Consider the following 55638-nt stretch of genomic DNA (forward strand, 5'->3'; position numbering starts at 1 on the left):
GCCCAGATCCGCCAGCAGCGGCCGCAGCGGTCCGTCGCCGACGCAGACCAACGGCGTCTGGTCGCCCAGGGCGCGCAGCCGCCGGACCGCGGCGGCCAGCACCGCAATCCCCTTCTTGGGCACGAAACGGCCGACAAACAGATGCGCCACGGGGCGCCGGATCGGCGGCTGATCGGCGATCTCCACCCCGATCGGCAGCACGATCAGTTTCTCCCCCGGCACCCCCCGGCCGCGCGCCAGCGACGCCACCGCGTCCGATACGCAGACGAACCGATCGCTCGCCCGCACCACCTCGGGCCAGCGCCGCGCCAGCATCGTCGCGTGCCAGTTCTTCTGCTTGCTGACATCACCGCCGTGCAAGGTCACCACCATGCGCAGACCCAGCCCGCGAACCAGCGGCAGGGCCAGCGCGCCGCCCCGGGCGAACTGCGCGTGCAGCACCTCGGCCCGGTCCGCCGCGAACTCCACCCCCCGGTCCGCCGCGAACTCCGCCGCCAGCCCGGGCGGTAGCCGTCCAAAGCGGCGGAACAGCAGGCGATGCAGCGGCCCAAGCGGTCCGTCACCGCCCAGCCTCAGCAACCGATCGCCGACCTGGGGCGCCTCCGCCAGCAGGGTGCGCCCGGTCCACACCGGCCGCAGCCGGCTGAAGCCGATATACTGGCGGCGAAGGAAGCCGATCTCGGATGCGACACCGATGCGGTCTCGGTAGGCCAGGAAGGGCTGAGTGGCTTGCATCCGGTTTGCCGGCGTGTGACAGGTCCGCCCCATGTTGGCAAGATTGACGTCGGCGAGAATGCCGAGAATATTCCTTCTCCGGAACGTCCTCCTGGTCGCGCTGGTCGCGCTGATTTGGGCGCCGCCAGCCCGAGCCGCCGACCCGCTGCGGCTCGGGCTGCTGCATACGCTGTCCCCGGCGCCGTTCTACATCGCCCAGACCCGAGGCTACTTCCGCGACCACGGCATCGACCTGACATTCCGCTACTTCCAGGCAGCCCAGCCGATCGCCGCGGCGGCGGTGGCCGGCGATATCGACGTCGGCGTCACCGCGCTGACCGGCGGCTTCTTCAACCTGGCCGAGAAAGGCACGCTGAAGATCATCGGCGGCGCGCTGCACGAGCAAGCCGGCTACCAGGGCTCCGCCATCCTGGCCTCCGACAAGGCGTTCGATGCCGGCCTGACCAGCGTGGACCAACTGCCCAGCCACAGTTTCGCGATCACCCAATACGGGTCGTCGTTCCACTACATGCTGGGGCGCATCGCCGAGGCACGCGGCTTCGACATCAAGTCGGTCACCCTGCGCCCGGTGCAGCAGGTCGCAAACATGGTGGCCGCGGTGGCGTCGGGGCAGGTCGACGCGACCATCGCCATTGCCTCGATGGCGATGCCGCTGCAGGCGTCCGGACAGGCCCACATCCTGGGCTGGGCCGGCGATCTGGTGCCGTATCAAATCACCGCGGTGTTCACCACCCCGGCGATGATCGCCGCCAAGCCCGATCTGCTGAAACGCTTCGCCGCCGCCTATCGGCAGGGCGTCGCCGACTACCGTGACGCCTTCCTGCGGCGCGACGCCGCCGGCCATCCGGTGGTGGACGCCAAGACCGACGCCGCGATCGCCCTGCTGGAGCACTACGTCTTCACCGGCGACCCCGACGCGCGGCGCAAGATCCTGCAGGGCGTCGGCTACTACGACGCCGGCGGAGCGCTCGACGTCACCGACGTCGCTCGTCAGATCCGCTGGTTCAAGGCGCAAGGCCTGGTGAAGGGCGACGCCGCCCCGGACGCGATGATCGACACCCGGTTCCAGCCGACGCGATGATCGTTCGCTGCCACCCGCCGGTGCCGCGCCGCGCCCGCATTGGTCCGCGCCACCCTCCAGCCAAGCCGCACCACCCACCGCCTGTATCGCCGCGCCTCCGGCCGCCGCACCAGCCGCCGCCCGCATCGCCGCACCACCGGTCGCCGCTGCCACCGCGCCCCCGGCCGCCGCTGTCCCCGCGCCTCCGGCCGCCGCTGTCCCCGCGCCCCCGGCCGCCGCAGCCACCGCGCCCGGCGCTATCCCGCGCTACGGCCCGGCGATCCGCAGCCAGCACCCGGCTTGGCCAACCCCGCCATGGGCGATGAAACCGGGCTGCGCCTGACGCTCGACCGCGTCGGGCATCGCTACGGCGCCATGCCGGTGCTGCGCGACATCACTCTTGCCGCCGAACCGGGCCAGGTGATGGTGCTGGTCGGCCCCTCCGGCTGCGGCAAATCCACCCTGCTGGCGATCATCGGCGGCATGCTGGCGCCCACCGAGGGCAGCGTGCGCTGTGCCGGCGACATCGCGCCCGATTGCCTCAATCCGCTGACCTACGTGTTCCAGGACTTCGCCCTGCTGCCGTGGCGAACCGTCGCCGCCAACGTGGCACTGGTGCTGGAGGGCCGGCTGAACCGCGCCGACCGAGCGGCCCGCGTGGCCGAACTGCTGGCGCTGACCGGCCTCGCCGAATTCGCCAACGCCTGGCCCCGGCAACTCTCCGGCGGCATGCGCCAGCGCGTCGGCATCGCCCGTGCTCTGGCGGTGCGCCCGGCCTGCCTGCTGCTCGATGAACCGCTTTCGGCGCTCGACGCGCAGACCCGCGACCTGCTGCTGGAGGAACTGTCCCGGCTGATCACCGCCGCCGGCACCACCACCATCTACGTCACCCACAACCTCTCCGAGGCCGTCCGGCTCGGCCACCAGATCGTCGTGCTGTCACGCCGTCCCGGCGAGGTGCGCGAGGTGCTGCGGATCGACCGCCCGTTGGCCGGCCGCGGCGCCACGGACGCCGACCTGATCGCCATCGAGCAGCGCCTGTGGCGGATGATCCGCGACGACGCGGCGGTGGCGCAGCGGGAACGGGTCGATGCCCCGGCTTGATGGCCCGATCCCGTTCCGCGGCGGCGGCTTCGCACCGGCCGATCGGACATGGGCCGCGGCGATGACGCTGATCGCTGTGCTGCTGGCCTGGCAGGCTGGCGCCTCGATGGGCATCATCCCGACTCTTTTCCTGCCGGCGCCGCTCTCGATCGGCCGCGCACTCTGGACGCTGGCCCGCAGCGGCGAGTTGTGGCACCAGTTGGCGCCGTCGCTGATGCGCCTGGCGCTGGGCTGGACCGTCGGCACCGTGTTCGGCATCGCCATCGGGCTGGCGGTCGGGCTGTCCTCGGCACTGCGCTCGCCGGCCATGGCGCTGGTCTCGGCGCTGTTCCCGATCCCGAAGATCGCGCTGGTGCCGCTGTTCATCATCTGGTTCGGCATCGGTGAGGGCTCCAAGCTGGTCACCGTCGGCATCAGCGTGTTCTTCCCGACCGTGATCGCCACCGCCGGCGGGGTGGACAATGTGCCGCGCGGCCTGATCCGCATGGGCCAGAGCTTCGGCCTGTCGCGCGCCGCGATCATCCGCAAGATCGTGCTGCCGGCGGCACTGCCCGCGATCCTCAGCGGCTTCCGGGTGACCACCGCGATCGCTATCGTGCTGTTGGTCGCCGCCGAGATGATCGGCGCCGAACGCGGCATCGGCGCCTTCGTGCTGTCGGCCGGCAATCTCTACGACACCGACAACCTGCTGGCAGGGATCGTCGTGCTGTCCGTGCTGGGCCTGGCGGTATCGTGGGTGATCGGCCGGCTGGAGCGTTTTTTTCTTAATTGGCGATAGCCGCCGGACCCCGTCCCACTCGGTTACGTCACGCCGGAGCGTCTGCTTTTTGGAGGATTTGTTCTCAAACGCCGCCGCTTCGGCTGGTTACTGCCAACGTTTGCCTCAGCCAATTTCGATCGAGATGCGCAGGTTATTCATAGACCTCGCGCCGGTGGCCCACCCCCACTGCCAGCACAACCAACCGCTTGTCCTGTAGCTCGCACACGATGCGGTAATCCCGCACCCGGTAGCGCCAAAGCCCGAATTTGTTATGCCGCAAGGCCTTGCCAAATCCTCTCGGATTTTCGGCACTGGCAATGCGTGATGTCATGTAATCAACGATTTCAGTCCGAACCTGGCGGCTCAGCTTACTAAGCTCCTTAACCGCCCTGACGTCGTATTCAACCGTCCAGACCAAGCGCTTTACGTGCTTCGTCGGTTGTCAGGACAGGCCCGCGAGTTTCCAGCCGAGCGATCGCCATATTGATATCATCAAGCTCTTCAATGCTGCTTTCGATAAGGTCGCGCGCCAGCTCAGCGTCAGACTGTCCCCGGCTCTTGGCCAGCTCCGCCAGGCGGCGTTCAACACCAGGATTGAGATCAACCGAAAGCATGATAACCCGCCTTGTCAGGTATTCGTTATCGCATAGCATCGGGGTGCGCGCAAACACCTAATCTCCGCGTTGCGGCACGAAGCGCGCTCAAAATTTCTGTCTCGATCCGTCATCCTTGCCACAGTTCGTTCGGCGATTCCGGCAATTGGTCTCGCGGCAGGGTCGGGAATTCGGTCATCGTCGTCACCACATGCTCCTTCGCCCGGCGCTGGGCCGCGAAGGTCGGACTGCCTGGCTCGTCCCTTTGATGATTAGCCGGTGTTTTGCAACGGTGATCAACTGCATGTTTCTTGTCGCTTACATCCTTCATGAGGAGACCGTTCGCATCATCTCAGCCCGCAATGCGCAACCTTATGAGCGACGGAGATACCATGACGAAGATAGCCAATCATGATTGGAGCCGCGCCGACGCGATGAGCGATGCTGAACGCCATGCCGCCGCCTTGAAAGACCCGATGCCCAACCGCTCACGGAACAAAGTTTCGCCCGTATGCGGCTCGTTCCGCGCACCAAGACGATGCCCCAGGCCCCCGGCATGACGCAGACAGATTTTTGAGATGCGCAACCAGATACCCCTGGGCACACTCCGCTATTGGGAACAGGGCTGATCTGAGCCCGATTAGACGACGCGGGTCCATGAGTATCATCATTTGTCGACCCGGAAAATGCGTCCCGCGCATTCGAAGATGGGCGCAAGGTTGATAACACGCTTTATGGGAAGTGGGTTTTCCCTCGGCCGACCGGTCCAGCCTCGTTTAACAACCGACCTCCCAAGGTATCTCTTCGATGATGCAAGCGCCCGGCACGGCATTAGGCACGGGTGTCCCCGTCATGTAATAGCGCAGTGACGAAAGGGGGATAGGCTGCAACCAAGTGAGTTGGCGAAAGCCGTAGTAGAACCTTCCTGTTTCACTTTCGCCTCCAGCCAGACGCTTTTCGATAGGGTTTTCCTTTGTGATTCCTGTAAATCTGGCTCGGGCTACTACTGTGGTCGTACCGGCTGCCTTAAAATATACATTTTTTTATTGGTATTTCGGCAACTCGGGCAATTTCTGCATTGGAAACGAAATAAATCTCTTTTCTGCCTTTTTTAAATTCATCAAACGCTTGCTCAAGCCACTTCGAATCTAATAGTGCCAACAGGGCAGGCGATTTTCTTAGAGTCTGTCCGGAAAGTTTAGGCCGGATTGCTTAGCTTTCTCAGCATCAGTCGGATCGAAGCAAGTTTGATGAAGGTGAGGGCGTTACGGCTCAGGTTCTCGAAATCCTTGGCCAGGCGTCGGCATCGGTTGAGCCAAGCAAGGGTCCGTTCCACGACCCAGCGTCTGGGTAAAATCTCGAAGCTGCTGGCAGTATCGGAGCGTTTGACGATTTCCACCGAGAGCCGTGGCAGCAGCTTGGCCAGTTGCTGGCGGAATTGCGGGCCCTGGTAGCCGGCATCAGCGAACAGCTTCTTCAGGAACGGGAACAGCCCGAACAATGTCGCCAACACCAGCACGCCGCCATCGCGATCCTGGAGGTCGGCCGGGTGAACCACGGCGTGCATCAACAAGCCCTCGGTATCGACCAGGATATGTCGCTTCTTGCCACTGACTTTCTTCCCCGCATCATACCCCTTGGGATCGATGCAGGCCCCCCTTTTTCGGCGCTCTTGACGCTCTGGCTGTCGATCATGCAGGCGGTCGGACTGGCCTGGCGGTCCACCAAGGCGCGGCATCTTTGGTAGAGTTCGTAGTGGATTTTTCCCAACGTCCCATCGTAGTCCCAGCGTTGCATGTAATCATACAGCGTGCTTCGCGGCGGCAGGTCCTTGGGGATGTAACGCCACGGACAACCGGTGCTGAGGACATACATGATGCCATTCAACACTTCCCGCACATCAACCTCCCGCCGCCGCCCGCCGCGCTTGGCCGGCGGGATCATCGGTTTCACCTGCGCCCATTCTTCGTCGGTCAGGTCACACGGGTAACGCAGCTTGTCCCGCTCGTAGCGATGACGGTTCTCGGTCGTCCACATCAGCCACCTCGCGAATCGAACCCGCCGATCGAATCACAGAAGATTCAATGAATTCAACCCCCCCTGGCTAACCGACTCTAAAGACTCAAAAAGCTTCCGGACGGACACTTAGGCTGCAGATTGTAGCTTGAATCGATGCAATTCGGCTTCAAAGCTTGTCGTAAAACTCTTCCAAGCTTCTGCTCATAAGATTCCCCGCCAGATTGGACGGAAGCTCACCTTGCAAAATAATATTTTCGATACGGGCGAGCAAAACCTCTATGCCTACCCGTTCAGATGCCGGATCGTCGCCCATTGTTCGTGCTCCCATTAGAGGCGTCCGGAGAAACAAAGTCGCAAGTTTAGGATTGGACAGTCATCCGAATATGGCCGGCGAGGCTGAACCCGGCAACCCGGCAACCCGTCACCGTCACCCGTCAACAGACTGTTAGGTTATCGCATGATCCCGCGGCTTTTCACACCCTGATCCTCTCCGCCTCATTGAGGCTGACTTCCTCCCGTCTTTGGTCGGAAAATTGGCTCGCGCGCGTGCTGGCGTTGTCCGCCATCTGAGTCCCTTTTCCACCGTGCCGCCGTCTTTTAGACAGGCCGTACCCCCACTCAGTGCTCCAGCGGCCGCGACTGCCATTCGGCAACCTCTGCCCCGACCGCGCCGGTGATCGTTCCGACCAGATGCGGCGAGAACTCCCAGATTGACTCCCACCCCCCAATCGCTCATCTGACGCCGCGTTATCCACCCCCCCCGGTCCAACGCTCATGCCCAGCCCACCACCCACCCCCCAAAAGCCACCCCCCCACCCATGCTTCTCGTAATCGACGCGGGCAACACCAACATCGTCTTCGCCGTCCACGACCCCTCCGGCTGGCGCGGCGTCTGGCGCATCCGCACCGACGCCCAGCGCACCTCCGACGAATACGCCGTCTGGCTCAACAGCCTGCTCACCCTCTGCGACCTAAAACGCGACCAGATCAGCGCCGCCGTCATCGGCACCGTCGTCCCCGCCGCGCTCTATCACCTCCGCCGCCTCTGCCGAGAATGGTTCAGCGTCGAACCGCTGATCGCCCGCGCCTCGCTCGACTGGGGCTTCGAGATCAAGGTCGACAACCCCAACGAGGTCGGCGCCGACCGCCTGCTCAACGCGCTCGCCAGCCACCGCGGCTTCGGCGGCCCGCTGATCGTCGTCGATTTCGGCACCGCCACCACCTTCGATGTGATAGACGCCACCGGTGCTTATCTCGGCGGCGTCATCTGTCCCGGCATCAACCTCTCGCTCGAGGCCCTGCACCAGGCCGCCGCCCGGCTGCCCCGCATCGGCATCGGCCGGCCGCAGGCGGTGATCGGCCGCTCCACCGTCCCAGCCATGCAATCCGGCATGTACTGGGGCTATATCGGCCTGATCGAGGGCCTGCTGACCCGCATCAAGACCGAATTCGGCGCGCCGATGAAGGTCATCGCCACCGGCGGCCTCGCCCCGCTGTTCGCCGAAGGCACACTGATGATCGAGCGCATCGAACCCGACCTGACCCTGGATGGTCTGCGAATGTTGGCGGAGCGCAACCCAGCCCCCACATTGCCCAGGGAGAGAACCCGACTGATTGAAACCGAATAACGGAACGATAGCCAAAATATGGACGTGGAATTAGGCGAACTGGCCTTCCTGCCGCTCGGCGGGACGGGCGAAATCGGCATGAACCTTAACCTCTACCGCTGGCGCGAGGGCGGCAACGAGAAATGGCTCGCCGTAGACTGCGGCATCGGCTTCGGCGGCAGCGAACTGCCCGAGGTCGAGGTCATGATGGCCGACCCCGGTCACATCGCCGACCGCCGCGACAAGCTGCTCGGCCTGGTCATCACCCACGCGCACGAAGACCACATCGGCGCCGTCGCCTGGCTCTGGCCAAGACTGAAATGCCCGGTCTATTGCACCCCGTTCGCCGCCGCCGTGCTGCGCCGCAAGCTAGGCGAGAACGGCCTGCTCAACCAGGTCCGCATCCACGTCATCGACCCCGGCGGCACCATCGACCTGAAACCCTTCGCGCTGCGCTTCATCCGCCTGGCACACTCCATCCCGGAAGCCCAGGCGCTGGTGATCGACACCCCGGCCGGCACCGTATTGCACACCGGCGACTGGAAACTCGACCCCACCCCGCTGATCGGCCCACCGACCGACGAGGCCGCGCTCGCTGCGCTCGGCGAAAAAGGCGTGCTGGCGATGGTCTGCGATTCCACCAACGCTATGGTCGAGGGCCACTCCGGCAGCGAGCTCGATGTCCGGCGCAGCCTCTCCGCCCTGATCCGCGACCTGAGCGGCCGCGTCGCCGTCACCTGCTTCGCCAGCAACGTGGCGCGCATGGAATCGGTGGCACTCGCCGCCCGCGACGCCGGCAGGGCCACCGCCATCGTCGGCCGCTCGCTGCGCAACATGGATGCCGCCGCTCGCGAGTGCGGCTATCTGAAAACCCTGCCGCCGTTCCTCTCCGAGGACGACATCGACGACGTCGCCGACGACAACATCCTGCTGCTGATCACCGGCAGCCAGGGCGAGGCCCGCAGCGCCCTGTCGCGCATTTCGCGCGACGACCACCCCCGCGTCTCGCTGGGCGAGGGCGACACCGTGATCTATTCCTCGCGCATGATCCCCGGCAACGAACGCGCCATCGGCACCGTGCAGGACAACTTGGTGCGCCGCGGCGTGCGGCTGATGACCGACGACGACCACCTGGTGCACGTCTCCGGCCACCCCGCCCGCGACGAGCTCCGCCGCATGTACCGCCTGGTCAAACCGCGCTACGCCGTCCCGGTGCACGGCGAGTGGCGCCACCTCTCGGCCCACGCCGACCTCGCCCGCGAGGCCGGCGCCACTCCGTTCATGATGGAAGATGGCGACATCCTGACGCTGTCGCACAACCGTCCGGCGATCACCGACAGCGCCCCGGTCGGCCGCCTGGTGCTGGATGGCACCCGCCTGGTGCCGCTGCAAGGCGAGGTGATGGCGGCGCGCCGTCGCATGCTGTTCAACGGCATCGTCATCGCCAGCCTGGCGGTCGATCAGGCCGGCAACCTGCGCGGCCGGCCAAGGCTCAGCGCCCCCGGTCTGCTCGACCCGGATGACCCCGATACCACCCGAGCCGCCGATGATTTCGCCGACCAGTTGCAGGACCTGCCGGCCAGTGCCCGGCGTGACGACGCCGCCCTGCAAGACGCCGCCCGCTCCACCCTGCGCCGCATCCTGGGCCGCAGGCTCGGCAAGCGGCCGATGGTCGATGTGCATCTGATCCGGGTCTGAACCGGCGGTGAACTGGTTCACCGGAACCGTTCTGTTCGTGCTGATCTGGTGGACATCGCTCTTCGCGGTGCTGCCGATCGGTATCCGCCCGATTGCCCAACCGGACCGCAAAAGCGGTTGGCGCGGCACGCCGGATCAGCCACGCATCTTGAGGACCGTGGTCATGACCACGGTCCTGGCCTGCATTCTATGGACCGGCAGCTATCTGCTGATCCGCAGCGACTACATCAGTTTCCGCCACGGCCTGTTCGCCGCGCCGACTGATTGATTATCGTTTTTCCCGACTGCCCCACCTCGGACAGGCGGAGGATCGTGTCCTCGGCCTGCCGGGCGGTTGGCGTTTCCTCCCCAAACCTGGTGTGCGTACCGATCGGTCCGCAGCCCGCGATCGATGTAGCCAATCGGCCGATAGCTGTCACGAGCTATTGTCACTTTTTGAGCGGATAACGGGAAGTTTATTGCCGAAATTCATTGTGCAACGCACAAAAGTATCAATCTTAAGGCGCCAGATGACAATTGCTGTTGGCTTAGGTCCAGTGTCGCCCGTCCGGTGTCGCTCACCCCGCTCGTTCGTCCAGCACGAGAGTCCGGCACGCCAAATAACCCTGGGCCCGAAGCCCTCCCCGCCATATCGAACCGCAAGGCTGCGACGACCCAGGGCAAGGGCATTTGCCTCGAACGCACGATGCTGAACCACGGATGCGGAAAGCATATGCAAGGTCTTTGAACCGAGTTTCAGCGTAACTTGTATCGGCGTACATCGGCGTTCATCTGCGGTCCCAAACCGCTTCTCTCGATCACGCCGCGTCCCGCAAAATAGCGCCGGCAGAAAATCCAAATGCGATGACCCTAGGCTCGGACCGAACCTCCAACCCGCGCAAAACAGCCGACCCGTGACAGGCCGGTAGCGGGTCCGCCGCAAACGCGTTACCAACGCCGCCACAGATCACCATGGAACCCCGTCTCGATGCGCCTGTCCCACGGCTTCATCCCCACGCTGAAGGAAACCCCCGCCGAGGCGCAGATCGCCTCGCACCGGCTGATGCTGCGCGCCGGCCTGGTGCGCCAGACCTCGGCCGGCATCTACGCCTGGCTGCCGCTCGGCCTGCGCGTGCTGCGCAACATTGAACGCATCGTCCGCCAGGAACAGGACCACGCCGGCGCCCAGGAAATCCTGATGCCGACCATCCAGCCCGCCGAACTGTGGCGCGAAAGTGGCCGCTACGAGGATTACGGCAAGGAGATGCTGCGCATCACCGACCGCCACGACCGCGACATGCTATACGGCCCGACCAACGAGGAAATGGTCACCGACCTGTTCCGCCAATCGATCCGCAGCTACCGCGAACTGCCGCAGATCCTTTACCACATCCAGTGGAAATTCCGCGACGAGGTGCGCCCCCGCTTCGGCGTCATGCGCGGCCGCGAGTTCCTGATGAAGGACGCCTATTCGTTCGACATCGACCACGCCGGCGCGGTCACCAGCTACCGTAAGATGATGCTGGCCTACATGCGCACCTTCCAGCGCATCGGTCTCAAGGCGATCCCGATGGAGGCTGACACCGGCCCGATCGGCGGCGACCTCAGCCACGAATTCATCATCCTGGCAACCACCGGCGAAAGCCAAGTCTACTACGACGCCGCGTTCGAGGAGATCGACTACCTGTCCGCCGGCGCCGGCGGCTTCAGCCATAACGACCCCGCCGACCTCGACCGCTTCTTCGAGCTGATGACAACCCGCTACGCCGCGACCGACGACAAGCACGACCCGACCCGCTGGGCCGACGTGAACGCCGACCGCCGGCGCGACGGCAGGGGGATCGAGGTCGGCCACATCTTCCACTTCGGCACCAAATACACTCAAGCCATGGCCGCAACCGTTGCCGGACCCGACGGCAAGCCGACGCATCCCGAAATGGGCAGCTACGGCATCGGCATCTCCCGCCTGGTCGGCGCCGTGATCGAGGCCAGCCACGACGCCGCCGGCATCATCTGGCCTGACAGCATCGCCCCATTCAAGGCGGCGATCCTCAACCTCAAGGTCGGCGATCCCGCCTGCGACGCGCTATCAGAGCAGCTCTACGCCGCGTTCGGCGCCAACGCCCTCTACGACGACCGAGCCGACCGCGCCGGCGCCAAGTTTGCCGACGCCGACCTGATGGGCCATCCCTGGCAGATCGTCATCGGCCCCCGAAGCGCCGCCGCCGGCAAACTGGAACTGAAACGCCGCGCCACCGGCGAACGCACCGACGTCACCCCGCAAGAAGCGCTGAGCCGGATCGGCTAGGTAGCGGCAATGTTGCGTAAGTGTCATGGCGCTGGGTGTCATGGCCGGGCGAGCGAGCACGCGAGCAAGGCTTGGCCCGGCCACCCACGTCGTGCGGTGCGCGCGGCGCGAACGTCGTGCTGGCCCGCCACCACCGCCGCCATGGACACCCGCTAGATGTTCGGCCCGTTCGAACGCATGGTCGCTGGCCGCTACCTGCGCGCCCGCAAAGGCGAGCGGTTCGTTTCCATCATCGCCATCTTTTCCCTGATCGGCATCGCCCTCGGCGTCGCCACCCTGATCGTCGTCACCTCGGTCATGAGCGGCTTCCAGGCCGAACTGGTGACCCGCATCCTCGGCCTGAACGGCCACATCTCGATCGACGCCTACGCCGGCCAGAAGCTCGCCGACTACCAACCACTGGTGAGCCAGATCAGAGCCATCCCCCAGGTCGCCTCCGCCACCCCGGTGCTCGACGGCCAGGCGCTGCTCAGCACCGAGGCCGGCGGCGCCCGCGGCGGCCTGGTGCGCGGCATCAGCCTGGACGACCTGCGCGCCCTGCACCCGATCAGCGACCACATCGTCGCCGGCAGCCTGACCGATTTTTCCGGCGACGACGCCATCGTCGTCGGCGTCGGCCTGGCCACCACCTACCGGCTGCGCATCGGTGATTCGCTGACCGTTATCTCCCCCGAGGGCGCCGCCACCGCGTTCGGCACCATCCCCCGCGTGCGCGCCTACAAGGTGGTGGCGATCTTCGATGCCGGCCTGAACGACTACAACACCGGCGTGGTGTTCCTGCCGCTGCCGGCGGCCCAGGTGTTCTTCCAGAAACCCGCTGCCGTCACCGGCATCGAGATCCGCCTGCACGACCCCGACCAGGTCAACACGGTCGGCCGCGAGCTCACCCCGATGCTGCAAGGCCGCCCGGTCTACGCCCGCGACTGGCGCCACGCCAACGACACCATCATCGGCGTGCTGCAAGTGCAAAAAGATACCATGTTCATCGTGCTCGGCATGATCGTGCTGGTGGCGGCGTTCAACGTCGTCTCCTCGCTGATCATGCTGGTCAAGGACAAGCGCGCCGACATCGCCGTGCTGCGCACCCTCGGCGCCGGCAGCTCGGCGGTGATGCGCATCTTCCTGATGTGCGGCGCCTTCGTCGGCGTCAGCGGCACCGTCATCGGCACCCTCATCGGCATCGTGTTCTGCCACAACATCGTCGCCATCCAGCACTTCGTCGAGCACATTACCGGCGGCCGCGTGTTCGACGCCTCCGTCTTCATGCTGACCGAACTGCCCAACACCATCGACTGGGCCGACGTCGCCCAGGTCGTGGCCCTCGGCCTGATCCTGTCACTGCTGGCCACGCTCTACCCAAGCTGGCGCGCCGCCCGCACCGACCCGGTGGAAGCCCTGCGCCATGAGTGATCCGCTGGTGTTGCGCGGCGTCACCCGCACCTACCGCGGCGACGCCGGCGATCTGGCCGTGCTGCGCGGCGCTGACCTCACCGTGCGGGCCGGCGAGATCGTCGCCCTGGTCGCCCCCTCGGGCGCCGGCAAATCCACCCTGCTGCACACCGCCGGCCTGCTCGACCGCCCCGACAGCGGCGCCGTGCTGATCGAGGGCCGTGACGCCGGCAACCTGCCCGACGCCGCCCGCACCGCGATCCGCCGCGACACCATCGGCTTCGTCTATCAATTCCATCACCTGCTGCCGGAGTTCACCGCGCTGGAGAACATCGTGCTGCCGCAGATGATCGCCGGCCGCCCCAGGCGAGCCGCCGACGACCGCGCCCGCGCCCTGCTGACCGCGTTCGGCCTCGCCCCCCGCCTCGGTCACCTGCCCGGCAAGCTGTCCGGCGGCGAGCAACAGCGCGTCGCCATCGCCCGCGCCTTGGCCAATGCCCCGAAATTGCTGCTGGCCGACGAACCCACCGGAAACCTCGATGTCGCCACCGCCGCGGCGGTGTTCGCCGAACTGCTGTTGATCGTGCGCGATCACGGCCTGGCAGCCCTGATCGCCACCCACAATCCCGACCTTGCCGCCCGCATGGACCGCACCGTCACCCTACGCGACGGCCGGCTGGTGTAGCAATAGCCCGGGCTGGCTGATCGATCGCGTCGATGTCAGTCTAACCGCGACCGTCTCACAGGACAAAACGCTTCCAAACGTAGTTCCGATGGCTGAAGTTTCGCCAACCCCGACGTTCGTGTCTATGCCGTAACATATTTGACATCAATGACCTCGTTGGCTACAATGGGCGCATTGCAACTCCCTCCAAAGCACCCGCCCAGGCTTCGCTCAATATTCGCCAGCTCGATCCAGCACTGAAAGACCAGTTGCGGATTCGCGCCGCCTATCATGGCCGCTCGATGGAAGCCGAGGCCCGCGCGATCCTGAAACAGGTGCTGATGGCAAAGCGACCCGCAACGGGCGCCGAACTGGTTGCCACCATTCGCCGCCGGTTCCCCCCGCTCGGCGGCGTCGAGCTTGAACTGCCCCAGCGCGAGCCCGGCCGAGAACCACCGCGCTTCGAATGATTCTGCTCGATACCAATGTAATCTTTGAGCTCATGCGACCGGAACCGGATGCAGTGGTGCTGCGGTGGATGGCCGCCCAGAAGGACGCCCTTTACGTGACGGCGCTGTCCTACGCCGAGATACGCGGCGTAGCTACACACCGCCGTGCGGCCACGCCCCGGTCTCGGGTCCGCAAGGCCCGCCGATGGCCGGTGCCAGCGGAGGAAGCCGCTGCCTGCAGGTGCGTTCGCGCCCAAGGAAAGGCTTGCCATTGGACGAGTCACCGACCGGCGCGTGATCGTAGTAACCGGTCTGGTTATGACCATGATGATCCGTATGATGCCAGCCGGGTTCGTGGTGTAGATTGACGCAATCCGCTCTGGGCCTCAGCGGCCGACATTTTGGCTGAAACTTCCAACTACTTATGGTGTGCAAATGCAGCCTCTCAGCGTGAATGGCTTTATCGGCGCTCAGCACGAATTCCATGACGCCGATTTTGTCCCAGGATAGGCAGATCGCTTCGTCCCCTCCGCACCGAGGCTGGCCTTGTTCGATATGGTCCTGACCCAAATCCGCCAACTCCCGTTTGGCGAACCCAATGTCCTGGAGCTCGGTCTTGGGCCCGGCTACATGGCGCGGCACATTCTAGAGCGCCACCCGAATCTTCGTTACGAAGGGCTCAATTTTTCCGCGGTGTTCCTCGAAGTGGCAAAACGAACCATCGGCGAACTGGAGGCACGGGTTACCTTCACCCAGGCGGACCTGATCGACCAGTCCTGGCCTAACCGCTTGACCCATACACCGCACGCCATCATTTCAAACTGGGCCTTGCACGACCTTGGAAGCCAACAGGCCGTGGCAGAGGTTTACGCACGCTGCTTCGAAACCCTCCCGAAGGGCGGCATTCTGGTCAACGGCGACTTCATCAAGCCCAACGGAACCGCATGGGACTATGAGGCCGGCCGGTTCGAGATCGCTCGTCATTTGGAATTCTTGCGGCAGGTAGGCTTCGCCAACCCGGTATCGCTGCATCACTTTGAGCCTGAGATCGATAAGCCGACGTCAGCCCAGAACTACGGCTGCTTCGTTGCGGAAATAATGGGAACGAGACAGGACGGCTCAGCAGGCGGGATAACCACGCTCGATGATCAGGTAGATCAGCGCCTCCGCCGATGGGTCGGGGTTCTCGACCCCATGCGGGGCGTCGGCGCGACAACTGCAACTGTCGCCCGCGGAGAGTTCAGCCGTTTCGTCGCCCACGGTGACGCGGACGGTGCCGGCTGCCACGTGCATATGCTCGACCGTGCCGGAAGCGTGGGCCGCTGCCGGCCCCAGCACGGTGGACGGAGGGATCTGATAGCGCACGAAGTCGATGCGGCTGCCGGGGCCCGCCGGTCCCAGGCTTTGGCAACAGGCGGGGTTTTCACCGCGAGCAGCCTCGCCTCGGCGTAAGACGCGAATGCGCGGCGCCGCACCCGTGCCCTCGGCGATCAACGCAGCCGCGCTCACCCCGAGTGCCGCGGCGAGCCGCGCCATTGTCGTGACGGTCGGCGACTTCGTTCCGCGCTCAATGTCGGAAATCATCGAGGATGAGACGCCGCTACGCGTGGCCAACATCCGCAAGCTGAAGCCGCCCGCCTCGCGCCGCTGCTTGACGGCGCGACCCGTGCGAAGGCTGACTTCGTCCTCCAAAGTTGACAACATGTCCTTCATAGCGCACAACTGGCGAATCCAAGCAAGCAGCAAAGCCAGGCGACAGCGCCAATCCGAGGCAAATCCGCGTTGCGACTGCTAGCCGGTTGCGAACAGCAGTGTGGGGCCGAAAACGCTCGGTCAGGCTTGCGAACGTTACGTCAAACACTCGCGCTATCCGACCCTGCGGGGCGCATGAGGGAGAACATCGATGGATCGTATTGAATTCGAGGCTGAACTTCGCCGCGACGGCTTCCGCGTCGTCAACGCCAGCCTGCGACCGAACACCCGAGAAACCAACCACTGTCATGACTTCGACGCCCGACTGTTCATCCTCGGCGGCGAGATCCTCATAACGCGCGACAACAGCCCGGAAACGTTCCGCGCCGGACAATGTTGTGAGGTCCCCGCTGGCTGCCCGCATGCCGAACAGGTTGGCCCCGAAGGCGTCGCCTATGTCTCTGGTCGCCGCCGCAATGGCGGCCCCCTGACGCGAGAGGCTTTCGAGAGCGATCTGCGGCGTGAAGGGTTCGAGGTGATTCATGGCGGCCAAAAACCCGATTTCACCGAAGATCTGCATGCGCACGGTTTCGACGTCCGCATCATGATGCTGAGCGGAGAAATCACGGTGACCCGAGATGGTGGTTCGGAAACATTCCACGCCGGCGATCACTGCGAAATACCAGGTGATTGCCAGCACGGCACCAAGGTGGGACCGGAAGGCGTCGCTTACATTGTCGGCAAGGTTCACCTCCCGTCGTCCATCAACTGACTCGACGTCCGGACGCGCGATGAACTGAGAGTTCCCGCGCGTCCATTCGACAGGCCAATCTGGATCTGCGGGCGGAGTGAATGGATCCTCTTCGATCCTCCAACGGCCAGGTCGCAAACCCGTAGGGAGCCGGGCGCCCCATTCTCCGTTCGCCGCCTGCTTCGCATAGATGCGGCAGGCCCCGACCTTCCTCAAAATCCATCGCCAGAACGCCGTCACAGAGCCTGCAGACTTTCGACTCCCGCGTCGGCATTCAGCACACCGCCCCCGGTAGCGCTTTGCCTATCGATGTGACCACATCCATCACCGCGACTCGGAGCACATTCGATGATGCAGATGTCGGTCACCATGCACCCGATCTGGCAGACCGGCGGCATCATCCTCGCCGCCGCCATCCTCGCCGCCCTGCTGCTGCAACTCGTCGTTCACCGAATCATCCCGAACGCCCTGAGACGGGAACAAACCGAACTCGGCGCGCCGATCTTCGCGGTGATCGGCACCACCTACGCCGTGCTGCTGGCCTTCATCGCCACCGCCGCGTGGGAGCAATACAGCGCCGCCGAAGCGCTGGCCCGCCACGAGGCCGATCTGATCGGCAACATCTACAGCGTCAGCCACGGCCTGCCCGAACCCGCCGGCACCCAGATGCGCGCCGAACTGACCGCCTATCTCACTCATATCATCGACGTCGAGTGGCCCGACCAGATCGCCGGCGAGGCCATCCCGCCCGCCGAACCCCTGCTGACCAGGCTCGACCAGGCCCTGCTGCGGGCCAAGCCCGCCGACCCTGCGCAATCCAACGCGCAGACCTTCCTGATCGGTGCGCTGAGCGACGTCGCCACCGTCCGCCGAGACCGTCGTCTGGCGACCCACGGCACCATCCCCGGACTGGTCTGGGTCGTGCTGGTGTCCGGCGGCGCCCTGATGGTCTGCTGCAGCTTCGTGCTGGGCGGCCCCACGCCGGCACTGCACCTGCTGATGACGGCGATCCTGGTGGCATCCGGGGTCCTCATCCTGCTGCTGATCGTTGGCCTGAGCTCACCGTTCCACGGCGCCCTGACCATCCCCCCCGACGCCTATACCGGCGTGCTCGCCGAACTCAGGGCATCGCCGTAAACCACCCAAGTCGCTGCCAGCGACCGGCGATTACCGCAACGGCGGATGCCGGACTAGACCACCAGCTTCCCGGGCTGCTTCACCTCGATTTCCACGAAGCTGATCGGGTGCGGCGAGCCGTTCATCACGTCGTGCTTGATCCCGGCCTGGCGCATATAGGCCTGGCCCTTCTCCAGCGGCACATCCGCGACTTCTGATCCGTTGTCGACGCGCAACGTGCCGGCCACGAGCATGACAACGAAATACGGCCAGCCATGTTCGTGCCAACCGGTCACCGCGCCGGGTTCGAAGTCCCACCGGGTAATCCGAAGCGTCGCGTCATCCTGCTGGATATGCGCCACGGCAGGAACGGTGCAGGTGAATGCCACTCGGTCTCGCTCCGTTTTGCTGACCGCCCGTTCGGCGAAGACTAATGACCCGACCGCCTATGCTTCCCATCGCCAAGCCGACGCCCCCGGAAGGCGGACATCAAATCGCGATCGCGTAAGCCGGCCGCCGCGGATCCGCTCCGGCGCCGATCAACCCGGTCTCCGGATCGGTCAAAATCGCCTCCACCGAACCCGCCAGCCAGGTCCAATCCGGCCAGTCCTGGATGCTGTGCCCGCGCGCCTCCAACTCGTCCCTGGCGGTGCGATCGATGCGCCCCTCCACCGCCAGCCGCCCGGGAAAATACTCGAACGGCGCGAACGAAGACGGAAACGAATACGATGCCACCCGGGGCGCCTCGATCGCGCTCTGCGGGTCCATCCCGAAATGCATCACGTTCAGCACCACCTGCAGCATTGCCTGGATCTGCACATCGCCCCCTGGCGTGCCGAACGGCATCACCCCGCCCGCCGCGGTCACCAGCATTGCCGGGTTCGGCGTCAGCCGCGGCCGCTTGCCCGGCGCCACCCCCGCTGGATGCGCCGGATCGGGCCGACTCTGCGAGCCCCGCCCCGACGGCGTGATCCCCAACCCCGGCACCACCGGCACATTGCCCGACCCATCCGACGGCGTCGCACTGAACGCGTTGCCCCAGCGATCCACCACGCAGCAGTAGGATGTATCCGCCTCTACCTTCGGCAACTCCGCCGCGCTGCCGGCGAACGACCGGCTCCGCGACGGATCCAGCGGCGCCGGCATCACCCCGAACGCCCGATCGCCCTTGATCATCGCCGCCCGAGCCGCGATCGTCGCCGGATCCAGCAGCCAGCCCACTGGCACATCGACGAATTTCGGATCGCCAAAGTAATATTCCCGATCCGCCAGCGCCAGGTTCAGGCACTCCACGATCCGGTGCAGATAATCCGCCGAGTTGTGCGCCAGCCCGTCGATCCCGACCTGCTCCACCAGCGCCAGAGCCTGCTGCAGCGCCGGCCCCTGGCACCACGCCCCGCAGGTGATCAGCTCGTGGCCGCGCCAGCCGCGCCGCACCACCGGCTCGATCGCCGACGAATACCCTGCCAGGTCCTCCATCGACAGGTAGCCGCCCATCCGCTCCTGGAACCGCACCATCGCGCGCGCGATATCGCCGCGGTAGAACGCGTGGTGCGCCGCATCCAGCCCGGCCAGCCGATCCGGACCGGCGGCGCGATCCTGATCGGCCATGAACTGCATGGTCCGCGCCAGATCGGCCTGCACGAATTTCTCGCCCGCCTTCGGCACTCGGCCGCCGGGCAAAAACACCGCCGTATTCGACGCCCAGCGCCGATACTCCTCCGCATGCGACCCGATCGAGCGTTCCAGCAACGGATACACCGCGAAGCCGTCTTGCGCGAACCGGATCGCCGGCGCCGCGACATCGGCAAACCGCATCGTGCCATGCCGGCGCAGCGCGGAGATCCAGGCATCCGGCGCCGCCGGCACCACGGTGCGCAGCACCCCGTCGGGGATCTGACCGCCATGCTCGCGCATGAACAGGTCCGCCGGCAGCGTCTTCGGCCACCATCCCAGCCCGGCGATGCTCTCGGTGGTGCCGTCCGCCAGCCGGATCAGGATCGGCGCCACCCCGGCGAAGTTCACCAGGTCGGGCTGCAGCACCCCCAGCGCAATACCCGCCGCCACCCCCGCATCGATCGCGTTGCCGCCCGCCTCCAGCACCCCGAACCCCGCCGAGGCGGCCAAATAATGCCCTGCCGATACCGCGTGCCGTGTGCCATAGACCGTCGGGCGATGGGTCATGCGCCGTGTCCTCGACTGTTCCGCAAGCCGGCACCGTGCGGCAAAACCACCCGGCGGTCCAGACCGCCCCAAACCCGTCCCGGGGCGCCGGTTGACACGATACCGAGGCCTGTATCACATGCCGCCGCCGGTTGTTGCGTAACCGGTTGGCTGCGACGGCATGAATAGACAATCGTCATATCCAACGCCAAGGATCGTTGCGATACGACGCTGGGAGTGAAACCGAATGAAGTCCACAATCCTGGCGCTCGGCCTGCTGTGCGCCACCGCCGTCGGCTCTGCGAAGGCCCAGCCTGCCGCCACGGCCGCGCCTGCCGAGATCAAGATCGGCGCCCTCTACGCCAGCTCCGGCCCCTACGCCAGCATCTCGATGCCGGTGTTCGACGGCCTGAAGCTCTGGGTCGACCAGGTCAACGCCGCCGGCGGCGTCGAGGTCAAGCCGTCCGCCAAGAAGATCCCGCTCAAGCTGATCGCCTACGACGACCAGAGCAGTACCGCCACCGCTGCCACCCTCTACAACCAATTGATCACCCAGGACCACGTCGACCTCCTGGTCGCCGACTCCGGCTCTGTATTGACATCCGTCGGCGTCCCCATCGCCCGCGAGCACAAGCAGTTCCTGTTCGACGTCTCCGGCACCGGCGCCGCGTTCTTCACCCCGGACAACCCCTACATCGCGCTGATGGCCGACCCGGTCTCCACCATCTGGCCGCACTACATCTCCGACTTTCTCGGCGACGTGGGCGCCAAACAGGGCATCAAGACGGTCGCCATCCTCTATTCCACCAACGACTTCACCGGCACCCAGGCCGCCGCGCTGAAGGGCTTCTTCGAGCATGACGGCAAGGTCAAGATCGTCTACTACCAGGGCGTACCAACCAGCACGTCGAACTACACCGTGCTGCTCAACAACATCGCCGCCGCCAATCCCGACGCCGTGCTGGAACTTGGTTACGTCGGCAACGACATCGCCTTCCTGCGCAACCTCCAGGACAGCGGCAACCAGTTCCGCTTCGTGTTCTCGATCTACGCCGGCACCGAAAAGGACGAGATCCAGAAGAACGTCGGGATCTCCGCGATGACCCATATCTTCAGCTACGTGCCGCCGTCGAACTATGAATACACCCCCAATTTCGGCATGACCCAGCAGCAGTTCCGCGCCGCGTGGGAGAAAAAATATCCGCCCTCGTCCGGCGTCGAATTCGGCGCCAACGCGGTCTACGGATACATGACAGGCCTGGTGATCGAGCGCACCCTCGCCACCACCAAAAGCCTCGGCCAGATGGACATCCACGACGCCGTTTTCGCCCTGTCCGACAAGCTGAAGACCCTGGACGGCACCTTCACCCTGCGCAAGGACGGCGCCCAGATCGGTGAGGTCACCCCGCTCGGCCAGCTCCAGCCCAACGGCAAGGACCTCGACCTGGTCGCGGTCTATCCACCCGATCTGGCCAAGGGCAAGGCAGTCCTCGGCAAGTGATCCGCCGACCCAAGCCCGCCCCGTCAACGACCCAGGCGCCACGCCCGGCCCAGCCCCCACCGGCCGCCGTGTCATGGCCGGGCTTGGCCCGGCCACCCACGACTTTACCGCCCCGCCCACCGATCTCCCGGCGCCACCCCGCCGCATGACCAGGCAGCCCACCCCAGCCACCCCGACATGCTGACCGGCGCCATCGTCGCCGGTGTCGTGTTCGGCCTCTACTACACCCTGGTCGGCCTCGGCCTGAACCTGGTGTTCGGCGTCATGCGCATCGTCAACCTCGCGCACGGCGACTTCCTGATGCTGGGCGGCGTCGCCGCCTGCCTGCTGTTCGCCGGCTTCGGCCTGCACCCGCTGCTCGCCGCCGCCCTGGTCATCGTCGTTTTCACCCTGATCGGCCTGCCGATCTACTACCTGGTGGTCCCCCGCCTGCTACGCTCCCGCGACTCCGAGATGCTGTCGCTGATCCTGTTCTTCGGCCTGTCGCAAATGATCGAGGCCCTCACCACCATCGCCCTCGGCTCCACCGAACGCTCACTGCCGCCCCGCCTGCTCGGCGTCGGCCCGTTCATCCTGCTCGGCACCAGACTACCGAAAGCCTGGATCTACAGCGCCGCCGCCAGCGCCATCGCCGTCCTACTCGTGTATCTATACCTGTATCGCACCCGGCTCGGCACGCTAACCCGAGCGGTGATGGTCAGCCGGGACGAGGCGCTGGCCACCGGCATCGATGTCAACTTCGTCTCCGCCGTCGCATTCGGTATCAGCATCGCCCTGGCCGGAGTGGCCGGCGTCTTCGCCCCCTTCATCCTCGGCAGCATCACCCCCAACATGGGCGTCGCCATCAACATCACCGCCTTCGCCGTCATCGTCGTCGGCACCCTCGGCAATCCGCTCGGCACCCTGCTGGGCGGCATCATCTACGGCGTGTCGCTGATGCTGATGCAAACCTACCTGAGTTCCTGGGCCAACCTGTTGCCCAACCTGCTGCTGATCGCGGTGCTGCTGGTCCGTCCGGAAGGCCTCCTGGGCAAGGCGGTGCGCCGTGCCTGACACCGCCGCCGAGGCTCGCAACCGGCTGATCCGCCGCATCGTCCTGGACAGCGCCATCGCCGCCGCCGTGGTCGTCCTGATGGGCGTCATCCGAGGCGTCTATTCCAACGAACTGATGCTGTTCAACTTCATCGTCTATCTCGCTTTGGCCCAGGGCCTGAACATAATCTATGGTTTCACCGGCTACCTTCCCTTCGGCTATGTCGGATTCTACGGGGCAGGGGCCTACGGCTTCTCGCTGGTGGTGATGCACCTGCACGCCCCGGCACTGCTGGGCATGGCCGCCGCCGCCGCCGCCGCGCTGCTGCTCGCCGTCATCCTGCTGCCGCTGTTGCGCCTGTCCGGCGCCTACTTCGCCATCGCCAGCCTGGCCGCCGCCCAGGCAGTCTACGAGATCGTCGCCAACCCCGACCTGCAGGACATCACCAAGGGCCCCTACGGCGTCTCGCTGTCCGGCGTGTTCGCCCCGGCGTTCTCCTACTACACCGCCCTGGCGATCCTCGCGTTCTCGCTGGCCCTGGTGGTGTGGCTGCGCAACTCCCGCTTCGGCATGTCGTTGCAGGCGATCCGAGACGAACCGATCAGCGCCGCCATGGCCGGCGTATCCGTGGTGCGCGGCCGCACCATCGCCTGGCTGCTGTCGGCGCTCGTCGCCGGCCTGGTCGGCGGCGTGTTCGCCTGGCACATCTCGGTGTTCTACCCCGACACCGCGTTCGACCTCAGCGTCTCGATCTTCGCCACCGTGTTCCTGCTGTTCGGCGGCGCCACCACCCTGTCCGGCCCGCTGCTCGGCGTGTTCATCCTCTACGGCATCTACAATGTCATCGGCATCGCCGTGCCGCAGTATTTCCAGTTCACCTACGGCGCGCTGATCGTGCTGCTGGTGCTGTTCCTGCCCAACGGCCTCGTCTCCCTTCTGACCAGCCGAGGCATCCGTGTCCCCTGAACCGCCCCCTGAACCGGGGCGGCCTCAACCTCTGCTCCCCGAACCGAGGCGGCCAGAACCTCTGCTCCCGGGACCACTGCCCCCGGGACCGCTGCTCAACGTCGATCGCCTGGTCAAACGCTTCGGCGGCTTCCGCGCGCTAGACGGCGTCAGCTTCCACCTCCACCCCGGCGAGGTGCTCGGCCTGGTCGGCCCCAACGGCTCCGGCAAGACCACCTGCATCAACGTAATCTGCGGTCTCTACCCCGCCGACGGCGGCAGCGTGACCTACAACGGACGCCCGATCGCCGGCGCCAAATCCCACCGCCTGGTCAAAGCCGGCATCAACCGCACCTTCCAGTCGCCACGCCCGTTCCTGTCGCTGACCGTGCGCGAAAACGTCGAGGTTGCCGCGCATTACGGCGAACCCAAACCTGGCTTCGACATCGACGCCCTGCTCGCCCTGCTGGAACTCGACCGCTACGCCCACCGCCCCGCCGCCGAACTCAACAGCGCGCAGCAGAAAACCCTCGACCTCGCCCGAGCGATGGCGACCGAACCCAGGCTTCTGCTGGTCGACGAACTCGCCGCCGGCCTCAACCCCGCCGAACTGTCCCGCATGGCCGACCGCCTGCGCGCGCTCGCCAATGCCGGCATGGCCCTGCTGGTGGTCGAGCATCTGATGGGCTTCATCGACAAGGTCACCGACCGCGTCGTCGTCATGGCCGCCGGAAAAGAGTTCTTCGGCGGAACGTTATCCGACGCCACCCGCGACCCCGAGGTCATCCGCGTCTTCTTGGGCGGCGCCCACCATGCCTGAACCCGAACCGACGACCGTCCTGCGCGCCGCCGACATCGAGGCCGGCTACGGCCGCGTCCAAGTACTCTGGGGCGCCGGCCTGCAGGTCCAGCAAAACCAAAGCGTCGTCCTGCTGGGCGCCAACGGCGCCGGCAAGACCACGCTGCTGAAAGTCATCGTCGGCCTGCTACCGGCCTGGCGCGGCACCGTCCAGCTCGGCCCCGACAACGTCACTACCTGGCGCACCGACAAACGGGTTCGCCGCGGCATGGCCTACATGTCCGAGATCGGCGTCTTCCCCGGCCTGTCGATCGACGAAAACCTGCGCGTCGGCGGCCAGTTCATCGAAAAATCCGCGCTCCGCCACCGCATCGAGGAACTCTACAGCGACTTCCCCGATCTCGCCCACCGCCGAGGCGCCCTCGCCGGCACCCTGTCCGGCGGCCAGCGCAAGATGCTGGGCATCGCCAAGGCGCTGGCGTCCTCGCCGCGCCTGCTGATGATGGACGAACCCTCGGCCGGCCTGTCACCACTATTCGTCGGCCAGGTGATCGAGGTCCTAAGCCGCTTCCGCGCCGCCGGCCTGGCGATGCTGATCGCCGAGCAGAACGTCGCCTTCCTGGACCTCGCTGATCGGGTATTCACCCTGGAAGGCGGCCGCATCCGCTTCGACGGCAGCGTGGCCGCGCTCGAAGCCGACGACAGCCTGCACCGGACTTATTTTGGTCTGGCGTGAGGCGGGTTAGGGCCACGAACAAGCGCACATCGGCTCATAACGTCCGGTTGTAAACCGGCCACGGCCGCCTGGATCCCAGGGCGTCAAGACGGCAGGTTCCATCAAAGAACGTCACTTCCATGCAACGGGCAAAATCGTTCTTTGGACGCATAATCATATTCCTTGCATTCGAGCATCAATCTGAGCAACCAACTGCGACTTTATCGGAGTTGGCCTCACAATGGGACCGCGTGCCCTTCTGTTCCTCAGCGCCTTAATCCTACCCGTCGGAGCCGTGGCGCAACCTGTGCAGGGGCTTTACATCGACCTTGGGGGCGGAGCCAACATTGTCGGAGACCTGCTATCCGCGAACCAAACAACGAAGATTGAAACGAATCTCGGCGGGTTGGGTCTGGCCGATGTAGGCTGGAGCTTTGGCAACGGACTGCGTGCCGACATCGAAGGCAGTTATCGCTCCAACGGTATTGCCGGCATATCAAGGCGGCGGGAAAACGGAGGCCTGCTGCAGCTCTCGAACAAGACCGGCAGCGCTCGCACTTACGCCGTTATGGCGAACCTAAAGTATGATCTGCCGCTCCATACACTCGCCCTCCCCATCCAACCCTACCTGGGTGCTGGTGCTGGCTATGGTTGGCTCGATCTGGGCAGCGCCTCGGGCAACGGATATGGCACGCTCGCACTGCCGCAGGGGAATACCTACATCGGCCCAACATCGGTCGGCTTCGGCTCCGCTGGAGCATTTGCCTATCAGGCGATCGTGGGTGCCTCGATGCCGTTGCGTATCCTTCCGGGGCTTTCATTGACGCTGGAGTACCGGTTTTTCGGCACAGCACGGGTCGATGTTCCGATCAACCGAACGGCTGCGAACACAACGAATCTCGTCAATGGAGCCGTTCCGTCCGCCTCCTCGCATAACGGCTTCACCGAGCAAGACAACGCGATTCTGATCGGACTCCGTTATACTTTCGGAACCCTTTGAACCGGCATTATCCAAGATCACCTAAGAGTCGGCCGGCCTGTCGCCGCTGTTCGTCGGCCAAGTGATCGAGATGCCAAGCCGCTTCCGCGCCGCTGGCCTGGCGACGCTGATCGCCGAGCAGAACGGCGCCTTCCCGGCCCTCGCCGATAGGGTGTTCACCCTGGACGGCGGCGGCATCCCGCTTCGACGGCAGCGTGGCGGCGCTTGAAGCCGATGACAGCCTGCACCGGACTTATTTTGGTTTGGCTTGAGGCGCGATGCGGCTGCGAAAGCGGACAGGAGTTCAAAGACGCTCGTTTACGAACACCGCGTCGATCAAAATCGCGCCGCTCAACCACCATCCCGACGAGGTTGACCTGATCTATCTGGCAACTTGGCGCAGTCAGCCGGAAGCTGATCGAGATTTCGGCGGTTGCCCTCCGCGACTTGGAAGGCACATATCAATCGCGCCTCAGCGCGGTTCCAAATTATGGATTTCGCTGCCAGATCAGTTTCGGCTGCCTTTAGACGGTCATTGAACCCTACGAGAAAGTTCAGCGTCGCCTGTATGCCGCCCGCATCAACATCAGCGAGAGCTTGCGTGCCTACCCGCATGACGGCATTTAAGGTTGCTAGGGTTGCGATCTCCTCCTTTAAGAACGGTAGGTGAGGGATCACAGCGCCTTGAACGCCCGCTGGAATCACTAACAAGAACCGGTTTGCCTGCTTTGGCACGTTTCCGACGAGGCTCTGGAAAGTGCTAAACTCGGAAGAAGCAATGGCAACCGCCTGGGTATACTGGAGGGCGAGCAAAGTCCGCTGAGGTTCGCTTAGATGGGTCTGATTGAGGCGGTCAGCGGTAATGCGTATGACCAACGCGTTCAGATTTGTCACGTCATTCAGAGTGGAGGCGCTGCTCGAAGTCACTTGATCTACTGATGTCATCAAATCGGCTGCGGCATCGAGTTGCAGCTTCAGTGTGTCGAGATTGAAGGTATCAAACCGACTGCGCTGGGTATTATTGGCTTGCCAAAAAAGCACCGCGACGGTTGCGATTGTCGCAGCGACGGTCGCGATTGTCGCGATTTGCCCGATCCACGCGCCCCATGGGGCGACCCTCGCCCACGGTCGCCGAGCCACGGCTGCCGGTTGGCTCAACGGCGTTGCCGATTGCCGCGAATGCAGCACCCACGCGATTACGCCGCACAGCGTGAGCAATGCGGTAGGAGCCAAACGAAGTCCGTCGCGCAGGGGAGCCAGATCACGCCTCATGCCGTTGTGTGGATTCGATCAAGCTTTCATTCTCTTCAAGATCGCGAGCGTCGTCGCGCCTTCACACATAACACGTGCCTATAGGTGCCTACAATCACAGAGCACCTCGTATTGGAGACAAGACTTTCAGGTATTTCAGCTACTTGATGGACACTGGGTATGGGAATCATAATCCCCTGGTCTGCGGCTCATGTCCGTCCGATCGCGCCGCCCTCAGCCCAGCCCCATCCGCTGCAGTTCCTTCTCCCGATCAACAAACTGATGCTTCAACGCTCCCAGAATATGCAGCGCAACCAGCACATACAACGCATAACCCAACCACACGTGCAGCGCGAACAACTGCCCATGCAGCACCTCTTTCGGCCCCGCCGGAAGATCCCGAATCGCCGCGATCCGAAACCATGGAATCACCCAGAAAATCCGCAACGGATGAGCCTGCGCGCCCTTGAACGCCGAATCATGCAACCAGCCTGAAATCGGCAGCAACAGAATCAGCACATACAACCCGCCATGCGCCAGATGCGCCCCCACCCGCTCCAGCCGGCTATATCCGCTGGGCAACGGCGGAGGCGGATGCGACACCCGCCACAAGATCCGCAGCAACACCAGCCCCAGCACCGTCAACCCAATCGACTTGTGCAGGTCGATCGCCGGCCGGCCCCAAGCATCGGGCAGCGAATCCGCACTCAGTCCCAACACCACATTGACCACGATCAGCGCCGCGATCACCCAATGCAGCACGATCGCCACCCGCGTATAGCGAGCGGCCCGAGGCGAGGCCCCACCGGACGATTGGGTGACTATTTGTGACACAGCCTGGAATATTCGCTGCCCGGCGACAGTTTCAAGCTGGTGTCCTGTCCCCAAAAAATTCGCCGCACCCCGCGGCGGCCATATGGGACCGTCAGGCCAGCGAAATCCAGCCGCCGACAACCCAGGATCCAACCCCGCCCCATGTCGCCCTTCACGCTTGGCCTGGAACGGACGCGTCACGCCACCTCGCCGCGCCATGCGCCGCCAGCCACACCGCCGCGCGCCGTACTGATCCACGCCGGAGTGACGCTGCTATGGGTCCTGCTGTTCCTGCGCGCGTTCGGAGCGGACACCGTCTTCGCCTGGTCGATCGGCGTCGCCTACGTCGCCTACGACACTGCCCTGCTGCTGTTCGTCTTCGTCCAGACCCTGCCGCTCATCCGCCGCCCAGCACCCTCCGCACCAAACGCGCAAAATCACCCCCGCACCCTGGGCGTCATCATCGCCGCCCACAACGAGGCTGCCGCGCTACCGCAAACCCTCGCCGCCCTGTTTGCCCAGACCGCACCGCCTGAACAGATCATCATCGCCGACGACGGATCGGACGATGCCACGACAGACCTGCTCGTCCGCCACCATGGCCTCCGCCCGCCCGGCCTTGGCGACCTCAGCCCGATCAGTCCGAACAATCCCAACCTGCAATGGCTGTGCCTGCCGCGCCAAGGCAAGGCACGGGCGCTCAACGCGGCCCTCGAATTCATCGAAACCGAGCTGGTAATCACCGTGGACGCCGACACAATCCTGGACCCAAACGCGGTCGCCGCGATGCGCCACGCCTTCACCGCCGATCCCTCCCTGGTGTCGGCAACCGGCGTGCTGTTCCCGGTCTGCCAGGCGACCCCCGGCGGCCGTCTGCTGCAATGGTTCCAGACCTACGAATACATGCGCAACTTTCTCTCGCGCTACGCCTGGGCCCGCCAGGACGGCCTGCTGCTGATCTCCGGCGCGTTCGCCGCCTACCGCCGCCACCCGGTGCTCGCGGTCGGCGGCTTCGACACCGACTGCCTGGTCGAGGACTACGAACTCTCCCACCGCCTGCTAAACCACGCCGCCGCGCACCGCCTGCACTGGCGCACCGACGTGATCGGCGCGGCCCGAGCGCGCACCGACGCGCCCAGCACGATCGGCGCCTTCCTGCACCAACGGAGACGCTGGTTCGGCGGCTTCCTGCAGACCCAGCTATGGTATCGTCACATGATCGGCGCCCCCAACTACGGCCGCCTCGGCACCCGCATGCTGCCGGTCAAGGCCTTCGATACCCTGCAGCCGCTGTATGGCCTGACCAGCATCATCCTGCTGATCGGTTACGTGTTGACCGGGCGCTCCACGGTGGTCAATCCGGTCGCCGGCATCATCGGCGGCAAGATCGCGCTCGATCTGGCGTTCTACCTCTGGTCGATCCTGCTGTATCGCCGTTGGGTCGGCCCGCGCGCGCCGATCAACGTCGGCTGGGCGGTGTTGGCGGCGTTGATCGAGCCGTTCAGTTTCCAACTGCTGCGCCACACTGGCGCCGCACTTGGCTGGGTCACGTTTCTGACCGGACAGCACCGCTGGCACCCACGAAAGCGCAACGAATCGAGTGCCAATCCAGATCGATGATCCCACGCCCCACCCCGAGGTTGCTAATATGTTCTTTACATTCGGCGCCCACTAAGTTACTATCGCCTAAGTTACTATCGCCATCGTGATTCAAGACAGGCGTGGTTTCAACACCGGCGCGGGCTCAACACCGGCATGGTTTCAACACCGGCGTGGTTTCAACACAGGAGGACCCATCGATGACCGTCTCGCCCGTCCCGCCCGGCTACCACACCCTCACTCCCTATCTCATCGTCAACGACGCCGCCCGCGCGCTGTCCTGGTACGGCGAAGCCTTCGGCGCCAAGGAGCATATGCGCCTGCCGGCACCCGGCGGCCGCATCGGCCACGCCGAGATCGATATCGGCGACAGCCGCTTCATGCTGGCCGACGAAGCCCCGGTCCATGACGCCAAGGCGCCCGGGGCGTTCGGCGGCTCACCGGTCAGCCTGCATCTCTATGTCGCCGACGTGGACGCCATGATGGCCCGGGCGGTCGCCGCCGGCGCCACGCTGAAAGCCCAGCCCGAGGACAAGTTCTACGGCGACCGCCTGGGCACGTTGACCGATCCGTTCGGCCACACCTGGCACCTCGCCACCCATATCGAGGACGTGACGCTGCAGGAGATCGAGCGCCGCATGAACGCCATGTCGTCCTCGACCTGACCGCGAAGCCACCCCATCGGCGAAAGTCAGACGAGCCACGGCTCCGGCGGTGTCGGCGAGCCGCGATGCAGCCTCGCTGCTCGCGCCGTTCGGAGGCCACTCACCGCTCACGACTTCTCGCCTCTTAATTACAACCAAGGCTGCCCGCCGGTCGCGCCCACTCACCGCACCGGACTTCCCGCCTCTTGCAACCAAGGCTGATCGCCACTCGCGGCTACTCGCCGCCCGCAACCATGGCTGCTCGCCGCTTGCGGCTGCGGCCGGTGACCGCGTCCGACCGTGACCGCTCCCGCCATCGGCCGATGGCGGCCGGACCGTCCCGACCCAGGCCGCGCCCGGCATCCCCGCGAGGCCGCCTGACAATGACCCAGACTTAATTCAGTCAGCGACCGGCACACACCCGCCAAAGCCCCCCACCCGCAGCCCCCAAGGTTCGGCCCAGCGGGGCGACCAGCGGTGCTACGCAAGCCGTGATTTCAAGCCGGCCACGGATACGTCTATCACCACCCATCCGGGGCGCCGGCGAACAGCCCAAACGGCGATTTTCTCTCAGCCGAAACGCAATCTGAACAGTTTGTTAACATCCGCTCCGGTATATGGACCCGCGTGAGATACCTGACCGACTTCGCTGACCAAGCCGTCATCATCCCGCTGGTGCTCGCCACCGCGGCCGGCCTCGCCTTTCAAGGCTGGCGCCGCGGCGCCTCCGCTTGGCTGCTGGTGGTGACCGCGACCTTCAGCGTCATGCTGGCGTTGAAATTGATGTTTCTGTCGTGCACCCCGGTGTTCGGCAGCTTCGACGTGCGCAGCCCCAGCGGACACGTCGCCGCCGCCACCATGGTCGCCGGGGGCCTGGCCGCCATCCTCGGACGCCGCCGCGACATCATCCTGCCGGTGGCCCTGCTCGCCGCGGTCGTAGTCGGCATCTCCCGCCTGGTGCTCGGAGCGCACTCACTGCCCGAGGTCCTGCTCGGCGCCATCGTCGGACTGACCGGCGCCGTCGCCTTGCTGCGCTTCTCGGGAACCCCGCCGCGACTGAACATCGCACCGCTGATCGCGGTGATCGTGGTCGTCGCGGTGCTGTTCCACGGCCTGCACCTGCCGGCCGAGGCCGCGATCCGCCACACCGCCTACAGCGTCGCGAAATACGTCCCCGCCTGCCGCGCCACACCGCCGTTCCAACACCATTCGGCCGAGTGAATCAGCGTCCCGGAAGCTCGACCCCCGCGCTCGGGTCGAAGCGGCTCCCCCCTGTTGCAACGATGGCGTCTCGCGTGTCACCGCGGACCCTGCCGCCGGTGGGTCTCGACATAGGATTTCAGCACGGCGTTCATCCGGGTCTGCCAGCCGGCGCCTTGGCCTTTGAACCAGTCGATAACCTCGGCATCGAGCCGAATGCCTTGATGACGTTTCGCCGGCCGCGGTTGCGGTAAGACGACGCGCGCCGAACGCCAAAATTCCTCGTCGGGCGCAGTCGCTTCCGAGCCCGCCTGCGCGGCGGCTTCGACCTCCGCGGCCGTCAGCGCGGCAACCCAAATGGCAGGATATCGGCGAAGCAGCGCGCTGCCAGTTCGACTTCGCTGGCTACCCGCCCTGCAGCACCGCATCACCGCTGTAGTGACGGTTGACCACCGGGAACAGCCCATAGCCGAACCGCACCGCGTGCGGGTCCGCCACCGCCTGCAGCCGCAGCACGATCGGCGCCACCGCCATCAGCCCGCGGTTCTTCCGCCCCAGCGTCTGCATTCCCGCCTGCACCGCCTCGATCAGCGCCTCGTCATAGGCCGCCAAGGCGCTGCCCGGAGACAGCAGCAGCACGCCCCGGCTGCGCAGGTTGATCCGTCCCTGCGCCGCCGCCATCACCTCCAGCACCGCCGCGCGCAACACCGGCGGATCCCTGGCCTGGCCGAACGGGTATTCGAACCGGTCGAACACCTCCAGATGAACGCCAACCGTATCGGCGGCGCCGACCGCGAGGTTGAAACCATCGACCCGCGCCGGATCTCCCGCCGGCTGCTCGAAGCCGACCCGGTTGCCCAGCAGCGCCAGCGCGTGCGCCGCCGCGAACGGTGCCAGCCCATGCAGACTACAGCCGCGGTCGCCGACCGTGGTTGCCATCGCCGGAAACAGCGGATGGCGCGACCAGGTGGCGACGAAATGCAGGAACCCGGCGACGTGATCCACCGCATTGGCGGTCGGCGCATCGCCCATCGCGGCCCACGACGCCTCGCCCATCCTGGCCCGCAGGTGCCGCACCGACCACGCCAGCGCATGATCGCGCAGCCCGGTGAACGGATCGGCCGGGTCCGCCGCCACGGCAGGCAAGGCGCCCCCGACATGACGCTCGAATGCCGCCTCGGCCTGGTCCAGCAGGCCTTGGGAAAACCGATACGTTGGATCGGGCGTCGCCGGCCGGAACAGCGGCGCCAGGCGCTCCATCTCGGCGCGTCCCACCAGCGCGACCCGAGGCGGCACCTGCATCGCCCGCGCCCGAGGTTCGGCCGACGGCTCCGCGGTGCTGACAAAGGAAGGCAACATCCTGCCCGCCGCCAAAGGTGGGGATGTCGTAACTCTACCGCAACGACCGCACCGGATACCAACCCCCAGGAACTGCGCCGGGTCGAAACCGTCGATCAGCACATTGCCGCAGCCGCAGGGCAGCGAGGCGTCGCCGGCGCCAAGCAGCACCGGGGCGTCCCCGGCCTGTACGAAGTGGACCTCCGGGCTCACCCGACGGGCGGCCTACAGCCAGGAAAACAGATCGTTGAACCAGCCCCGCTTGGGTGCTTCGATAATCGGCGTCTGGCCGACACTGGTGGCCTCGCCCAGGGCGGCGTTCTGCCGCAGCCGCTGCGATTCCTTCTGCGCATCGACCTGGACATGCTGGGTGTCGGGCTTGCGCCAGTACAGCACCTTGTCGATGAAGCTTTCGTCGTTGGCGGCGTAACGCGCATCCTGGTCGATCCGGCTGCGGATGTCGCTGGGCGCGGCCGGTCCGGCTTCTTGCACCAGCGCCGCCTCGCCGGCCGAGGTGCCGGTTTGCGGCGCATCCAGCGCGGTCTGCGGCACCAGCGCTTCCTGCGCCTGCTGACGCTCGGTCTGTTCCTGCGGCCGCGCCGCGCCGGGCCGTGGCGGGCGTAGGTTGTAGTCCGGCGGCATCGACAGCGGCGCCCTTGTGGTCACGGTGTACTCGTCCGGCGCGTCCCGGGTAAGCCCGAACGTGCGCGCCAGCTTGTCGCCCGAGCAGCCGCCCAAGCCCAGCAGGGCCAGCGTCAAGCCGCCACCCAGCAGCAGCCTGGGACCGCGACTCGGGCGGGAGGGGATGGTTCGCATGCGTCGCTTCATACTCATTGACGTGCCTGCGCCGCAAGGGTGCGGCTGGAACGTGCCGGCGCCGCAAGGATGCGGCTGAGACGTGCCTGCGCCGCAAGGATGCGGCCGAGACATGTTTGCGCCGCAATGGTGCGGCTGATCGTTAAGTCCGGAGGGTGGGCGAGGGCCGCCGAGGCGGCAGCGAAATCAGCATAGCAAGAAACAGCCCCGCTGTCGCGGCCCATTGCGCGATCGAGAAGGCGTGCGCATAGGCGCGCTCTCCGGTCGCGCCGCCGAGCACCGTGAAGAACAGGCTGCCGATCGCGGCCACGCTGATCGCCGCGCCGATCTGCATTGCCGAGTTGGTGATCCCCGCCGCCACGCCGCCCTGCGCCGCCGGCACGTCACCCAGCACGGTGGCGAACAGCCGGGGAAACGCCACGCCCTGGCCGAGGCCGGCCAGGAACACCGCCGCTGTCAGCGCCGCGCCGTCGATGCCCGCCGCCACCAGGACGCCGACCACGGCGTAGAAGCTGACCTGGATCGCCATGCCGATCGAGAGCAGCCGCGGCCGCAGCCGGACCAGCGGCGCGCTGATCAGCGGCCCGATGAACAAGCCGACACCATAGGGCACGATGGCCAGCCCGACCTGCAGCGGCGGCAATCCGCGGCCCTCTTGCTGGTATAGCCCGAACAGCAGGTAGAAACTGGTGGTGAAGAAGAACAGTGCGGCGACCAGCACGCCGCGGCGGAAGCTGGGAATGCGCAGCAGCGCCATGTCCACCAGCGGCATGCCGCCAAGCCGGCGCAAGCGCTGCTCATAGCCGATGAAGCCCGCGACCAGCAGCGGTTCGGCGGCCAGCATGGCGAACACCCAGCCGGGCCAGCCCTGCTCGCGGCCGACCGACAGCGGCACCACGATCGCGGCCAGGCTGAGCGAGATCAGCGCCGCGCCGCCAAGGTCGAGCCGGACGTTACTGCCGCCACTGGTCTCCGGCACGAGCTTCCAGCCCAGCAGCAGAGCCAGGGCGCAGATCGGCAGGCTGACCAGGAAGATCACTCGCCAGCCCAGCCCGGCCGGATCCCATTGCAACAGCGCGCCGCTGCTGAATTGGCCGATCGCGGCGGCTATCCCCATCATGATGCCATAGGCGCTCATCGCCCTGGCCAGTTCCCGTTCGTTGGGAAACAGTGCTCGGATCGAGCCCAGCACCTGCGGCAGCAGCACCGCCGCGGCCGACCCTTGGGCGATGCGGGCGATCACCAGTTCGGCGGCGGAGGCGGCGATGCCGCACACCAGGCTGGCCAGGGTGAACCCCGCCAGGCCGATCAGAAAGCAGCGTTTGCGGCCGTAGAGATCGCCCAGCCGGCCGCCGGTGATCAGGAACACGCCATAGCCGCAGGCATAGCCCGAGATCACCAGTTGCAGTTCGGCCGGCGTCGCACCCAGGCTGTCATGGATCGAGGACAGCGCCACGTTGACGATGAAAAAGTCCAGCGGCGGCATGAAACCGCCCACCAGCAGCACGACCAGTGCCGCCCAGCGCAGCGCGCCTGTTCTCCGGTCGGACACGCCCACTCCCTAACTGCGTGACGGTGCCGGCTTGTTCCGCCATGGACACCCCGCGCCCGGTTCCGCCGGTGCGCGTCCGTCTGACCTAGCCGATGATCGCCGCGAGTGAAACGCCCCACGCTCAAGCCCCACGCTCAAGCGGAACGTCCCGAGACTCCGGCGGCACGCCTGGAGCCGAGCGCGGCGCCGATCGCCGAATGCAACGCTCGGGGCAAAGCGGGGCGGCAGGGGATGGTATCGCATGATCGGACGGAAGACGATTTTGGGCATGCACGGTCCGGTTGAAAATCGTCTAGCATCTGGGTTGCATGCTGCCACCCCAAACCCGATCGGATCCCGACGGCTACTACCGCTGTCTCGGCGTGGCGCCGGAGGCATCGCGGGCCGAGATCGTCGCGGCGTTCCGCCGCAAGGCGAGGCGGCTGCACCCCGATGTGCCCCGGACCGGGGATGCCGCGGCGTTCGTTGCTCTCAGGCAGGCCTACGACGTGCTGTCCAAGCGGGAGCAGCGCGCCGCCTATGATCGCAAGGCCCATGACGCGGCGTTGGCCGCGACCGAGCCGATCATCGTGCGGCGGACCGCCGATCCGTTGGCCGACCCGCTGGGCGGACAATATCGTTCGGCGGTCGATCCCGGGCTGTGGCAGGGTCGGTCTACCGGGTCCGCGACCGAGCAGGGCCGGTCCACCGATGCCGCGGCTGAGCAGGGCCGCCCCACCGGTTCCGCAGCCGAGCAGGGGCGGTCCACCGGTTATGCGGCCGCGCGCGGCGGGTCCGCCGGCAAGTCCCAGGCCTGGTGGGGCGGGTTCTCGACGTTGGGCGCGGGCTGGCTGGGCCGGTCCGCGAGCGATCGGCCCCCCCGCCAGGCTGGGGTGGGCCAGGCCGGGGTGGGCCAGGCCGGGGTGAGCCAGGCTGGGGTGGGCCAGGCTGGGGTTCGCCCGGCAGAGGCGCGTCAGGTGGGGGCACGCCTTGGCGGAGGGCTACAGTCCAGGGCGTCGGAGATCCCGCTGCTGGTCTGGGTCGGGCTGGCGGCGTTCCTTTGCCTGAGCGTCTATCAGGCGGCGGTGCACCTGATGACGCCGCGGCCGAAGCCCGCGCAGGCCGAAATCAGCGCCAACGCGGCGGTCGTCGCGCCGCTTTCTCCCAGCGCGCATGAGGCGGTGCTGTATGGCCCGGCGCCGGTGCGACTGGCCGGTGTGCCCAATTTCTACGTCGGTCCAGGTGCCGGCCCGGCGATGCTGTGGACCTTGGACCGGAAACGCAACGTGTTGCTGCCGCTTGGCCGGTTGCCGCCGTTCAGCATGGTGCAGGCGCTCCGGCTGTTCAACCAGAACGGCATGGTGGAGGTGCTGTTGAACGCTCGCGGCAATGGTCTGATCAGCGCCAGCCGGCTGACGCCGGGTGATCCGGCCGCGGCGCACCGGGCCTATTGCGGCTACAACGCGGGGCCCGCCCCGCGCGACGGCGAACTGCTGGAACGCCGCGGTTCGGGCGGCGGCCGGCTGGAGTTGGAGAACCGGGCATTGCAGCCCGCCGTGGTGAAACTGCGTGACGACTCGGGCGCGGTGGTGGTCTCGGTGTTCCTTGAGCCGCAGGGCCGCGCGGTGTTGGATGGCATGCCGAACGGGACCCTGCATCCGGAGTTCGCCATCGGTGAATTGTGGAGCCGGGCGTGCAACTCGTTCGCCGCCGGGATGCGGGCGTGGCGGATGCAGGTGGCGCTGGGTTCGGCTGCCGGATCACTGCTGGTGGTGGAGCCCGATGCCGGCGCCCAGGCCGCGGCCAACATTCCGGACCAGGCGTTCGAGCGGAATTGACCGCTGCGCGGCCGATGCAGCCGCCGACGAAGGCCGTATCTTGCGCCTCCGGCGCGGTCCTTCGGCGGAGCGATCGGCGTAGCGGAGCGGCTGGCGTGGTGGAGCGGCTGGCGTGGTGGAGCGGCTGGCGTGGCCGAGCGATCGGCGTGGCGGAGTGGCCGGCGTGGCGGCGCGATCGGGGGGCGCTGGGTTCGGCCTTGCGTGCGGTCAGGCGACGACGGGATTGGCGGCGCCGGCCTGGGCGCGGCGCGACTGCCAGAGGGCGACGAAATCGATCGGCTGCAGCAGCACCGGGGCGAAGCCGCCGTCGCGGGTCACGTCGGCCAGGATGTTGCGCGCGAACGGGAACAGGATACGCGGGCATTCGACCAGCAGCACCGGCTCGACCGCGTTGTCGGGCAGGCCGTTCAGGGTGAACACGCCGGCATAGGTCAGTTCGGCGACGAACACCGTCGCGGGTGGGGTGGCCGACTGGCCGTTGGCCTGCGCCGAGGTGTCGTGCGCCTCGGCGCGGATGACGATGGCGACTTCGAAGATGCTCTGGCCTTCCTGCACGCGGCGGGCCTGCACGTCGAGGTTGATGCTGACCTGCGGCTGGGCCTTGAGTTGGCTGTAGATCTGCGGCGCGCTGGGTACCTCGAACGACAGGTCCTTGACGTACTGGATGTTGACCACCAGCGGCTGGGCGGGCTGTGCGGTGGGCTGCGGAGAGGGGGTTGTCTCGGACATTTGGGGGCTCCGTTGGAAAGACCGCGCCGCCGGCGGTGTTCGGGTTGGCGCGCCGGGTAGCACGGCTGGGGGGTGATTGCCACCGGGTTTACCGTTGCGGTAGCGGGTCGAATTCGCGGCGGGCGGGGATCGGGCGGCCAGGGTGTGGGCAAGGGATCGGGCGGCCAGGGATCGGACGGCCAGGGATCGGACGGTTAGGGATCGGGCGGTCAGGGATCGGGCGGTCAGGGATCAAGCGGGCGGATTTCAGGCGCGCCAGACGAGACCTTCGGGGGCCGGACCGGTCGGGTCGCATTGCAGCCACTGGCCGTTGGCAACGCTCTGCCCGGTCAGGCTGAGGATGAAGCCCCAGTGGCTGATGACCAGGGTGTTGCGCCAGTCGTGGCGTCGCGCCAGGCTGGTTCGGAAGCGGGCCGCGCGGTCGATCACGCCGGCCTCGGGTTCTTCCTCGGCTGGCCACCAGATCGGGTCGAGTGCGGCGAAATCGAGCGCCGGCCATTGGCGTTCCAGATCGCTGCGCGACGAGCCGACGTCGCAGGCGAAGGCGAAGCGTTCGCGCACCATCGGGTCGATGATGAGCGGCAATCCGAGCGCCTCGGCGACCGGGCGGGCGGTCTGCAGGGTTCTTGTGTAGGGCGAGACGATGATGCGCTCGATGCCTTGGTCTTGCAGCTTCCGGGCGGCGTCGCGGGCCTGGCCGTGACCGAGTTCGGTGAGCTGGGGATCGATCAGTCCGGGGTCGCGGCGGGTGGCGCTGAACAGCAGGTTGAACTCGCTTTGGCCGTGACGCAGCAGGATCATGGCGGCGGCCATACAGGGGTTGAGGGTGGCGCGGCAAGTTCGGCGCGGCGAGCCTGGCGCCTATCGCGCATCGGCCAAGCGCGATCCGTCGGTTCCTGTTATGGGTATTCGATTTGTGGGTATTCAATTCAGGCGCCGAATCGTGGACGCGGCGCGTCCGGCACTGACCTGCGATCGTATAGCGGGCGGCGGAATCGGGCCGCTGGGTCCGGGTTTCGTTTGGCATGTCCGCGCCGCGCGCCTATCTGTGGTGCTGGTAGGAGGTATCGGCATGGGTGCGAGCGGCGGATTTCCGATTGATCTGGTGCTGTTTGGGATGATCGCGGCCTTCCTGGTGCTGCGCCTGCGCAGCATTCTGGGCAAGCGGACCGGGTTCGAGCGGCAGGCGCCTCCGGTGCAGAATGGGCCGCGGCCGGCGCCGGGTCCGGTGATCGACGTCAAGGCCGAACCGGCGGCGCCGGCGGCCGCCACCACGGTGCCCGAGGCGTCCTCGGCGACCGGGCAGGCGCTCGAGCGAATGCGGGCGCTGGATGGTGGGTTCGATGCGGCTCGGTTCCTGGCCGGGGCGGATCAGGCATTCAGGCTGATCGTGGCGGCGTTCGCCGCCGGTGACCGTGTCGGGCTGCGCGCGCTGCTGGCCGACGACACCTACCGGGCGTTCGAGCAGGCGATCAGTGCGCGCGAAAAGGCCGACGAGACCCAGGTCAGCGAGATCAAGTCGATGCAGAAGATGGCGATCGAACAGGCCGAGCTGAAGGGGCGGGTGGGCGCGATCACCGCCCGGATCGTGTCCGATCAGATCAGCTACGCCAAGGACAAGGACGGCCGTCCGGTATCCGGCACCGACGCGGTGACCGAGATCACCGATTTGTGGACCTTCGAGCGCGACCTGTCGCAGCAGGACCCGACCTGGCGCCTGGTCGCGGCGCGCAGCGGCTAGCGCGTCTGCCGTTGGCATGAACGGGCGCCGGCACATTGTTTCGCGCGCGGCTGCAGCCGTCATGAACGGGCTCCGCGCCAGGACCGGGGATCGCCGATGAGTGTGACGATGCCTCGGGTGGGTCTGTTCGTGACCTGCCTGGTCGATCTGCACCGACCGTCGGTCGGCTTCGCGGCGATCCGGCTGCTGGAGCGGGCGGGATGCCAGGTCGAGCTGCCCCGGGCGCAGACCTGTTGCGGGCAGCCGGCGTACAACTCCGGCGACCGACGTTCGGCGCGCGACCTGGCGGTGGGGATCGTCGAGGCGTTCCGCGGCTATGACTACGTGGTGGCGCCATCGGGGTCGTGCGCGGGGATGCTGCGGCACCATCTGCCGCATTTGTTCGACGACGACCCGAACCTGCGGGCGCAGGCCGACGCGATGGCGGCGCGGACCTTCGAACTGATCAGCTTCCTGACCGATGTGCTGGATGTGAGCCACACCGGGGCGGCGGTGTTGGGCGGTCCGGTGACCTATCACGACGCGTGTTCGGGGCTGCGCGAGATGGGCATCAAGCAGCAGCCGCGCGATCTGCTGAAGGCGGCGGGCGCGACGCTGGTGGAAATGGCCGATGCGGAGGTCTGCTGCGGGTTCGGCGGCACGTTCTGTGTGAAATATCCCGATATCTCGGTGCGCATGGTATCGGACAAGACACGGGACATCGTGGCGACCGGGGCGGAGACGGTGCTGTCGGGGGATCTGGGGTGTCTGTTGAACATCGCCGGGCGGCTGCGGCGGCAGGGGCATCGGGTGCATGCGCGCCATGTGGCCGAGGTGCTGGCGGGGATGACGGACGATCTGCCGGCGATCGGCGAGGGCCGGGGTTAGGCGCCGGCGGCCTGGGTTGCGTGGTGCTGGGTGGCGTCTTTTTGGGTGGCGTTGCCAGGTGGCGCGCTGCAGGCGGCGTCCTGCTGGGTGGCGGTTTGCTGGGCGGCGAGGCGGGCCTCCGCGGCTTGAGCCCGTAGGACCTTTTTGGCCAGGCGTTTGTCGGTCTGACGTTTCCGGTAGGATTGGGTCCAGGTCATGCCGTCTTGCCGGGCGGCGGGATTGCCCGTCGTTGCGGTGGTGTTCGGGCTGGTTGCGGCGGCGGCCGGTGCGGCTTCGGGCGGTAGCGCGGCCGGTGGTTCGGTCTCGGTTGCTGGGGCCGTGGCGATCCCGGGCTGCTGGGTGGGGGTTTCGGCGGCTGCTGTGTCGCGTCGTGGGGCGACCGGTTCGGAGTGGGATTCGGTTGCCGCCCGGTTGGCGGCGGCGCGGCGGGCGCGTTGCAGTTGGTCGAGTTTGCGGCGCGCCTTGTGGCTTTCCCGGCTGAGGCTGACGGCGCTGCCGCGAAGGCGGAGGATTTTCGCCAGTGACAGCTCGGGGTCGGCGGCCTGGCCGAGCGCCGCGAGCGCGTGCAGGGCGAAACTGATGATGTCGGCGGCGAGGCCGAGTTCCTGCTCGTCCGCGACATCGTAGGCAGCCAGCGTCTGACGGGCGGCGTCGTGAGCGGCGGTGGGGTTCGCGGTGATGGCGAACAGGGCGGCGAGGCGGCACAGGATGGTGTCCAGGACGGCGGGGGCGATGGTGGCCGGGAGGGACATGGGATTGGCCTTGGTGGTAGTTGCGGGTTTGTTCTTGGAAGTTAGGGGAATATTCCCCAATTTGCAAGGATATTTCCTTATTTCTGAGCCGAGAGTTGGTCGCCAAGCGGCGGTATGGCAGAACTGTTCCGGCTAGAGTGCGGTGACCGTAAACGGTCGTCGGCTGGGGCTCTTTGTTTGAGCGGGCAACTTTATCAGCCTGGCTTCCCGGTCTGGCGCTCGGGTTATGGCATAGCGGCAGCGAGCGAGGGGTGCCGGACCCCGACCAGATCGGACGGCAGTGCCGTCCGCGAAGCGGCCGCGGGCAAAAAAGTATCATTGCTGCGGTGCAAATCGCGTTGCGCGAACAGATTGGCTGCCTCTAAGTCTGTTGCGACAGGCGGGTCACATAGAATGGCCGGCCGGCAGGGCAGGAGCGATGCGTTTGGATCCGGATCTCGAGTTGGTGCAGGTGCGTGCCGACCAATCGTTCAAGGTCTGGTCGCACGGCTATCCGTACCGCACCGTGCGCTGGCATTTCCATCCCGAATACGAGCTGCATCTGGTCACCGCCACCGACGGTCACCGTCATGTCGGCGACCATATCGGTGCGTTCACACCGGGTGACCTGGTGCTTACTGGACCCAACCTGCCGCACAACTGGATCAGCAGCGTGCGCGAGGGTGAGACGGTCGATGAGCGCTGCCTTGTCCTGCAGTTCACCGAGGCATTCATACAGACCTGCATCGCGGCGTTTCCCGAGTTGCGGATGGTCGCGACGTTGCTCGCCGAGTCACGCCGCGGCGTGCGGTTCGAACCCGCTGTCGCCGAACAGGTGGCGCCTGCCATGCGCAGCCTGTTGGGCGCCGAGGGCGGGCATCGGATCGCCTTGTTCATGGCGGTGCTGGACCTGCTGACCCGGGGCCGGCGTTCGCCGCTCGCCAGTATCGGCTTTCAGCCGAACGCCTCGGCCTACCTGTCCGGCACGATGAACGTCGTGCTGCAGCATATCGGCCGCAACTTCACCGGCGATCTCTGCGAGCAGGACCTGGCCGGCCTCAGCCGCCAGAGCGTGAGCACATTCTCGCGCTCATTCCGCAGGCACACGGGCATGACCTTCGTTGGCTACGTCAACGCGCTGCGGGTCGAGCTTGCCTGCCAGTACCTGACGCAGGCCAAGTTGAGCGTGACCGAGATATGCTACGCTGTCGGGTTCAACAACGTTTCGAACTTCAACCGCCAGTTCCTTGCGCTGAAGGGCATGGCGCCGTCGCGCTTTCGCGCGCTGCGTCGCGGCGGGCGGAGCCTGGCCGCGGCGGCTTGAGAGCAATCAACCGGAGACGACGCCGATGACACGTTCGACCATGTTGGCCACGGCCGTTTTGGCTACGCCCATGTTGGCCGCGCCCAAGTTGGCGTCGCCCGTTTTGGCTGCGCCCATCCGGGTCGCGCCCATGTTGGCCGCACCCATCCGGGTCGCGCCCATTTTGCTCACCCTGGCGGCCGGCCTGCTTGGCGGGACCGCGTCCGCCGCGCCGCTGGCCAATACCAGCGTCGCGTTCCTGATGCCGGACCAGAGCTCGACCCGCTACGAGCAGCATGACCACCCGGGCTTCGTCGCCGAGATGAAGAAGCTGTGCGCCAGTTGCACCGTGCTGTATCAGAATGCCGATGGCGACGCGGCTCGCCAGCAGCAGCAGTTCAACTCCGCGGTCACCCAGGGCGTGAAGGCGATCGTGCTGGACCCGGTGGACTCCACCGCCGCCGTTTCGCTGGTGAAGCAGGCGCAGGCGCAAGGCATCAAGGTGATCGCCTATGACCGGCCGATTCCCGCCACCAAAGCCGACTTCTACGTGTCGTTCGACAACGAGGCGATCGGCCGCACGATCGCCAAGTCGCTGGTCGATCATCTGAAGGCGGGCGGGGCGCGGACCGAAGGCATGGGGCTGCTCGAGGTCAATGGCTCGCCGACCGATGCCGCCGCGGGACTGATCAAGAAGGGCATCCACGAAGGCCTGGCCGATGGCGGCTACAAAACGTTGGCCGAGTACGATACGCCGGACTGGGTGCCGGCCAAGGCGCAGCAGTGGGTTTCCGGCCAGATCTCCCGCTTCAACGGCAAGATCGTGGGCGTGGTGGCGGCCAATGACGGCACCGCCGGGGGCAGCGTCGCTGCCTTCAAGGCCGCCGGGGTCAATCCGGTGCCGCCGGTGACCGGCAATGACGCGACGATTGCCGGGCTGCAGCTCATCATCGCGGGCGACCAGTACAACACCATCTCCAAGCCCAGCGAGATCGTCGCCGGGGCGGCGGCCGATGTGGCGGCCGCGCTGCTGCAGGGTGAGACGCCCAAGGCCGACACCACGTTGTTCAACACGCCCACCAAGCTGTTTACGCCGACGCTGGTCACGCGGGAGAACCTCAAGCCGGAGATCATTGAGCGGAAGATCGACGGCAAACCGATCGAGACCGCCGCCGTGCTGTGCGCCGGGCGCTACGCGGCGGGGTGCAAGCAGCTTGGTATCTCGCCGTGAGCGGCGGCGCGCCGGTGCTTAGCCTGCGCGGCATCGGCAAGACGTTCGGCGCGGTGTCGGCGCTGAGCGACATCGACCTCGACGTGCACGCCGGTGAGGTGGTGGCGCTGGTGGGCGACAACGGCGCCGGCAAGTCCACGCTGGTGAAGATCCTGGCTGGGGTGCTGCCGCAGAGCAGCGGCAGCATGACGTTCGGCGGTCAGGCGGTTTCGCTGACCGGGCCAAGTCATGCTCTGTCGCTGGGCATCGCAACGGTGTTCCAGGATCTGGCGCTGTGTGAGAACCTCGACGTCGTTGCCAACATTTTCCTTGGCCGCGAGCTGGGCCCGTATGGGCTGGACGAGGTGGCGATGGAGATCCGGGCCTGGCGGCTGCTGAACGAGCTGTCGGCGCGGATTCCCAGCGTGCGGGTGCCGATTGCCTCGCTTTCGGGCGGCCAGCGGCAGACGGTGGCGATCGCGCGCTCGCTGCTGCTCGATCCGACGCTGATCATGCTGGACGAGCCGACCGCGGCGCTGGGGGTGGCGCAGACCGCCGAGGTGCTGAACCTGATCGAGCGGGTGCGCGGCCGCGGCCTGGGCGTGATCATGATCAGCCACAACATGGAGGACGTGCGCGCCGTGGCGGACCGCATCGCGGTGCTGCGGCTGGGCCGCAACAACGGTATCTTCTACCCGGACGCGTCGAACCAGGAGCTGGTCAGCGCGATCACCGGAGCGGCCGACAACGCGGTGTCGCGCCGCGCCGACCGCCGTGCCGACCGCCGTGCCGATCGCAGCGCCGACCAAAGCGCCGACCGCAGCGCCGGCCACGGTTCCGAGGTCAGCGCCGACCACGGTGCCGAGGTCAGCGCCGACCACGGTGCCGAGGGCAGCGCCGGCCACGGTGCCGAGGGCAGCGCCGGCCACGGTGCCGAGGGTAGCGCCGACCGCAGCGCTAACCACGGCGCCGACCACGGCGCGACTGGGGCCAGGCCGTGAGCGCCGACGGCGCCGCCCCGCTCGACCGCGCCGATAGCCGGGTGCGCCACGACGCGGGCCTGGTGGGCGCGCTGCGCGGCTTTGCCGACCGGGTCCGTTCGGGCGACCTCGGCTCGCTGCCCGTCGTTGTCGGACTGGCGATCATCTGGACGGTATTCGAGTTTCTCAACCCGGTCTTTCTGTCGAGCAACAACCTGGTCAACCTGCTGTTCGACTGCTCGACCACCGGCGTCATCGCGCTCGGCATCGTCTGCATCCTGATGGTGGGGGAGATCGACCTGTCGGTGGGTTCGGTCAGCGGCTTTGCCTCGGCGCTGGTCGGGACGCTGTGGGTCAACCAGGGCTGGCCGGTCGGCTTGGCCATTCTGGCGGCGCTGGCTGTCGGCGGCGGGTTCGGCGTGGTTTATGCGGCGCTGTTCAACCGGCTGGGCATGCCGAGCTTCGTCTCGACCCTGGCCGGGCTGCTTGCGGTGCTGGGGTTGCAGCTTTTCATCCTGGGCGACACCGGGTCGATCAACCTGCCCTATGGGTCGTGGCTGGTCGATCTTGGCCAGCTTCTGACAGTGCCGCACGTGCTGTCCTACGGGCTGGTGGCAGTGGCGGGGCTGGCGCTGTTCGCCAGTGGCTGGCGCACCCTTGTGCGGCGGCGCCGGGCTGGGCTTACACCGCCCTCGCTGGCCGGGATCGTGGTGCGTGCGGCCATCTTTACGGCCGCGCTGGAGGCGGTCGCCGTCTACCTCAATGCCGCCCGCGGCGTGCCTTGGATGTTCTGCATCTTCGTGGCCCTGGTCGTCGGCATGGACTACGCGCTGCGGCGCACCCGGTGGGGCCGCGCGATGACGGCGGTTGGCGGCAACCGGGAGGCGGCGCGCCGAGCCGGCATCGACGTGCGCGGCATTTACACCAGCGCGTTCGTCCTGTGTGCCGCGTTGGCGGCGCTGGGTGGCGTGCTGTCGGCGGCGCGTCTTGCCTCGGCCAGTCAGCAGGGTGGCACCGGGGACGTGAACCTGAATGCCATCGCGGCCGCGGTGATCGGCGGCACCAGTCTGTTTGGCGGCAGGGGGAGTGCCTATTCCGCGCTGCTGGGCATCATCGTCATCCAGTCGATCTCGAGCGGGCTGACGTTGCTCGATCTGTCTTCTTCGCTGCGCTACATGATCACCGGCGGCGTGCTTGCCGTTGCGGTCATCGTCGACTCGCTGGCCCGGCGGTCGCGCCTGTCGCACGGCCGTGGCTGAGCACCCATCCATCCCTGACGGAGCCACGCCATGACCGAGGAGCTTTCCGGCCAGGTTGCCGCGATAACCGGCGCGGCGTCCGGCATCGGGCTTGAATGCGCCAGGGCCATGCTGGGCGCCGGCGCGCGGGTGGTGCTGATCGACCGCGACGCCGCCGCGTTGCGCGCCGCTTGCGCCGGGCTGGGCGAGGGCGCCATTGCGCTGGAGATCGACCTGCTGTCCCCGGCGAGCGTTGCGGGGATGATGCCGGCGATCCTGGGGCAGGCGGGGCAGCTCGACATCTTCCACGCCAATGCCGGGTCCTATGTCGGCGGCGATGTGCTGGGGGGCGACCCGGACGCCTGGGATCGCATGCTCAATCTGAATGTCAATGCCGCGTTCCGCTGCATTCATGCGGTGCTGCCGCATATGGTCGAGCGCGGCACCGGCGACATTATCTTCACCAGCTCGATCGCCGGGCTGGTGCCGGTGGTGGTCGAGCCGGTCTATACGGCGTCGAAGCATGCGGTTCAGGCCTTTATTCATACGTTGCGGCGTCAGGTTGCGCCGCATGGCATCCGGGTGGGCGGGGTTGCGCCGGGACCGGTGTTGACCCCGCTGCTGCGGGACTGGCCGCAGGCGAAAATGGACGAGGCGCTGGCCTCCGGCAGCCTGATGGAACCGCGGGAGGTGGCAGCGGGGGTGCTGTTCATGCTGACGCGGCCGCGCAACGTGACCATTCGGGATTTGGTCATCGTGCCGCAGCGGCTCGATATGTGAGCACGGGCGCGGCGATGGTGGACGCGGTCATCGGGGTCGATATCGGCACGCAGAGCACCAAGGCGGTGCTGGTGGCGGCCGACGGCGCGATCCTGGGTCAGGCTTCGCGGGCCTATGCGCCGGATACGCCGCGGCCGAACTGGGCGGAACAGCATGCCGGCGTTTGGCTGGCGGCGGTCGAGCAGGCGGTCGCGGAGGTGGCGCAGATGGCGGCGGCGGAGGTGAAGGCGATCTGCGTTTCGAGCCTTTATGGCGGTTCGGGTATTCCGGTGGATTCGGCTATCGAGCCGCTGCATCCCTGCCTGATCTGGATGGACCGCCGGGCGGAGGCGCAGGTGACCTGGGTCGAGCGGACGGTTGATGTTGAACGGCTGCGTGCCGTTACCGGCAACGGCGTCAACAGTTATTACGGTTTTACCAAGATGCTCTGGCTGCGCGAGGAGCGGCCCGAGGTGTGGGGGCGCACCGCCTATCTGCTGCCGCCGAACGCCTGGGTCATCCACCGGCTTACCGGACAGCTTGCGGTGGATCACTGTTCGGCTGGGAATATCGGTGGGGTTTATGACATTGCCGCCCGTGGTTGGTCGGGCGAGATGCTGGATGGGTTGGGTATTCCGCGCCGCATGATGCCTGAGCGCCTGGTGCAGTCCACCGATATTGTCGGCGGCCTGCTGTCTTCGGTTGCCGCGCGGCTTGGGTTGCCGAACGGTGTCCCGGTCGTGGCCGGAGGGGTTGACGCGGCGATCGCGACCTATGCCGCGGGGGTGACGGAGCCGGGCGAGCAAGTGGCGATGATCGGCACCAGCATGTGCTGGGGCACCATCGCGCCGGCGGCGGATGCCTCGCTCGGGCTGGTTTCGATGCCGTATGTCGTCAATGGCGGCCGTGACCTCTACGTCTTCGGGGGCGCCAGCACGGCGGGGGCGTGCGTTTCCTGGTTCCGCGAGCAGTTCTGCCAAGCCGAGATGGCGGCGGGGCGCGAGCGGGGGACGGATCCGCATGTGCTGCTGGAGCAGGCTGCGGCGGCCATCGCGCCGGGGTCGGACGGGCTGGTGTTCCTGCCTTACCTGATGGGCGAGCGGTCGCCGATCTGGGACGGCGATGCGTCGGGGGCGTTCATTGGGCTGAACCTGTTCCATACGCGCGCGCATCTTTATCGCGCGGTGCTGGAGGGCGTGGCCTACGCGCTGCGGCACAACATGGAGGCGATCTCCGGCGCGCGGTTGAGCGAGCGGCTGATCGTTGTGGGCGGGGCGGCGCGGTCGGACGTCTGGATGCAGACGATTGCCGATGTTACCGGGTTCGCGGTGTGGACGATCCGCGAGGATGTCGAGGCGGCGCTGGGCGCGGCTCGGCTTGGCGCGATTGGCGTTGGGCTGATCGGGGTCGAGGACCGGGACGCTTGGATCACGCTGGTGGAGCGGGCGGTTCCGGAGCGGGGCGCCGCGGCGAGGCTGGAGGCTGGGTATCGGGTCTATGCGGGGCTGTATCCGCAGCTTCGTGGGTCGATGCATGCGCTTTCGGCGATGCGGGGGCAGGGGGAGCGGCAGCAATTACGTTGAACCCGGACCGGTGCTTGCGTCGCAGGATCGAGACGCTGGAAATCGAGGAGCTTCGACGGCTGATCCGGGAGGGCATCGACAGCGGGCCAAGCTTGGATGCGAGGAGGTGTTCGATCGCCTGCGGACCCGGCTGGGTGGGCAAAAAACGGTGAGCCTAACGCGCCGGCTGGTTATATCGCCGCGCGCCGGCGCCGACCTGGAGGAAATAGCCGACGCTATCGCTCGTGATAATCCGGCGTGGACGCACGTGCCATCGGGGTTGAGCGGGTTCACACCGCCAGCATCGCCTGGGCGCAGGCGTCGAGGATGGCGTCGGTGTCGAGGCCGTATTCGCGGTAGAGGTCGGGGATGTCGCCGCCCTGGCCGAATCGGTCGGGGCCGAGCGGCACGACGCGTTGGCCGCGCACCGAACCGAGCCAGGCGTGGGTGGCGGGGTGGCCGTCGAGTATGCTGACCAGGGCGGCGCCGCGGGCCAGGGGGGCGAGGATGGTCTCGATATGGGCAACGGCGTCGCGCTGGCCGCGGCGGCGGGCGCGCTGGGCGGTGAGCCAGCCGGCGTGCAGGCGGTCGGGGGAGGTGATCGCCAGCAGGCCGGCGCCGGGTTCCTCGGTGGCCAGTTCGGCGAAGGCGGCTTCGGCTTCGGGGGCGACCGGGCCTTGGTAGGCCAGGGCGATGCGGGCGTTCGGGGGCGGGGGTACCACCCAGTGGGCGCCGGCGATTACCGCTGCCGGGTCTAGTGTGCGTTGTTTCTGTTCCAGGGCTCGGGTGGACAGGCGCAGCCAGACGGCGGACCCGTCGGGGCGCTGCATGAAGTCGAGCGCGTGGCGCAGCAGGATGGCGAGTTCGTCGACGTGGGTCGGCTCGAAGCTGGCGAGGCGGTCGGCGGCCATGCCGATGAGGGGGGTGTTGACCGATTGGTGCTGGCCGCCCTCGGGGGCCAGGGTGATGCCGGAGGGGGTGGAGACCAGCAGGAAGCGCGCATCCTGGTAGCAGGCGTACAGCAGGGCATCGAGGCCGCGGTTGACGAACGGGTCGTAGACGGTGCCGATCGGCAGCACGCGGGCGCCGGTCATGCCGGGGGCTAGGCCGGCGGCGCCCAGCAGCAAAAACAGGTTCTGTTCGGCGATGCCGAGCTCGATGTGCTGGCCCTTGGGGGACATGCCCCAGCGCTGGGCGGAGGCGAGCTTTGAGTCGCGGAACACGTCGTTTCTTGTGTGCCGGTCGAAGATGCCGCGGCGGTTCACCCAGGGGCCGAGATTGGTGGAGACGGTTACGTCGGGCGAGGTGGTCATGATGTGGGCGGCGAGGTCCTTGAGGTCGTCGTTGCCGCGGCCGATCTCGGCCAGGATTTCGCCGAAGCCGCCCTGGGTGGACATCTTCCGCCCCGACAGCCGGGGCAGCGGCAGGGTGGGGGGGACGTGCACCGGGGGGGAGGACAGGGTGCGGCCCTCGGGCGTCAGCTTGGTGCCGAAGGGGCAGTCGCGCAGGAATTCGCGCAGTTCGGGTTCGGGGATGTCGAGGCCCTCGAACGGGTCCCATTCGTGGCCGGGGCGGATGTTCATTTCGTGGCGGAACAGTTCCATCTGTTCCTTGCTCATTAGGCCGGCGTGGTTGTCCTTGTGGCCGGCGAACGGCAGGCCCATGCCCTTGATGGTGTAGGCGATGAAGCAGGTCGGCTGGTCGCCGTCGGCGTCGGCGGCGCGCAGGTTTTCGATGATGGTCTCGATGTCGTGGCCGCCGAGGTTGGTCATCAGCGCGCCGAGTTCGTCGTCGGTGAGTTCGTCGATGATGGCGCGGGCGCGGGAACGGCCGAGGTCGGCGAGCAGGGTCTGGCGCCAGGCGGCGCCCCCCTGGAAGGTGAGCGCGGCGTAGAGGCTGTTGGGGCAGTCGTCGATCCAGTCGCGCAAGCCGTCGCCGCCGTCGCGGGCGAAGGCGGCTTCCAGCTTGCGGCCGTATTTGATGGTGACGCAGTTCCAGCCCATGTCGCGGAACAGGCCCTCGATGCGGCCGAACAGGCGGTCGGGGACGACACTGTCGAGGCTCTGGCGGTTGTAGTCGACGATCCACCAGACGTTGCGGACGTCGTGTTTCCAGCCCTCGAGCAGGGCCTCGTAGATGTTGCCCTCGTCGAGTTCGGCGTCGCCGCAGATGGCGATGTGGCGGCCGGTGGGCAGGTCAGTGCGGCCGAGCGCATGCAGGCGGGTGTAGTCGGCCATCAGGGCGGCGAAGCTGGTCATGGCGACGCCCAAGCCGACCGAGCCGGTGGAGAAATCGACCTCGGCGCCGTCCTTGACGCGGGACGGGTAGGGCTGGATGCCGCCGAACTGGCGCAGGCCTTCGAGTTTGTCGCGGGTCTGGCGGCCGAACAGGTAGTTCATGGCGTGGAAGACGGGGCCGGCGTGGGGTTTGACGGCGATGCGGTCCTGCGGGCGGGCGACTTCGAGGTAGAGCGCTGCCATGATCGAGATGACCGAGGCGCAGGAGGCCTGGTGGCCGCCGACTTTCAGGCCGTCTCGGTTGGGGCGGATGTGGTTGGCGTGGTGGATCATCCAGGCGGACAACCAGAGCAGCTTGCGTTCGAGCTGGTTGAGGATCTGCACGTGGCGCGATTGCGGCGGCGCCAGCGGGGTGATCGCGGGGGTGATCGCGGTCAGAGGCGCGTTCATTGGGGGCTCCGGGCGGTGTCGGACGTGGTAGGATTTTCGCACTGTTTGGGCCGGCCGTCACCAGCGGCGGATTCCGTGGTGGGCCGGGGGATGGCAAGGATTGACTTCGGCGGCTGCGTTGGCAGTGTTCTCGGCAGGGTTGGCGGGCAGGCAGCCGGAAGTTTGCGACGGTGGGACGATCCGTCCGGCGACTTGCTGGTATTCGGCGCCGGCTTCCGCGTCAGCGAGTTGCGCCGCAGGCTGGGGCTGGACGCTACCGGAGGTAAATCGCCGCCAGCGGGATCGTCACGCCGGCTTCCGGCAGGTCGAGGTTGGCGTCGATGCCGGCGATGGTCTCGGCCTCCCAGCCGGAGGAGCGACGGCGGACGGTGATCTCGGGCCGGTCGGTTTCCAGCATCACGTAGGATTGGATGGTGGCGACGGCGGCGTATTCCATCGCCTTGACCCGGCGGTCGGTCAGCGCGGTGGAGGGGGACATCACTTCGAACACCACGGTCGGCGAAACAATGTCGCTGTCCTCATCCGGTTCGGAGCAGATGATGCTTGCGTCCGGGTAGCGCACCCGGCCGGGTGTCAGAACCTTCAGCTCGGGACCGAGCGGCTCGCACGGGGATTTTACATGTTGTACGAGGGCGACGGTCAGCCGGGTGGTGATTCGATTATGGGCGAGGCTGCCTCCGGTCATGGCGACCGGCTGGATCCCGTCGAATTCGAAGCGTAGTTCTTGCGCCCGTTCCCAAGCCAGGAACTCATCCACGGTCAGCGGCTTCAGCGATGCGCTCATGCGTCTGTTCCCATGCGCCTGACGGCGCAACCACTTAATACCGGGATCATGGCCCAAGATCCACTATCGCCACATTTGGCGGTGTGGTCACCACGGGACAGTCACCATCGCCGGGGCTCCGCCGGGCGCCGTCAGTACGGCCGAATGGACTTTGCTGGCGGTAGATCGAGGGTCGGCGGGGTCTGGTTGCGTGTGGCCCCGAACTTGCTTAGCCACGTGGGCAATCATTCGTGGGCAATCATCCAGGGAGACGGGCCGAACGATGTCGCAAGCCAGCGCCGATCCGCGGCTGATCGCTGCCAGGCCCGCGCCCAGGCGGCGGGTGCGGCTGTCGTGGTCCGATCCATCGTTCCGGGCGTTGGTGTGGCAGGTCGTGATCGTCGGTGCGGTGGTGGCGATCGGCTGGTATTTCATCAGCAACACGGCGCAGAACCTGGCTGCCCGCCACATCGCCACCGGGTTCGGATTTTTGGGCCGGGTGGCCGGCATTCCGGTGGGCGAAGCTCTGCTGGCGTATGATCCGTCGGTCAGCACCTATGGTCGGGCGCTGCTGATCGGGGTGTTGAACACGCTGCAGGTCTCGGTGATCGGCGTGGTGCTGGCGACGATCCTGGGCACCGTCATCGGCATCGGGCGGCTGTCGCGCAACTGGCTGCTGGCCAGGCTGACGGCGTTCTATGTCGAGACGCTGCGCGATATTCCGCTGCTGTTGCAGTTGCTGTTCTGGTACACCTTGCTGCAGCAGTTGCCGGGACCGAAGCAGGCCTGGCATCTGGGGCATCTGGTGTTTCTGTCGAACCGCGGCATCAGGCTGCCGGAACTGGTCTGGCAGCCGGCGTATGGGTGGATGCTGGCCGCGTTTGGCGTCGGGCTGGCGGGCACTCTGCTATTGCTCGGCAGGGCGCGGCGGCGCCAAGAGGTGACCGGGGTGCGGCCGGCGGTGTGGCCGGTAGCGCTGGCTCTGCTGATCGGACTGCCGGTGGCGGTGTGGGCGGTGCTAGGGGCGCCGTTCGCGGTGGAACTGCCGGTGCTGCGCGGGTTCAACTTTCAGGGCGGCGGCACGCTCAGTCCTGAATTCTTCGCGCTGCTGACGGGGCTGGTGACCTATACCGCCTCATACATCGCCGAGATCGTGCGATCGGGCATCCAGGCGGTGCCTCGGGGGCAGTGGGAGGCGGCGGAGGCGGTCGGGCTGGGTTCGGCGCAGGTGCTGCGGCGGATCGTGCTGCCGCAGGCGTTGCGGATCATCATTCCGCCGATGACCAGCCAGTATCTGAACCTGACCAAGAACAGCTCGCTGGCGGTGGCGATCGGATTCCAGGACATCGTCTCGATCGCCAACACGACGCTGAACCAGACCGGGCAGGCGATCGAGGGGATTGCCATCATCATGGCGGTGTATCTGACGATCAGCCTGTCGATCAGCCTGTTGATGAACTGGTACAACGCGCGCATCGCGCTGGTGGAGCGCTAGACCATGATCAGCATGACTGTGCATGCCGAACATGGTCTAGCGCTTTGTTTTGTCGCATGATTCACGTGCCTCGAACGTTCCGCCCAGCGCGATCATGCTGCACGGCATGAGTCAGGCCAGCGCGAACGTCGAACCGATCGCCATTGCCTCGCGGGATCGGCCGCCTGCCGGATTGGTTGGGCCGTGGGCTTGGGTGCGGGCCAACCTGCTCGGGTCTTGGTGGTCGACCGCGGTCACGCTGGTGCTGGGCTATGTCATCGTCCGCGTGGTGGTCGGCCTGGTGGCGTGGGGGGTGGTGCACGCGGTGTGGAGCGTGCCGTATGGGGCGAACGGTGTGCCCGACACGACGGTGTGCCAGAACGCGCACGGTTACGGTGCCTGCTGGGCGGTGTGGGCGGACAAGTACCGGCTGATCCTGTTCGGCCGCTATCCATATCAGCAGCAGTGGCGGCCGGCGATCGTGGTGGGGCTGTTCATCGCCCTGTTCGTGATCTCCGGCATGCGGCGGTTCTGGCGCAGGGAGCTGGTGCTGGTCTGGATCGGCACGCTGGCCGCGGTGGGCGTGCTGATGTGGGGCGGGGTGTTCGGGCTGCTGCCGGTCACCGAGGATCAATGGGGCGGGCTGCCGATCACGCTGATCCTGGCGACGTTCGGGGCGGCGTTCGCGTTTCCGCTGGCGCTGCTGGTGGCGCTGGGGCGGCGATCGACCCGGTTGCCGGCGGTGCGGCTGCTGTGCGTGCTGTATGTCGAGTTGATCAGGGGGGTGCCGCTGATCTCGCTGCTGTTCATGGCCAGCGTGATGTTTCCGCTGTTCATGCCGGCGGGGGTGAACGTGGACAAGCTGCTGCGGGCGCAGGTCGCCATCATCCTGTTCGCCGGGGCGTATCTGGCCGAGGTGGTGCGCGGCGGCTTGCAGGCGCTGCCTCGGGGGCAGGCCGAGGCGGCCGATGCGCTCGGGCTGGGGTATTGGCGCAAGACCGGGCTGATCATTCTGCCGCAGGCGCTGCGGCTGGTGATTCCGCCGTTGGTGAATACCTTTATCGGGTTCTTCAAGGATACTTCGCTGGTGCTGATCATCGGGCTGTTCGACCTGCTGACCATGGGCAAGGTGGCGCTGAGCGATCCGCCTTGGCAGAGCTTTTCGACCGAGGTCTATATTGGGCTGGCGGTGATCTATATCGCGTTCTGTTTTGCCATGTCGAAGTATAGCCGCGGGCTGGAGCGTGATCTCAATCGCTCGCGCGGGCAATGACCGGGGGGTGCGGATGAGCCAGGCGATGGCGCGGGATGCGGAGGGGTCGGGGGCACCGGCGATCACGCTGGACAAGGTGAACAAATGGTACGGCAGCCTGCACGTGCTGCGGGATGTGTCGCTGACGGTGGGGCAGCAGGAGCGGGTGGTGGTGTGCGGGCCGTCGGGGTCGGGCAAGTCGACGATGATCCGCTGCATCAACCGGCTGGAGACGCACCAGGAGGGGCGGATCGTCGTCGACGGCACCGAGCTGACCGACGATCTGCGGGCGCTGGACACGATCCGGCGCGAGGTCGGCATGGTGTTTCAGTCGTTCAACCTGTTTCCTCATTTGACCATCCTGGAGAATTGCACGCTGGCGCCGATCTGGGTGCGCAAGATGCCCAAGGCGGAGGCGGAAGAGGTGGCGATGAGCTATCTGCGGCGGGTGAAGATTCCGGAGCAGGCGGGGAAGTATCCGGGACAGTTGTCGGGCGGGCAGCAGCAGCGGGTGGCGATCGCGCGGGCGCTGTGCATGAAGCCGAAGATCATGCTGTTCGACGAGCCGACCTCGGCGCTGGATCCGGAGATGATCAAGGAGGTGCTGGATACCATGATCGGGCTGGCCGATGACGGGATGACGATGGTCTGCGTGACGCACGAGATGGGGTTTGCCCGGCAGGTGGCGCATCGGGTGGTGTTCATGGATCGGGGCGAGATCGTCGAGAGCGGGGCGCCGGGGGAGTTGTTCGAGAACCCTCGGACGGAGCGGTTGAAGCTGTTTTTGAGCCAGATTCTGCGCGGGGACTGAGGCGGGAGCCGCGCGGCGGTTGATTTTGCTTGAAGTTAGGGTGGAGATTGTGTAGACGTAAAGCTTGGATTGTGTTCGCGGCTACACGAGGTGTGTGATGCCCTTGAATATCAGAAACGATTTGGTGAATGACCTGGCCGAGGCGCTGGCGGCTCGGACCGGCAGCAACAAGACGGACGCGGTGGCGCGGGCCTTGCGCAATGAGCTGCAGCGGCTGGACGATGCGATGTCGCTGCGTGAGCGGCTGGGTCCGGTGCAGGCGCGCGTGGCGTCCCGGCCGACGACGGGCAAGGAGGCCGACAAGGCGTTCTACGACGAGCTCAGCGGCGAGGGGTGATGTTCGTCGATGCTTCGGCCATCGTCGCCATTTTGACTCAGGAGCCGGAGGCCGAGGCGCTGATCGACCGGTTGGAACGCGCGGTGCGCCCGATCAGTTCGGCGA

55 protein-coding genes and 2 pseudogenes (2 of these 57 cut by a window edge) are annotated in these 55638 nt (G+C 66.6%); 38 read left to right on the forward strand and 19 right to left on the reverse strand.

What is annotated here, in order from left to right:
- Window positions 1-735, reverse strand: partial view of a glycosyltransferase gene (locus ACQY4T_RS10965; protein WP_428541495.1) — the 5' portion only. It extends 390 nt beyond the left edge of the window; 735 of the gene's 1125 nt are visible here — the first part of the coding sequence; it begins with the start codon at window positions 733-735; its stop codon lies beyond the left edge, outside the window.
- A 58-nt stretch (window positions 736-793) separates the two neighbouring features.
- Here ACQY4T_RS10965 and ACQY4T_RS10970 point away from each other — a divergent pair, with 58 nt between their 5' ends.
- From ACQY4T_RS10970 to ACQY4T_RS10980, 3 genes are all read left to right on the forward strand, one after another.
- Window positions 794-1816 (forward strand): ABC transporter substrate-binding protein, encoded by a 1023-nt coding sequence (locus tag ACQY4T_RS10970; RefSeq protein WP_428541498.1) that lies wholly within the window; start codon window positions 794-796, stop codon window positions 1814-1816.
- A gap of 279 nt (window positions 1817-2095) precedes the next feature.
- Window positions 2096-2899: an ABC transporter ATP-binding protein gene (locus ACQY4T_RS10975; RefSeq protein ID WP_428541501.1), complete on the forward strand. Its 804-nt coding sequence runs from the start codon at window positions 2096-2098 to the stop codon at window positions 2897-2899.
- Window positions 2886-3677 (forward strand): ABC transporter permease, encoded by a 792-nt coding sequence (locus ACQY4T_RS10980; protein WP_428541504.1) that lies wholly within the window; start codon window positions 2886-2888, stop codon window positions 3675-3677. Before ACQY4T_RS10975 ends, ACQY4T_RS10980 begins: the two co-directional genes overlap by 14 nt.
- Before the next feature lie 133 nt (window positions 3678-3810).
- Here the strand turns inward: ACQY4T_RS10980 and ACQY4T_RS10985 are convergent, their stop codons facing one another.
- The 4 genes and pseudogenes from ACQY4T_RS10985 to ACQY4T_RS11000 form a co-directional block, all read right to left on the reverse strand.
- A complete protein-coding gene (locus tag ACQY4T_RS10985) occupies window positions 3811-4077 on the reverse strand; it encodes a type II toxin-antitoxin system RelE family toxin (protein ID WP_428541507.1) in 267 nt (88 codons plus the stop codon).
- Window positions 4061-4273 (reverse strand): hypothetical protein, encoded by a 213-nt coding sequence (locus tag ACQY4T_RS10990; protein WP_428541510.1) that lies wholly within the window; start codon window positions 4271-4273, stop codon window positions 4061-4063. Before ACQY4T_RS10990 ends, ACQY4T_RS10985 begins: the two co-directional genes overlap by 17 nt.
- Window positions 4274-5450: 1177 nt before the next feature.
- A pseudogene (locus ACQY4T_RS10995) lies at window positions 5451-6289 on the reverse strand (IS5 family transposase).
- Window positions 6290-6437: 148 nt separating this feature from the next.
- Complete coding sequence (locus tag ACQY4T_RS11000) at window positions 6438-6584, reverse strand: hypothetical protein (protein ID WP_428541513.1); 147 nt, start codon at window positions 6582-6584, stop codon at window positions 6438-6440.
- Between the two features lie 505 nt (window positions 6585-7089).
- Between ACQY4T_RS11000 and ACQY4T_RS11005 the strand changes: the two genes are divergently transcribed.
- The 9 genes and pseudogenes from ACQY4T_RS11005 to ACQY4T_RS11045 all read left to right on the forward strand — a co-directional run.
- A complete protein-coding gene (locus tag ACQY4T_RS11005) occupies window positions 7090-7899 on the forward strand; it encodes a type III pantothenate kinase (protein WP_428541516.1) in 810 nt (269 codons plus the stop codon).
- Between the two features lie 18 nt (window positions 7900-7917).
- Window positions 7918-9576, forward strand: a complete 1659-nt coding sequence (locus ACQY4T_RS11010) for a ribonuclease J (protein ID WP_428541519.1) — start codon at window positions 7918-7920, stop codon at window positions 9574-9576.
- Window positions 9577-9583: 7 nt separating this feature from the next.
- Window positions 9584-9844, forward strand: coding sequence for a DUF1467 family protein (locus tag ACQY4T_RS11015; protein ID WP_428541522.1), 261 nt, complete (start codon window positions 9584-9586; stop codon window positions 9842-9844).
- Window positions 9845-10543: 699 nt separating this feature from the next.
- Window positions 10544-11863, forward strand: coding sequence for a proline--tRNA ligase (gene proS / locus ACQY4T_RS11020; RefSeq protein ID WP_428541525.1), 1320 nt, complete (start codon window positions 10544-10546; stop codon window positions 11861-11863).
- A 156-nt stretch (window positions 11864-12019) separates the two neighbouring features.
- Entirely contained in the window at window positions 12020-13273 is a 1254-nt protein-coding gene (locus ACQY4T_RS11025; RefSeq protein ID WP_428541528.1) for a lipoprotein-releasing ABC transporter permease subunit, read from the forward strand.
- A complete protein-coding gene (locus ACQY4T_RS11030; protein WP_428541531.1) occupies window positions 13266-13937 on the forward strand; it encodes an ABC transporter ATP-binding protein in 672 nt (223 codons plus the stop codon). The genes ACQY4T_RS11025 and ACQY4T_RS11030 overlap by 8 nt, the downstream gene beginning before the upstream one ends.
- Before the next feature lie 215 nt (window positions 13938-14152).
- The gene (locus ACQY4T_RS11035; protein WP_428542810.1) at window positions 14153-14386 is read left to right on the forward strand and encodes a FitA-like ribbon-helix-helix domain-containing protein; all 234 of its coding nucleotides are present in this window, start codon (window positions 14153-14155) and stop codon (window positions 14384-14386) included.
- A complete protein-coding gene (locus ACQY4T_RS11040) occupies window positions 14383-14733 on the forward strand; it encodes a PIN domain-containing protein (RefSeq protein ID WP_428541534.1) in 351 nt (116 codons plus the stop codon). Before ACQY4T_RS11035 ends, ACQY4T_RS11040 begins: the two co-directional genes overlap by 4 nt.
- A gap of 187 nt (window positions 14734-14920) precedes the next feature.
- Window positions 14921-15265, forward strand: a pseudogene (locus ACQY4T_RS11045) (class I SAM-dependent methyltransferase); the annotation flags it as partial.
- Window positions 15266-15484: 219 nt separating this feature from the next.
- On the opposite strand, the gene ACQY4T_RS11050 reads toward ACQY4T_RS11045, so the two are convergent.
- Complete coding sequence (locus ACQY4T_RS11050) at window positions 15485-16078, reverse strand: helix-turn-helix domain-containing protein (RefSeq protein ID WP_428542813.1); 594 nt, start codon at window positions 16076-16078, stop codon at window positions 15485-15487.
- A 190-nt stretch (window positions 16079-16268) separates the two neighbouring features.
- Between ACQY4T_RS11050 and ACQY4T_RS11055 the strand changes: the two genes are divergently transcribed.
- Both ACQY4T_RS11055 and ACQY4T_RS11060 read left to right on the forward strand, forming a co-directional pair.
- A complete protein-coding gene (locus ACQY4T_RS11055; protein WP_428541537.1) occupies window positions 16269-16829 on the forward strand; it encodes a cupin domain-containing protein in 561 nt (186 codons plus the stop codon).
- A 327-nt stretch (window positions 16830-17156) separates the two neighbouring features.
- Window positions 17157-17945 (forward strand): hypothetical protein, encoded by a 789-nt coding sequence (locus ACQY4T_RS11060; protein ID WP_428541540.1) that lies wholly within the window; start codon window positions 17157-17159, stop codon window positions 17943-17945.
- A 53-nt stretch (window positions 17946-17998) separates the two neighbouring features.
- Here the strand turns inward: ACQY4T_RS11060 and ACQY4T_RS11065 are convergent, their stop codons facing one another.
- Together ACQY4T_RS11065 and ACQY4T_RS11070 are read right to left on the reverse strand one after the other, a co-directional pair.
- Entirely contained in the window at window positions 17999-18313 is a 315-nt protein-coding gene (locus tag ACQY4T_RS11065) for a cupin domain-containing protein (RefSeq protein WP_428541543.1), read from the reverse strand.
- 100 nt (window positions 18314-18413) lie between these two features.
- Window positions 18414-20108: a gamma-glutamyltransferase family protein gene (locus tag ACQY4T_RS11070; RefSeq protein ID WP_428541546.1), complete on the reverse strand. Its 1695-nt coding sequence runs from the start codon at window positions 20106-20108 to the stop codon at window positions 18414-18416.
- 226 nt (window positions 20109-20334) lie between these two features.
- Between ACQY4T_RS11070 and ACQY4T_RS11075 the strand changes: the two genes are divergently transcribed.
- The 7 genes from ACQY4T_RS11075 to ACQY4T_RS11105 all read left to right on the forward strand — a co-directional run bounded on the left by ACQY4T_RS11075 (window position 20335) and on the right by ACQY4T_RS11105 (window position 26288).
- A complete protein-coding gene (locus ACQY4T_RS11075; protein ID WP_428541549.1) occupies window positions 20335-21588 on the forward strand; it encodes an ABC transporter substrate-binding protein in 1254 nt (417 codons plus the stop codon).
- A gap of 177 nt (window positions 21589-21765) precedes the next feature.
- Entirely contained in the window at window positions 21766-22641 is an 876-nt protein-coding gene (locus ACQY4T_RS11080) for a branched-chain amino acid ABC transporter permease (protein ID WP_428541552.1), read from the forward strand.
- Window positions 22634-23587 (forward strand): branched-chain amino acid ABC transporter permease, encoded by a 954-nt coding sequence (locus ACQY4T_RS11085; protein ID WP_428541555.1) that lies wholly within the window; start codon window positions 22634-22636, stop codon window positions 23585-23587. The genes ACQY4T_RS11080 and ACQY4T_RS11085 overlap by 8 nt, the downstream gene beginning before the upstream one ends.
- Window positions 23577-24386 carry an ABC transporter ATP-binding protein gene (locus ACQY4T_RS11090; RefSeq protein WP_428541558.1) on the forward strand — a complete coding sequence of 270 codons (810 nt, stop codon included), beginning with the start codon at window positions 23577-23579 and terminating at the stop codon, window positions 24384-24386. Before ACQY4T_RS11085 ends, ACQY4T_RS11090 begins: the two co-directional genes overlap by 11 nt.
- Complete coding sequence (locus ACQY4T_RS11095; RefSeq protein ID WP_428541561.1) at window positions 24379-25101, forward strand: ABC transporter ATP-binding protein; 723 nt, start codon at window positions 24379-24381, stop codon at window positions 25099-25101. The genes ACQY4T_RS11090 and ACQY4T_RS11095 overlap by 8 nt, the downstream gene beginning before the upstream one ends.
- A 220-nt stretch (window positions 25102-25321) precedes the next feature.
- On the forward strand, window positions 25322-26080 hold the full coding sequence (locus tag ACQY4T_RS11100) for an outer membrane protein (RefSeq protein WP_428541564.1): 759 nt from the start codon (window positions 25322-25324) through the stop codon (window positions 26078-26080).
- A gap of 70 nt (window positions 26081-26150) precedes the next feature.
- Window positions 26151-26288: a hypothetical protein gene (locus ACQY4T_RS11105; protein ID WP_428541567.1), complete on the forward strand. Its 138-nt coding sequence runs from the start codon at window positions 26151-26153 to the stop codon at window positions 26286-26288.
- Window positions 26289-26410: 122 nt separating this feature from the next.
- On the opposite strand, the gene ACQY4T_RS11110 is transcribed toward ACQY4T_RS11105, so the two are convergent.
- Window positions 26411-27331 carry a hypothetical protein gene (locus ACQY4T_RS11110; RefSeq protein ID WP_428541570.1) on the reverse strand — a complete coding sequence of 307 codons (921 nt, stop codon included), beginning with the start codon at window positions 27329-27331 and terminating at the stop codon, window positions 26411-26413.
- A 213-nt stretch (window positions 27332-27544) separates the two neighbouring features.
- On the reverse strand, window positions 27545-28144 hold the full coding sequence (locus tag ACQY4T_RS11115) for a cytochrome b (RefSeq protein ID WP_428541573.1): 600 nt from the start codon (window positions 28142-28144) through the stop codon (window positions 27545-27547).
- A 141-nt stretch (window positions 28145-28285) separates the two neighbouring features.
- Here ACQY4T_RS11115 and ACQY4T_RS11120 point away from each other — a divergent pair, with 141 nt between their 5' ends.
- The 3 genes from ACQY4T_RS11120 (at window position 28286) to ACQY4T_RS11130 (ending at window position 31587) form a co-directional block, all read left to right on the forward strand.
- On the forward strand, window positions 28286-29743 hold the full coding sequence (locus tag ACQY4T_RS11120; protein WP_428541576.1) for a glycosyltransferase family 2 protein: 1458 nt from the start codon (window positions 28286-28288) through the stop codon (window positions 29741-29743).
- A gap of 179 nt (window positions 29744-29922) precedes the next feature.
- On the forward strand, window positions 29923-30387 hold the full coding sequence (locus ACQY4T_RS11125; protein ID WP_428541579.1) for a VOC family protein: 465 nt from the start codon (window positions 29923-29925) through the stop codon (window positions 30385-30387).
- Window positions 30388-30993: 606 nt separating this feature from the next.
- The gene (locus ACQY4T_RS11130) at window positions 30994-31587 is read left to right on the forward strand and encodes a phosphatase PAP2 family protein (RefSeq protein WP_428541582.1); all 594 of its coding nucleotides are present in this window, start codon (window positions 30994-30996) and stop codon (window positions 31585-31587) included.
- Window positions 31588-31664: 77 nt separating this feature from the next.
- Here ACQY4T_RS11130 and ACQY4T_RS11135 read toward each other — a convergent pair whose 3' ends face one another.
- From ACQY4T_RS11135 to ACQY4T_RS11150, 4 genes are all read right to left on the reverse strand, one after another.
- Window positions 31665-32033 (reverse strand): BrnA antitoxin family protein, encoded by a 369-nt coding sequence (locus ACQY4T_RS11135; protein WP_428541585.1) that lies wholly within the window; start codon window positions 32031-32033, stop codon window positions 31665-31667.
- Entirely contained in the window at window positions 31972-33117 is a 1146-nt protein-coding gene (locus tag ACQY4T_RS11140) for a hypothetical protein (protein ID WP_428541588.1), read from the reverse strand. The genes ACQY4T_RS11135 and ACQY4T_RS11140 overlap by 62 nt, the downstream gene beginning before the upstream one ends.
- 12 nt (window positions 33118-33129) lie before the next feature.
- A complete protein-coding gene (locus tag ACQY4T_RS11145) occupies window positions 33130-33720 on the reverse strand; it encodes a DUF3035 domain-containing protein (protein WP_428541591.1) in 591 nt (196 codons plus the stop codon).
- 142 nt (window positions 33721-33862) lie between these two features.
- Window positions 33863-35272 (reverse strand): MFS transporter, encoded by a 1410-nt coding sequence (locus ACQY4T_RS11150; RefSeq protein ID WP_428541594.1) that lies wholly within the window; start codon window positions 35270-35272, stop codon window positions 33863-33865.
- 308 nt (window positions 35273-35580) lie between these two features.
- Between ACQY4T_RS11150 and ACQY4T_RS11155 the strand changes: the two genes are divergently transcribed.
- Entirely contained in the window at window positions 35581-37089 is a 1509-nt protein-coding gene (locus ACQY4T_RS11155) for a J domain-containing protein (protein WP_428541597.1), read from the forward strand.
- 207 nt (window positions 37090-37296) lie between these two features.
- Here the strand turns inward: ACQY4T_RS11155 and secB are convergent, their stop codons facing one another.
- The gene (secB, locus tag ACQY4T_RS11160; protein ID WP_428541600.1) at window positions 37297-37818 is read right to left on the reverse strand and encodes a protein-export chaperone SecB; all 522 of its coding nucleotides are present in this window, start codon (window positions 37816-37818) and stop codon (window positions 37297-37299) included.
- 246 nt (window positions 37819-38064) lie between these two features.
- The gene (locus ACQY4T_RS11165) at window positions 38065-38619 is read right to left on the reverse strand and encodes a histidine phosphatase family protein (protein ID WP_428541603.1); all 555 of its coding nucleotides are present in this window, start codon (window positions 38617-38619) and stop codon (window positions 38065-38067) included.
- A gap of 271 nt (window positions 38620-38890) precedes the next feature.
- Here ACQY4T_RS11165 and ACQY4T_RS11170 point away from each other — a divergent pair, with 271 nt between their 5' ends.
- Together ACQY4T_RS11170 and ACQY4T_RS11175 are read left to right on the forward strand one after the other, a co-directional pair.
- A complete protein-coding gene (locus ACQY4T_RS11170) occupies window positions 38891-39559 on the forward strand; it encodes a Tim44/TimA family putative adaptor protein (RefSeq protein ID WP_428541606.1) in 669 nt (222 codons plus the stop codon).
- Window positions 39560-39655: 96 nt separating this feature from the next.
- Window positions 39656-40426 (forward strand): (Fe-S)-binding protein, encoded by a 771-nt coding sequence (locus ACQY4T_RS11175; RefSeq protein ID WP_428541609.1) that lies wholly within the window; start codon window positions 39656-39658, stop codon window positions 40424-40426.
- On the opposite strand, the gene ACQY4T_RS11180 is transcribed toward ACQY4T_RS11175, so the two are convergent.
- On the reverse strand, window positions 40423-41178 hold the full coding sequence (locus ACQY4T_RS11180; protein WP_428541612.1) for a hypothetical protein: 756 nt from the start codon (window positions 41176-41178) through the stop codon (window positions 40423-40425). The genes ACQY4T_RS11175 and ACQY4T_RS11180 overlap by 4 nt on opposite strands.
- Window positions 41179-41602: 424 nt before the next feature.
- Here ACQY4T_RS11180 and ACQY4T_RS11185 point away from each other — a divergent pair, with 424 nt between their 5' ends.
- From ACQY4T_RS11185 to ACQY4T_RS11210, 6 genes are read left to right on the forward strand one after another with little or no spacing between them, the layout of a single operon-like run.
- On the forward strand, window positions 41603-42481 hold the full coding sequence (locus tag ACQY4T_RS11185) for an AraC family transcriptional regulator (RefSeq protein ID WP_428541615.1): 879 nt from the start codon (window positions 41603-41605) through the stop codon (window positions 42479-42481).
- A 40-nt stretch (window positions 42482-42521) separates the two neighbouring features.
- On the forward strand, window positions 42522-43691 hold the full coding sequence (locus tag ACQY4T_RS11190) for an ABC transporter substrate-binding protein (RefSeq protein ID WP_428541619.1): 1170 nt from the start codon (window positions 42522-42524) through the stop codon (window positions 43689-43691).
- The gene (locus ACQY4T_RS11195) at window positions 43688-44671 is read left to right on the forward strand and encodes an ATP-binding cassette domain-containing protein (protein ID WP_428541622.1); all 984 of its coding nucleotides are present in this window, start codon (window positions 43688-43690) and stop codon (window positions 44669-44671) included. The genes ACQY4T_RS11190 and ACQY4T_RS11195 overlap by 4 nt, the downstream gene beginning before the upstream one ends.
- Window positions 44668-45909, forward strand: coding sequence for a sugar ABC transporter permease (locus tag ACQY4T_RS11200; RefSeq protein ID WP_428541625.1), 1242 nt, complete (start codon window positions 44668-44670; stop codon window positions 45907-45909). Before ACQY4T_RS11195 ends, ACQY4T_RS11200 begins: the two co-directional genes overlap by 4 nt.
- A gap of 30 nt (window positions 45910-45939) precedes the next feature.
- Window positions 45940-46668, forward strand: coding sequence for an SDR family oxidoreductase (locus tag ACQY4T_RS11205; RefSeq protein ID WP_428541628.1), 729 nt, complete (start codon window positions 45940-45942; stop codon window positions 46666-46668).
- Window positions 46665-48230: an FGGY-family carbohydrate kinase gene (locus ACQY4T_RS11210; RefSeq protein ID WP_428541631.1), complete on the forward strand. Its 1566-nt coding sequence runs from the start codon at window positions 46665-46667 to the stop codon at window positions 48228-48230. Before ACQY4T_RS11205 ends, ACQY4T_RS11210 begins: the two co-directional genes overlap by 4 nt.
- 269 nt (window positions 48231-48499) lie before the next feature.
- Here ACQY4T_RS11210 and ACQY4T_RS11215 read toward each other — a convergent pair whose 3' ends face one another.
- Both ACQY4T_RS11215 and ACQY4T_RS11220 read right to left on the reverse strand, forming a co-directional pair.
- Window positions 48500-50896 (reverse strand): 1-deoxy-D-xylulose-5-phosphate synthase N-terminal domain-containing protein, encoded by a 2397-nt coding sequence (locus ACQY4T_RS11215; protein WP_428541634.1) that lies wholly within the window; start codon window positions 50894-50896, stop codon window positions 48500-48502.
- Window positions 50897-51149: 253 nt separating this feature from the next.
- Window positions 51150-51680: a Uma2 family endonuclease gene (locus ACQY4T_RS11220; protein WP_428541637.1), complete on the reverse strand. Its 531-nt coding sequence runs from the start codon at window positions 51678-51680 to the stop codon at window positions 51150-51152.
- A 262-nt stretch (window positions 51681-51942) separates the two neighbouring features.
- Between ACQY4T_RS11220 and ACQY4T_RS11225 the strand changes: the two genes are divergently transcribed.
- From ACQY4T_RS11225 to ACQY4T_RS11245, 5 genes are all read left to right on the forward strand, one after another.
- Window positions 51943-53154, forward strand: a complete 1212-nt coding sequence (locus tag ACQY4T_RS11225; RefSeq protein ID WP_428541640.1) for an amino acid ABC transporter permease — start codon at window positions 51943-51945, stop codon at window positions 53152-53154.
- A gap of 106 nt (window positions 53155-53260) precedes the next feature.
- Window positions 53261-54406 (forward strand): amino acid ABC transporter permease, encoded by a 1146-nt coding sequence (locus tag ACQY4T_RS11230; RefSeq protein WP_428541643.1) that lies wholly within the window; start codon window positions 53261-53263, stop codon window positions 54404-54406.
- A gap of 25 nt (window positions 54407-54431) precedes the next feature.
- On the forward strand, window positions 54432-55196 hold the full coding sequence (locus ACQY4T_RS11235) for an amino acid ABC transporter ATP-binding protein (protein WP_428541646.1): 765 nt from the start codon (window positions 54432-54434) through the stop codon (window positions 55194-55196).
- 97 nt (window positions 55197-55293) lie between these two features.
- Entirely contained in the window at window positions 55294-55533 is a 240-nt protein-coding gene (locus ACQY4T_RS11240) for a type II toxin-antitoxin system VapB family antitoxin (protein ID WP_428541649.1), read from the forward strand.
- Window positions 55533-55638: the start of a type II toxin-antitoxin system VapC family toxin gene (locus tag ACQY4T_RS11245; protein WP_428541652.1), read on the forward strand. Its footprint extends 293 nt past the window's final position; only the first 106 of its 399 coding nucleotides appear in the window; it begins with the start codon at window positions 55533-55535; its stop codon lies off the right edge, out of view. Before ACQY4T_RS11240 ends, ACQY4T_RS11245 begins: the two co-directional genes overlap by 1 nt.

It is taken from the genome of Rhodopila sp. (assembly GCF_965277825.1).
Lineage (GTDB): Bacteria > Pseudomonadota > Alphaproteobacteria > Acetobacterales > Acetobacteraceae > Rhodopila.

What these genes read in the sequence shown, in the direction of transcription:
- ACQY4T_RS10970 (WP_428541498.1), top strand. Translation starts at nt 794, where the DNA reads ATGCCGAGAATATTCCTTCTCCGGAACGTCCTCCTGGTCGCGCTGGTC.
- ACQY4T_RS10980 (WP_428541504.1), top strand. Translation starts at nt 2,886, where the DNA reads ATGCCCCGGCTTGATGGCCCGATCCCGTTCCGCGGCGGCGGCTTCGCA.
- ACQY4T_RS10990 (WP_428541510.1), bottom strand. Translation starts at nt 4,273, where the DNA reads ATGCTTTCGGTTGATCTCAATCCTGGTGTTGAACGCCGCCTGGCGGAG.
- ACQY4T_RS11000 (WP_428541513.1), bottom strand. Translation starts at nt 6,584, where the DNA reads ATGGGCGACGATCCGGCATCTGAACGGGTAGGCATAGAGGTTTTGCTC.
- ACQY4T_RS11005 (WP_428541516.1), top strand. Translation starts at nt 7,090, where the DNA reads ATGCTTCTCGTAATCGACGCGGGCAACACCAACATCGTCTTCGCCGTC.
- ACQY4T_RS11010 (WP_428541519.1), top strand. Translation starts at nt 7,918, where the DNA reads ATGGACGTGGAATTAGGCGAACTGGCCTTCCTGCCGCTCGGCGGGACG.
- proS (WP_428541525.1), top strand. Translation starts at nt 10,544, where the DNA reads ATGCGCCTGTCCCACGGCTTCATCCCCACGCTGAAGGAAACCCCCGCC.
- ACQY4T_RS11025 (WP_428541528.1), top strand. Translation starts at nt 12,020, where the DNA reads ATGTTCGGCCCGTTCGAACGCATGGTCGCTGGCCGCTACCTGCGCGCC.
- ACQY4T_RS11030 (WP_428541531.1), top strand. Translation starts at nt 13,266, where the DNA reads ATGAGTGATCCGCTGGTGTTGCGCGGCGTCACCCGCACCTACCGCGGC.
- ACQY4T_RS11040 (WP_428541534.1), top strand. Translation starts at nt 14,383, where the DNA reads ATGATTCTGCTCGATACCAATGTAATCTTTGAGCTCATGCGACCGGAA.
- ACQY4T_RS11050 (WP_428542813.1), bottom strand. Translation starts at nt 16,078, where the DNA reads ATGAAGGACATGTTGTCAACTTTGGAGGACGAAGTCAGCCTTCGCACG.
- ACQY4T_RS11055 (WP_428541537.1), top strand. Translation starts at nt 16,269, where the DNA reads ATGGATCGTATTGAATTCGAGGCTGAACTTCGCCGCGACGGCTTCCGC.
- ACQY4T_RS11060 (WP_428541540.1), top strand. Translation starts at nt 17,157, where the DNA reads ATGATGCAGATGTCGGTCACCATGCACCCGATCTGGCAGACCGGCGGC.
- ACQY4T_RS11070 (WP_428541546.1), bottom strand. Translation starts at nt 20,108, where the DNA reads ATGACCCATCGCCCGACGGTCTATGGCACACGGCACGCGGTATCGGCA.
- ACQY4T_RS11075 (WP_428541549.1), top strand. Translation starts at nt 20,335, where the DNA reads ATGAAGTCCACAATCCTGGCGCTCGGCCTGCTGTGCGCCACCGCCGTC.
- ACQY4T_RS11080 (WP_428541552.1), top strand. Translation starts at nt 21,766, where the DNA reads ATGCTGACCGGCGCCATCGTCGCCGGTGTCGTGTTCGGCCTCTACTAC.
- ACQY4T_RS11095 (WP_428541561.1), top strand. Translation starts at nt 24,379, where the DNA reads ATGCCTGAACCCGAACCGACGACCGTCCTGCGCGCCGCCGACATCGAG.
- ACQY4T_RS11100 (WP_428541564.1), top strand. Translation starts at nt 25,322, where the DNA reads ATGGGACCGCGTGCCCTTCTGTTCCTCAGCGCCTTAATCCTACCCGTC.
- ACQY4T_RS11105 (WP_428541567.1), top strand. Translation starts at nt 26,151, where the DNA reads ATGCCAAGCCGCTTCCGCGCCGCTGGCCTGGCGACGCTGATCGCCGAG.
- ACQY4T_RS11110 (WP_428541570.1), bottom strand. Translation starts at nt 27,331, where the DNA reads ATGAGGCGTGATCTGGCTCCCCTGCGCGACGGACTTCGTTTGGCTCCT.
- ACQY4T_RS11120 (WP_428541576.1), top strand. Translation starts at nt 28,286, where the DNA reads ATGTCGCCCTTCACGCTTGGCCTGGAACGGACGCGTCACGCCACCTCG.
- ACQY4T_RS11125 (WP_428541579.1), top strand. Translation starts at nt 29,923, where the DNA reads ATGACCGTCTCGCCCGTCCCGCCCGGCTACCACACCCTCACTCCCTAT.
- ACQY4T_RS11135 (WP_428541585.1), bottom strand. Translation starts at nt 32,033, where the DNA reads ATGGGCTGTTCCCGGTGGTCAACCGTCACTACAGCGGTGATGCGGTGC.
- ACQY4T_RS11145 (WP_428541591.1), bottom strand. Translation starts at nt 33,720, where the DNA reads ATGCGAACCATCCCCTCCCGCCCGAGTCGCGGTCCCAGGCTGCTGCTG.
- ACQY4T_RS11155 (WP_428541597.1), top strand. Translation starts at nt 35,581, where the DNA reads ATGCTGCCACCCCAAACCCGATCGGATCCCGACGGCTACTACCGCTGT.
- secB (WP_428541600.1), bottom strand. Translation starts at nt 37,818, where the DNA reads ATGTCCGAGACAACCCCCTCTCCGCAGCCCACCGCACAGCCCGCCCAG.
- ACQY4T_RS11165 (WP_428541603.1), bottom strand. Translation starts at nt 38,619, where the DNA reads ATGATCCTGCTGCGTCACGGCCAAAGCGAGTTCAACCTGCTGTTCAGC.
- ACQY4T_RS11170 (WP_428541606.1), top strand. Translation starts at nt 38,891, where the DNA reads ATGGGTGCGAGCGGCGGATTTCCGATTGATCTGGTGCTGTTTGGGATG.
- ACQY4T_RS11175 (WP_428541609.1), top strand. Translation starts at nt 39,656, where the DNA reads ATGAGTGTGACGATGCCTCGGGTGGGTCTGTTCGTGACCTGCCTGGTC.
- ACQY4T_RS11180 (WP_428541612.1), bottom strand. Translation starts at nt 41,178, where the DNA reads ATGTCCCTCCCGGCCACCATCGCCCCCGCCGTCCTGGACACCATCCTG.
- ACQY4T_RS11190 (WP_428541619.1), top strand. Translation starts at nt 42,522, where the DNA reads ATGTTGGCCACGGCCGTTTTGGCTACGCCCATGTTGGCCGCGCCCAAG.
- ACQY4T_RS11205 (WP_428541628.1), top strand. Translation starts at nt 45,940, where the DNA reads ATGACCGAGGAGCTTTCCGGCCAGGTTGCCGCGATAACCGGCGCGGCG.
- ACQY4T_RS11215 (WP_428541634.1), bottom strand. Translation starts at nt 50,896, where the DNA reads ATGAACGCGCCTCTGACCGCGATCACCCCCGCGATCACCCCGCTGGCG.
- ACQY4T_RS11220 (WP_428541637.1), bottom strand. Translation starts at nt 51,680, where the DNA reads ATGAGCGCATCGCTGAAGCCGCTGACCGTGGATGAGTTCCTGGCTTGG.
- ACQY4T_RS11225 (WP_428541640.1), top strand. Translation starts at nt 51,943, where the DNA reads ATGTCGCAAGCCAGCGCCGATCCGCGGCTGATCGCTGCCAGGCCCGCG.
- ACQY4T_RS11230 (WP_428541643.1), top strand. Translation starts at nt 53,261, where the DNA reads ATGAGTCAGGCCAGCGCGAACGTCGAACCGATCGCCATTGCCTCGCGG.
- ACQY4T_RS11235 (WP_428541646.1), top strand. Translation starts at nt 54,432, where the DNA reads ATGGCGCGGGATGCGGAGGGGTCGGGGGCACCGGCGATCACGCTGGAC.
- ACQY4T_RS11240 (WP_428541649.1), top strand. Translation starts at nt 55,294, where the DNA reads ATGCCCTTGAATATCAGAAACGATTTGGTGAATGACCTGGCCGAGGCG.